At 61.9% G+C, this 57,028-nt stretch carries 50 protein-coding genes, 2 pseudogenes and 1 riboswitch (2 of these 53 only partly in view); of the genes and pseudogenes, 25 read left to right on the plus strand and 27 right to left on the minus strand.

Translation table 11 applies throughout. The features are described 5' to 3' along the window. Both PspS04_RS02185 and PspS04_RS02190 read right to left on the minus strand, forming a co-directional pair. Positions 1-415, minus strand: partial view of an NAD(P)/FAD-dependent oxidoreductase gene (locus PspS04_RS02185; RefSeq protein ID WP_159993382.1) — the 5' end (the start) only. 761 nt of this gene lie to the left of the window's left edge; 415 of the gene's 1,176 nt are visible here — the first part of the coding sequence; it begins with the start codon at positions 413-415; the stop codon falls past the left edge of the window. 76 nt (positions 416-491) lie between these two features. Continuing rightward, the gene (locus PspS04_RS02190; protein WP_015093202.1) at positions 492-824 is read right to left on the minus strand and encodes a DMT family transporter; all 333 of its coding nucleotides are present in this window, start codon (positions 822-824) and stop codon (positions 492-494) included. 103 nt (positions 825-927) lie between these two features. Here PspS04_RS02190 and PspS04_RS02195 point away from each other — a divergent pair, with 103 nt between their 5' ends. Together PspS04_RS02195 and waaA are read left to right on the plus strand one after the other, a co-directional pair. Next, positions 928-1,818, plus strand: coding sequence for a LysR family transcriptional regulator (locus tag PspS04_RS02195; RefSeq protein WP_095169633.1), 891 nt, complete (start codon positions 928-930; stop codon positions 1,816-1,818). A gap of 23 nt (positions 1,819-1,841) precedes the next feature. Further along, the gene (gene waaA / locus PspS04_RS02200) at positions 1,842-3,119 is read left to right on the plus strand and encodes a lipid IV(A) 3-deoxy-D-manno-octulosonic acid transferase (protein ID WP_159993384.1); all 1,278 of its coding nucleotides are present in this window, start codon (positions 1,842-1,844) and stop codon (positions 3,117-3,119) included. A 122-nt stretch (positions 3,120-3,241) separates the two neighbouring features. Here the strand turns inward: waaA and PspS04_RS02205 are convergent. Then, a pseudogene (locus PspS04_RS02205) lies at positions 3,242-3,496 on the minus strand (channel protein TolC); the annotation flags it as partial. A gap of 189 nt (positions 3,497-3,685) precedes the next feature. Between PspS04_RS02205 and PspS04_RS02210 the strand changes: the two are divergent. The 7 genes and pseudogenes from PspS04_RS02210 to PspS04_RS27610 all read left to right on the plus strand — a co-directional run. After that, entirely contained in the window at positions 3,686-5,755 is a 2,070-nt protein-coding gene (locus tag PspS04_RS02210; RefSeq protein WP_159993386.1) for a type VI secretion system Vgr family protein, read from the plus strand. Next, entirely contained in the window at positions 5,752-6,585 is an 834-nt protein-coding gene (locus tag PspS04_RS02215; protein WP_159993388.1) for a DUF4123 domain-containing protein, read from the plus strand. Before PspS04_RS02210 ends, PspS04_RS02215 begins: the two co-directional genes overlap by 4 nt. Further along, entirely contained in the window at positions 6,582-9,854 is a 3,273-nt protein-coding gene (locus PspS04_RS02220) for a toxin VasX (protein WP_162530192.1), read from the plus strand. Before PspS04_RS02215 ends, PspS04_RS02220 begins: the two co-directional genes overlap by 4 nt. Next, entirely contained in the window at positions 9,851-10,765 is a 915-nt protein-coding gene (locus tag PspS04_RS02230; RefSeq protein ID WP_159993390.1) for a hypothetical protein, read from the plus strand. Before PspS04_RS02220 ends, PspS04_RS02230 begins: the two co-directional genes overlap by 4 nt. Next, a complete protein-coding gene (locus PspS04_RS02235; protein ID WP_159993392.1) occupies positions 10,762-11,700 on the plus strand; it encodes a DUF6708 domain-containing protein in 939 nt (312 codons plus the stop codon). The genes PspS04_RS02230 and PspS04_RS02235 overlap by 4 nt, the downstream gene beginning before the upstream one ends. Further along, entirely contained in the window at positions 11,697-12,662 is a 966-nt protein-coding gene (locus PspS04_RS02240; protein ID WP_159993394.1) for a hypothetical protein, read from the plus strand. Before PspS04_RS02235 ends, PspS04_RS02240 begins: the two co-directional genes overlap by 4 nt. Before the next feature lie 35 nt (positions 12,663-12,697). Next, positions 12,698-12,918 (plus strand): annotated as a pseudogene (locus PspS04_RS27610) (fructose-bisphosphate aldolase); the annotation flags it as partial. A gap of 53 nt (positions 12,919-12,971) precedes the next feature. On the opposite strand, the gene PspS04_RS02245 reads toward PspS04_RS27610, so the two are convergent. Next, positions 12,972-14,411, minus strand: a complete 1,440-nt coding sequence (locus PspS04_RS02245; protein ID WP_159993396.1) for a TolC family outer membrane protein — start codon at positions 14,409-14,411, stop codon at positions 12,972-12,974. 195 nt (positions 14,412-14,606) lie between these two features. Further along, a riboswitch (TPP riboswitch) is annotated at positions 14,607-14,712 on the plus strand. A 148-nt stretch (positions 14,713-14,860) separates the two neighbouring features. Here PspS04_RS02245 and thiC point away from each other — a divergent pair. After that, entirely contained in the window at positions 14,861-16,750 is a 1,890-nt protein-coding gene (gene thiC / locus PspS04_RS02250; protein WP_095169617.1) for a phosphomethylpyrimidine synthase ThiC, read from the plus strand. A 140-nt stretch (positions 16,751-16,890) separates the two neighbouring features. Beyond that, positions 16,891-18,183: a putative hydroxymethylpyrimidine transporter CytX gene (cytX, locus tag PspS04_RS02255; protein ID WP_159993398.1), complete on the plus strand. Its 1,293-nt coding sequence runs from the start codon at positions 16,891-16,893 to the stop codon at positions 18,181-18,183. Here the strand turns inward: cytX and PspS04_RS02260 are convergent. After that, positions 18,152-18,898, minus strand: a complete 747-nt coding sequence (locus PspS04_RS02260; protein ID WP_159993400.1) for an RsiV family protein — start codon at positions 18,896-18,898, stop codon at positions 18,152-18,154. The two genes, cytX and PspS04_RS02260, sit on opposite strands and share 32 nt — an antisense overlap. A 226-nt stretch (positions 18,899-19,124) precedes the next feature. On the opposite strand from PspS04_RS02260, the gene PspS04_RS02265 reads away from it, so the two are divergent. From PspS04_RS02265 to PspS04_RS02305, 9 genes are all read left to right on the plus strand, one after another. Further along, complete coding sequence (locus PspS04_RS02265; RefSeq protein WP_095169614.1) at positions 19,125-19,742, plus strand: NUDIX domain-containing protein; 618 nt, start codon at positions 19,125-19,127, stop codon at positions 19,740-19,742. Beyond that, positions 19,733-20,185, plus strand: coding sequence for a DUF1249 domain-containing protein (locus PspS04_RS02270; RefSeq protein WP_159993402.1), 453 nt, complete (start codon positions 19,733-19,735; stop codon positions 20,183-20,185). Before PspS04_RS02265 ends, PspS04_RS02270 begins: the two co-directional genes overlap by 10 nt. A 106-nt stretch (positions 20,186-20,291) precedes the next feature. Continuing rightward, a complete protein-coding gene (cpdA, locus tag PspS04_RS02275; RefSeq protein WP_159993404.1) occupies positions 20,292-21,107 on the plus strand; it encodes a 3',5'-cyclic-AMP phosphodiesterase in 816 nt (271 codons plus the stop codon). 136 nt (positions 21,108-21,243) lie between these two features. Beyond that, positions 21,244-21,852, plus strand: coding sequence for a YqiA/YcfP family alpha/beta fold hydrolase (locus PspS04_RS02280; protein ID WP_095169611.1), 609 nt, complete (start codon positions 21,244-21,246; stop codon positions 21,850-21,852). Between the two features lie 42 nt (positions 21,853-21,894). After that, complete coding sequence (gene parE, locus PspS04_RS02285; RefSeq protein WP_095169610.1) at positions 21,895-23,799, plus strand: DNA topoisomerase IV subunit B; 1,905 nt, start codon at positions 21,895-21,897, stop codon at positions 23,797-23,799. After that, positions 23,799-24,782, plus strand: coding sequence for an esterase-like activity of phytase family protein (locus tag PspS04_RS02290; RefSeq protein WP_159993406.1), 984 nt, complete (start codon positions 23,799-23,801; stop codon positions 24,780-24,782). Before parE ends, PspS04_RS02290 begins: the two co-directional genes overlap by 1 nt. After that, positions 24,779-25,300, plus strand: coding sequence for a retropepsin-like aspartic protease family protein (locus PspS04_RS02295; protein ID WP_159993408.1), 522 nt, complete (start codon positions 24,779-24,781; stop codon positions 25,298-25,300). The genes PspS04_RS02290 and PspS04_RS02295 overlap by 4 nt, the downstream gene beginning before the upstream one ends. Before the next feature lie 10 nt (positions 25,301-25,310). Continuing rightward, a complete protein-coding gene (parC, locus tag PspS04_RS02300; protein ID WP_159993410.1) occupies positions 25,311-27,575 on the plus strand; it encodes a DNA topoisomerase IV subunit A in 2,265 nt (754 codons plus the stop codon). Positions 27,576-27,751: 176 nt separating this feature from the next. Then, positions 27,752-28,465: a PqiC family protein gene (locus PspS04_RS02305; protein WP_095169606.1), complete on the plus strand. Its 714-nt coding sequence runs from the start codon at positions 27,752-27,754 to the stop codon at positions 28,463-28,465. Between the two features lie 269 nt (positions 28,466-28,734). On the opposite strand, the gene PspS04_RS02310 is transcribed toward PspS04_RS02305, so the two are convergent. After that, positions 28,735-30,270, minus strand: a complete 1,536-nt coding sequence (locus tag PspS04_RS02310) for an AhpA/YtjB family protein (protein ID WP_159993412.1) — start codon at positions 30,268-30,270, stop codon at positions 28,735-28,737. A 134-nt stretch (positions 30,271-30,404) separates the two neighbouring features. Between PspS04_RS02310 and serB the strand changes: the two genes are divergently transcribed. Beyond that, on the plus strand, positions 30,405-31,619 hold the full coding sequence (serB, locus tag PspS04_RS02315; protein ID WP_095169604.1) for a phosphoserine phosphatase SerB: 1,215 nt from the start codon (positions 30,405-30,407) through the stop codon (positions 31,617-31,619). Positions 31,620-31,740: 121 nt separating this feature from the next. Here serB and asd read toward each other — a convergent pair whose 3' ends face one another. The 16 genes from asd to PspS04_RS02395 all read right to left on the minus strand — a co-directional run bounded on the left by asd (position 31,741) and on the right by PspS04_RS02395 (position 49,930). Beyond that, entirely contained in the window at positions 31,741-32,601 is an 861-nt protein-coding gene (gene asd / locus PspS04_RS02320; RefSeq protein WP_095169603.1) for an archaetidylserine decarboxylase, read from the minus strand. Positions 32,602-32,619: 18 nt separating this feature from the next. Beyond that, positions 32,620-33,435, minus strand: coding sequence for a thiosulfate sulfurtransferase (gene rhdA, locus PspS04_RS02325; protein ID WP_095169602.1), 816 nt, complete (start codon positions 33,433-33,435; stop codon positions 32,620-32,622). Between the two features lie 102 nt (positions 33,436-33,537). After that, entirely contained in the window at positions 33,538-35,055 is a 1,518-nt protein-coding gene (locus PspS04_RS02330; protein WP_159987314.1) for a GumC family protein, read from the minus strand. Positions 35,056-35,067: 12 nt separating this feature from the next. Beyond that, positions 35,068-36,210, minus strand: coding sequence for a hypothetical protein (locus PspS04_RS02335; RefSeq protein WP_159993414.1), 1,143 nt, complete (start codon positions 36,208-36,210; stop codon positions 35,068-35,070). Next, positions 36,197-36,871 (minus strand): polysaccharide biosynthesis/export family protein, encoded by a 675-nt coding sequence (locus PspS04_RS02340; protein WP_159993416.1) that lies wholly within the window; start codon positions 36,869-36,871, stop codon positions 36,197-36,199. The genes PspS04_RS02335 and PspS04_RS02340 overlap by 14 nt, the downstream gene beginning before the upstream one ends. Before the next feature lie 148 nt (positions 36,872-37,019). Next, positions 37,020-37,640 (minus strand): hypothetical protein, encoded by a 621-nt coding sequence (locus PspS04_RS02345; RefSeq protein ID WP_159993418.1) that lies wholly within the window; start codon positions 37,638-37,640, stop codon positions 37,020-37,022. Positions 37,641-37,661: 21 nt separating this feature from the next. Further along, positions 37,662-38,783 carry an acyltransferase family protein gene (locus PspS04_RS02350; RefSeq protein WP_159993420.1) on the minus strand — a complete coding sequence of 374 codons (1,122 nt, stop codon included), beginning with the start codon at positions 38,781-38,783 and terminating at the stop codon, positions 37,662-37,664. After that, positions 38,780-40,015, minus strand: coding sequence for a glycosyltransferase family 4 protein (locus PspS04_RS02355; RefSeq protein WP_159993422.1), 1,236 nt, complete (start codon positions 40,013-40,015; stop codon positions 38,780-38,782). Before PspS04_RS02355 ends, PspS04_RS02350 begins: the two co-directional genes overlap by 4 nt. Then, the gene (locus PspS04_RS02360) at positions 40,012-41,487 is read right to left on the minus strand and encodes an O-antigen ligase family protein (protein ID WP_159993424.1); all 1,476 of its coding nucleotides are present in this window, start codon (positions 41,485-41,487) and stop codon (positions 40,012-40,014) included. Before PspS04_RS02360 ends, PspS04_RS02355 begins: the two co-directional genes overlap by 4 nt. Next, positions 41,477-42,436, minus strand: coding sequence for a glycosyltransferase family 2 protein (locus PspS04_RS02365; RefSeq protein ID WP_159993426.1), 960 nt, complete (start codon positions 42,434-42,436; stop codon positions 41,477-41,479). The genes PspS04_RS02360 and PspS04_RS02365 overlap by 11 nt, the downstream gene beginning before the upstream one ends. Beyond that, on the minus strand, positions 42,436-43,272 hold the full coding sequence (locus tag PspS04_RS02370) for an NAD-dependent epimerase/dehydratase family protein (protein WP_159993428.1): 837 nt from the start codon (positions 43,270-43,272) through the stop codon (positions 42,436-42,438). Before PspS04_RS02370 ends, PspS04_RS02365 begins: the two co-directional genes overlap by 1 nt. Next, positions 43,269-44,240, minus strand: coding sequence for a glycosyltransferase family 2 protein (locus PspS04_RS02375; RefSeq protein ID WP_159993431.1), 972 nt, complete (start codon positions 44,238-44,240; stop codon positions 43,269-43,271). The genes PspS04_RS02370 and PspS04_RS02375 overlap by 4 nt, the downstream gene beginning before the upstream one ends. Then, positions 44,230-45,693, minus strand: a complete 1,464-nt coding sequence (locus PspS04_RS02380) for an exopolysaccharide biosynthesis polyprenyl glycosylphosphotransferase (protein WP_095169591.1) — start codon at positions 45,691-45,693, stop codon at positions 44,230-44,232. The genes PspS04_RS02375 and PspS04_RS02380 overlap by 11 nt, the downstream gene beginning before the upstream one ends. A 43-nt stretch (positions 45,694-45,736) precedes the next feature. Beyond that, positions 45,737-46,792, minus strand: a complete 1,056-nt coding sequence (locus PspS04_RS02385) for a GDP-mannose 4,6-dehydratase (RefSeq protein WP_159993433.1) — start codon at positions 46,790-46,792, stop codon at positions 45,737-45,739. Positions 46,793-46,963: 171 nt separating this feature from the next. Next, positions 46,964-48,250, minus strand: a complete 1,287-nt coding sequence (locus tag PspS04_RS02390) for a lipopolysaccharide biosynthesis protein (RefSeq protein WP_159993435.1) — start codon at positions 48,248-48,250, stop codon at positions 46,964-46,966. 150 nt (positions 48,251-48,400) lie between these two features. Beyond that, positions 48,401-49,930: an HDOD domain-containing protein gene (locus tag PspS04_RS02395; RefSeq protein WP_159993437.1), complete on the minus strand. Its 1,530-nt coding sequence runs from the start codon at positions 49,928-49,930 to the stop codon at positions 48,401-48,403. A gap of 166 nt (positions 49,931-50,096) precedes the next feature. Here PspS04_RS02395 and motA point away from each other — a divergent pair, with 166 nt between their 5' ends. Continuing rightward, the gene (gene motA / locus PspS04_RS02400; protein WP_095169587.1) at positions 50,097-50,948 is read left to right on the plus strand and encodes a flagellar motor stator protein MotA; all 852 of its coding nucleotides are present in this window, start codon (positions 50,097-50,099) and stop codon (positions 50,946-50,948) included. 3 nt (positions 50,949-50,951) lie between these two features. Then, positions 50,952-51,980, plus strand: coding sequence for a flagellar motor protein MotB (motB, locus tag PspS04_RS02405; protein ID WP_159993439.1), 1,029 nt, complete (start codon positions 50,952-50,954; stop codon positions 51,978-51,980). 51 nt (positions 51,981-52,031) lie between these two features. Here motB and PspS04_RS02410 read toward each other — a convergent pair whose 3' ends face one another. The 4 genes from PspS04_RS02410 to rsgA all read right to left on the minus strand — a co-directional run bounded on the left by PspS04_RS02410 (position 52,032) and on the right by rsgA (position 55,135). After that, complete coding sequence (locus PspS04_RS02410) at positions 52,032-52,523, minus strand: toll/interleukin-1 receptor domain-containing protein (RefSeq protein WP_095169585.1); 492 nt, start codon at positions 52,521-52,523, stop codon at positions 52,032-52,034. Further along, positions 52,523-53,482 (minus strand): caspase family protein, encoded by a 960-nt coding sequence (locus PspS04_RS02415; RefSeq protein ID WP_159993441.1) that lies wholly within the window; start codon positions 53,480-53,482, stop codon positions 52,523-52,525. The genes PspS04_RS02410 and PspS04_RS02415 overlap by 1 nt, the downstream gene beginning before the upstream one ends. Positions 53,483-53,484: 2 nt before the next feature. Beyond that, positions 53,485-53,892 carry a TIR domain-containing protein gene (locus PspS04_RS02420; RefSeq protein WP_095169583.1) on the minus strand — a complete coding sequence of 136 codons (408 nt, stop codon included), beginning with the start codon at positions 53,890-53,892 and terminating at the stop codon, positions 53,485-53,487. A 211-nt stretch (positions 53,893-54,103) separates the two neighbouring features. Then, positions 54,104-55,135, minus strand: a complete 1,032-nt coding sequence (rsgA, locus tag PspS04_RS02425; RefSeq protein ID WP_095169582.1) for a small ribosomal subunit biogenesis GTPase RsgA — start codon at positions 55,133-55,135, stop codon at positions 54,104-54,106. Positions 55,136-55,242: 107 nt separating this feature from the next. Between rsgA and orn the strand changes: the two genes are divergently transcribed. Beyond that, complete coding sequence (gene orn / locus PspS04_RS02430) at positions 55,243-55,785, plus strand: oligoribonuclease (protein WP_095169581.1); 543 nt, start codon at positions 55,243-55,245, stop codon at positions 55,783-55,785. Between the two features lie 89 nt (positions 55,786-55,874). Continuing rightward, positions 55,875-56,486 (plus strand): trimeric intracellular cation channel family protein, encoded by a 612-nt coding sequence (locus PspS04_RS02435; RefSeq protein WP_095169580.1) that lies wholly within the window; start codon positions 55,875-55,877, stop codon positions 56,484-56,486. On the opposite strand, the gene queG is transcribed toward PspS04_RS02435, so the two are convergent. Then, on the minus strand, positions 56,468-57,028 hold the 3' portion of the coding sequence (queG, locus tag PspS04_RS02440) for a tRNA epoxyqueuosine(34) reductase QueG (protein ID WP_159993443.1). Its footprint extends 510 nt past the window's final position; only the last 561 of its 1,071 coding nucleotides appear in the window; its start codon lies off the right edge, out of view; it ends in the stop codon at positions 56,468-56,470. The two genes, PspS04_RS02435 and queG, sit on opposite strands and share 19 nt — an antisense overlap.

Here is a 57,028-nt window from a genome sequence, read left to right on the forward strand (position 1 = left end):
CTTGCAGGGCTGGCGGCAATTGCTCGCCCTTGACCTGGTCGACCCGTCCACGCACGGCCTTGCTGGCGAAGAAACTCGTGAGGTTGCCGGCCAGGGTGCCGGGGGACCACAGGTAATGGGCTTCGGAGAGCAGGCGCACGCCGGACAGGTCCAGCTCGCCGTCACCGGCCAGGGCCTCGCGCCAGCGCCGCGGCATGTCGGCGATGGCTTCCGAGGCGCCTGTCAGGGCGCCATGCAGCGCGTACTTGGCGCCGCCATGGATGATTCCCTGGGATTTGACGCTCTGCCCACCGCCGAGGCTGGCGCTTTCCACCAGCACGGTGGCAAACCCCTGGCGGCGCAGGCGTGCATTCAGCCAGAGCCCGGCAACCCCAGCGCCGACAATCAGTACGTCGGTGGAAATAACGGATGGCATGCGGCGACCTCAGTGTTCAAGACTAGGGGCGCAGTATACAGATTCATGCCGAGCGCTATGTAGCGGCTGCCGTGGGTCAGTGCCCGGCGGTTTTCGAGAACAGCTGGATCACCACCACCCCGAGCACGATCAGCGCCATGCCCAGCATGGCCGGAACATCGAGCTTCTGCCCGTAGATGAACAGCGCGGCGACGCTGACCATCACGATGCCCATGCCGGCCCACACTGCATACGCCACGCCGACGGGAACGCTGCGCACCACCAGGGTCAACATCCAGAAGGCGATGCCATAGCCGACGATCACCAGCACCAGTGGCAGGGGCGTGCTGAAACCTTTGACCGCTTTCATCGAAACAGTGGCAATCACTTCGGCACAGATGGCGATGGCCAGGTAGTAGTAAGCGGTCATGGGTCAATCCTCGTATGAAGTGTTGCTTTCTGAGGTCGGCATTCTAGTGATTCCTTAGATGCGGTAAAGTCATTACCTATCTGATTTGAAGATGGGTTACAGCATGAGTATTCAGTGGAACCTGGAGCAGATGCAGTTGTTCGTCAGCGTCGCCGAGCAGCGCTCGTTTTCTGCCGTGGCCCGCGACCAGCGCAAGGCGCAGTCGGCTGTCAGCAGTTCGATAGCACTGCTGGAGGCGGACCTGGGTGTCAGCCTGTTCGAGCGTAGCAGCGGCCGCCAGCCGCGGCTGACCGAGGCCGGCAGCGCCTTGCTGGAAGAGGCGCGGGAAGTGTTGCGCCAGTGCGAGCGCCTCAATGGCCGGGCGCAGGCCTTGATGCGTGGCCAGGAGGCGCGCCTGCGCCTGGCCCAGGACGAGGCGATGCCCTATCAGCCGGTGCTCGACAGCCTGGAGGCGCTGGCTGAGCAATTCCCCAGCCTGGAGGTGCAACTGGCCAGTGCCGCCCAGGGCGATGTCGCGCGCAAGCTGGTCCAGCGTCAGGCCGACTTGGGCCTGCTGTTTTATCACGAGCAGATCCCTGAAGCGCTGGAGCGGCGGGTGTTGGGTAGTGTCGAGATGGTCACCGTGTGTGGCGTGGGGCATCCGCTGGCGGCGGGCGGCCAGGTCAATTGCCAGCAAATGGCCCAGCATCGGCAACTGTTGATGGCCACCCATTCGAGTGTCTACCCCGGCAGTGAACAGGCCAGTCCTCAGGTCTGGCGCGCCGACAGCTTCTACGTGCTGGCGGAATGGCTGATGCGTGGCCTGGGCTGGGGCTGGTTGCCCCGGCACGTGGTGCAGTACCCCGCCTATCAGGGGCAGATGGTCGAACTGCTCAGCGAGTGGACGCCGCCGGCGCTGGTGGTGGAGCTGGTCTGGCGCCGCGATGAGACGCTGGGGCCGGCGGCGCGGTGGCTGGCCGAACGTTTTGCCGTGCAGTTGCAGGCGATTGGCTGAAAAAGTCGATAAACTCCGGCCCCATGAACAGAACCCTCTATACCGCATTGTTTTACCTGGGGCTGCCATTGGTGGCGATTCGACTGTGGCTGCGCTCGCGCAAGGCGCCGGCCTACGCCAAGCGTATCGGCGAGCGATTTTCCATCGGCCTGCCACCGATGGCGCCCGGCGGAATCTGGGTGCACGCGGTGTCGGTGGGCGAGAGCATCGCCGCGGCGCCGATGATTCGTGCGCTGCTGGAACGTTATCCACAGCTGCCGATTACCGTCACCTGCATGACGCCGACCGGCTCGGAGCGAATCCAGGCGTTGTTCGCCAATCAACCGCGGATCCAGCACTGCTACCTGCCGTACGACTTGCCTTGTGCCGCCGCGCGTTTTCTCGACCGGGTCCAGCCCAAGCTGGCGGTGATCATGGAAACCGAGTTGTGGCCCAACCATATTCACCAATGCGCCAAGCGCGCGATTCCCGTGGCGCTGGCCAACGCCCGGCTCTCCGAACGCTCGGCCAAGGGCTACGGGCGTTTTCGCCAACTGACGCAGCCGATGCTCGCCGAAATGAGCCTGTTCGCTGTGCAGACCAATGCCGAAGCCGAGCGCTTCCGGGCGCTAGGGGCGCGGGCGGAAACGGTCGAGGTAACGGGTTCGATCAAGTTCGACCTGAGCATCGACCCGACCTTGCTGCAACGCGCCAGCGATCTGCGTGAGCAATGGCAGGCGAGCCAGCGACCGGTGTGGATCGCCGCGAGCACCCATGAGGGTGAGGACGAGGTAGTGCTGGCGGCTCATCGGCAGTTGCTCGCCAGCCACCCGGACGCGTTGCTGATTCTGGTGCCGCGTCACCCGGAACGCTTCAACTCGGTGTTCGAGCTGTGCCAGCAGCAGGGTTTCAACACGGTCCGGCGCTCCAGCGGCGCGCCGGTCAGCGCCGATACCGCGGTGCTGCTCGGCGACACCATGGGCGAACTGTTGTTTCTCTATGCCCTGGCGGACAGTGCGTTTGTCGGCGGCAGCCTGGTGCCGAACGGCGGGCATAACCTGCTGGAGCCGGCGGCATTGGCCAAGCCGGTACTCAGTGGCCCGCACCTGTTCAACTTCCTCGAGATCGCGGCGTTGATGCGCAATGCCAAGGCCCTGCAAGAGGTGGAGGACGCCCACGGGCTGGCGGTGGCGGTGCAGCGCCTGTTCGAACTGCCACGCGATGCGCAGCAAATGGCCGAGGCGGGATTGACCGTGATGCGCGCCAACCAGGGCGCGTTGCAGCGCTTGCTGGATGGGTTGGGGCGGTTGCTCAAGGGTTGATCAATTCACACAACCTGTGGGAGCGAGCCTGCTCGCGATGGCAGCTGCACATTGAAGACCAGTGTTGACTGATCTACCGCTATCGCGAGCAAGCTCGCTCCTACAAGGGTTTGAGTGTCAGCTCAAGGTCGGGCTTTCAACTGCTCGGCCGCAGCCTTGGCCAGGTCCGGTGGCAGGAAGTCCTTGTCCGGGTTGTAGTCGGCCTTGAGGTAGCGTTTGAGGTCTTGCAGGTCGCCCGGGCTCAGGGTGCCGGCCGCCTGTTTCAGGCGCAGGTTGTCGAGGATGTAGTCGTAGCGGCTGTTGTTGTAGTTGCGCACCGAGGTGTACAGCTGGCGCTGGGCATCCGATACGTCGACGATGTTTCGCGTGCCCACCCGCTCCAGATCACTGCCCCTCTCGTTCGCTGACGCAACTTTCTGAAAGGCGGAAAGGTCTGACTGTATTCGAAGACCCTTCCGACATTAATCCGTTTCCCTCGTTGATAACGTGCCCGCCAATTTCGCGTGCACAGACCATGGACGGTTTGGACACCGCGCTTCATTTCCTCTCTGCTTAAGGAAAAGCGTATGTTCCGGTCGGCCAATACGGCGCACTTCGCGCTGCACATCCCCGCTGTTCGTAACGATTTCAAAGTGCTCGCCTTTGATGGTGTTGAGGCTATCAGCGCTTCGTACGCGATCCAGGTTGAACTGGTCAGCGAACACCCGGATTTCGATCTGGAGAGTCTGCTCAGCCAACCTGCCTTTCTCCAGTTCGGTCTTAACGGCGAAGGCCTTCATGGCCGTATCGAAGACGTCTTTGTGGGGCAGGCCGGCAAGCGCCTGACCCGTTATCACCTGACTCTGGTACCGGCGCTGCACTACTTGCAGTTCAGCCACAATCAGCGGATTTTCCAGAATCTGACGGTGCCGAAAATCATCGCTCAGGTGTTCAAGGGCCACGGCATTCAGGCCGATGCCTTTGCCTTCCATGTCAGCACCAGCCCCGAGCGCGAGTACTGCACGCAATACGGGGAAAATGACTTCGAGTTCGTCCAGCGCCTGTGCGCCGAGGACGGCATCGCCTGGCATCACCAGCATTCGCCAGACGGTCATCTGCTGGTGTTCACCGACGACCAGACCTGGTTCCCCAAACTGGGCGCAACCCCTTATCTACAAGACTCCGGCATGGTGGCCGAGTACCCGGTAGTCAGTCAGTTTTCCATGCGCTTACGCACCCGCACCAGCACGGTCACGCGCCGGGACTACGACTTTCAACGTCCGAGTCTGCTGCTGGAGAGCCGTTTCACCGCCGAGTTCAGCCCAGAGCTGGAAGACTATCGTTATCCGCTGTTGATCGAGAACGAAAAACGCGGCAAACAACTCGCTCGCCAGGCTCTGGAGCGCCATCGTACCGATTACCAGTTGGCCGAGGGCAGCAGCGATCAACCGTGCCTGCGCAGTGGTCACTTGTTTGAACTGACCGAACACCCACGCAAAACCTGCAACGATTTGTGGCTGTTACTCAGCGTGACGCATTCTGGAAAACAGCCGCAGTCACTGGAAGAGGCCATCACCAGCGACATCAAACCCGAAGATGGCTTTAGCCAAGGCTATCGCAACTGCTTCCGCGCCATTCCGTGGGATGTGCACTACCGACCAGCGCTGCCCCCGCGACGATCGGCGCTGGTCAGCCAGACCGCCCGCGTGACCGGACCGGCCGGCGAAGAGATTTATTGCGACAAGTTTGGTCGTGTCCGTGTCGAGCTGCCTTGGGATCGGGCCGAGTTCAACAGTGAAAGAAGCAGTTGCTGGCTAAGGGTTTCATCCAGTTGGGCCGGGGAAAATTTTGGTTCGGTGACCATCCCGCGCATCGGCATGGAAGTTGTCGTCACCTACCTGGAAGGCGACCCCGACCAACCGTTGATCACCGGGTGTGTGGCCAACACCGTCACCTCCGTACCGTATTCGTTGCCGGAGCACAAAACCAAAACCGTCTTGCGCAGCCACAGTTCCCCGCACACCGGCGGTTACAACGAACTGTCGCTGGAAGACCGCGCCGGGCAGGAAAAAATCTACCTGCGTGCCCAGCGCGACTTTGAACAGCTGATCCTCAACGACAGCGACACCAAGATCGGTAATGACCGCCGCGAACAGATCACCCACGACAGCCACAGCCTGATCAGCAACGACCGTTTCGAACAGGTGGACAACCACAGCGCCAGCCTGATCAAGGGCGACGAGTTGCACACCACCCAAGGCGTGCGCAACACGGTGATCGGCGGCAACGAACTGATCACCATCACCGGTAACAGCAGCACGACAGCAGGCGGCACGTTGGTGATTCAGGCCGGTTCGCAAGCCCACGTCAGCGCTGCCAACGTGGTGATCGATGCGGGGATGAGCCTGACGCTCACGGCTGGAGGTCACCACATCGTGATCAACGCCGGCGGGATTTTCAGCAGCGTGGCCATCGTCGAGGGTGGGGCTCCGGTGACGGGTGTGCCTGTTCAACCTGCGCTTTCATTGGTTCCGGTGGCTGCGCAGGCACTGATTGCGCCATCCCTGGCTGCGCAAAAACTGGCATTGACTCAGGCGGCGCAGCAGGCCTCAGCGATCTGTGCCGTGTGTCAAAAACTGGCGGAGATGATGGCATGAATCAGGCTTACCTGCTGCTGGATCGCGCCCAGATTGAACATCTGCCTGAGCGTCTGTTGGAGCTGGGGAGTACAACGTTTCAATCGCTTTACCAGAACACCGCTTATGGCCCATTGGAGGAAGTCGGGCCGGTACTGGTGCCTGTTTCCCCTAATAGCCCGCTGGCCCATACCTTTTTTCGGGACTGGAGTGCGACGGGTGGCCTCTGGCTGGAGTCAGAGGCGCAAGAAGCGGTTGTACTCGAACATTTACGCAGCCTGATTCACGTCCGGGTCGAGGGGGATGTCACGGTTTTGTTCCGTTACCACGACCCGCGCATCGCGGCATTGTGGCTAGCGCGGTTACCCGCCTGCGAGCGTGATCGCTTGATGGGACCTGTGCGACTGATCCGGCTCCCGGAGTTGGATATCCATCAAGAAAACCCGGATCAACCCGCTGCACCGTATGCGCATGAGCCTTGGTTGTTCCTGTCTGCGGAGCAACTGGAGCACTTGGGCACCGCCCAACGGCAGCGCTTCGCTCAACAGTTGATCGAACACTGCCAGCAATACTTTTCCGAATACCTGCAAGGGCTGGACGACTTTGCATTGCAACAGTGGGCGTCTCATTGCCAGCACCGTGCCGGGCGTCACGGTTACAGCGCCATCGATGAAGTCTTGCTCTGGGCGCGCTTCCACGCTGCGCTGGGTACTGACTTTCCCGATGCTTCGGATCACGACGCTTACCGAAGCATATTGGCCGAGCCCGGTGTATCGCCCGAGCAACGGCTGGAAAACTTGAATGCCGAACTGACGCGTCAGCAGCTCACCGACAAGGCGTTCGGTCTATGAGCGCAGAAAAACTGGCAATGGTCGACCGAGCCGCTCAGGCCGAACGCGCCGCCAAGGCTCAGCCTCACGTCGACATCAACAGCCCGATGGCGCCGTGCCCAGCCAGCCAATCCGAGCTGTTCGTCGTCCCCGTGCGTTATGCGCTGGCTGAAGAAAAGGCCGACAGTCCTTGCTGCATTCCCGGCGTGACCACGCAAAGTCGTCCCATGGCGGCGCGTCGCTTGCGGGCCGGATTTGTTTATCTGTGGCAGGACAAAGGCCCCCTCAAACGGTATGCCGTCTCGCCGAATGGTCTGCTCAAAGAGCAAGTGCTCGACGCCGATGCGAGCCCGGTGCTCGACGGCACATTGACGGGCCTGACCCTGGAAAAAACCCACGACGCGTGGATGCTCTACAGCGAGTTCCCATTGAACCCCGAGCACTGTCAATCGCTGAGCGACAGCAGCACCAAACGTCGTGCGCACATGCGCCATGTGGCCTTGCGCACCGTGGCCAATGAACTGCAAGCCGAGCATTGCCCGCCGCTGGAAAAAGCCGTTGAGGTCATGGCCGAACTCATCCCCGGCACCTTCGCCCGGTCCATGAAAGCGGATCAGCAACGGGGCGCCGAGGATACCGACACGCTGGGCGCGGCCGTGATGAAAGACCCGATCCCGGCCAACATCAAGGCGTACACCGACGCCATGCATCGCGCGCGTGAGCGCGAAAATGTCATCGCCCAACACCCCGAGGTCAACGATCAGCCGCCGGGCGAATGGAGCGCCGAACCGTGGGACGGTCAGGGCACTCAGGATTGGCTGGACAGCGCCAAGGCACAAACCGAGGGTCTGTTCGCCGTCTTCGCTTGCCTGGACGACGATCTGGGCGTGCTGCGTGACATCAACCACGAGCAGGAATGGGTCGAGGCGGGACATGAAAAATGGCTGGGGGATAACAACCTACGCCTGAGCATCGGTGGATTCGTGCGTAGTCTGATCACTGAAGATGGCGCCGAACTGGCCGGGTCCATCAGCTACCGCTACAAGGGGCGTGACATCACCCTCACGCCCGAACAGGGCCAGGTCATGCTCGACACCCAGCATCGGCTGGATGAGGAACTCAAGGCTGAAACCCAGGCCCGTCAATACGGTGGTCAGCCCACCCAGGCCGAAGCCGCCGCCCGCGATTCACGTATCGCAGCCATCGTCGCCCCGGTACGGGCCTTTATTCCGGCGGACTTGTACAACGAAGTGGAATTCGTCGTCCGCGAATACCGCGCCGAAAAGCACGCCAACCTCAACAACCATCTCTTCAGTGCCAAGGTCGGCGAATACATCGACCTCGAGGCGATGAACACCTGGTTCGCGCAGACCGCAGCGGCGCACTACCAACAGATCGAACAGCGTCACACCGCGTTGTTTGCCGACCGGGGCATGTACCTCAACCGCTCCCTCAGCGGCACCTGGTTTGTCGATTACTCCGACCTGGACACTCGCCACTGGCTGACCGAATTGGCCACCGGCTGCCTGACCGCCCAATGCATCCGCGCCCAGGGCGCAGAGCAATACGCCGACTACGTGCGAGCCGCGGATGATGGTGCCCTGAAACAACTGTTCAACGCCTGGACGCCCTCGATCGATGCGGCCGTTAACAACACCTCTCGACTAGGTGAGCTGATGGCCGCACTGGCTTCCGACAACATCAGCGCCACCCATCAGGCATTGGCGCCGTTGAGCGCAGCGGTTCTGGAAGACATCGCGGCCATGGCCCGAGACGCGAGCAGCCAATGGAGTGTGTTGGTCAACCGGCTGGCGGCTTCGTTGTTGTTGCTCAAGGGGGGCAACACCTTCAGCGGCTCATGGATGGGCGTCTTTGTCGCTGCGCGCCTGGGCAGCGACACGCGTTTGCAGTTCGTCACCGAGGCCGGCCGGCAGGTGTGGAAGTTGTTGGGGCAACAGGCCGAAGCACTGGGCGACTGGGCGAAGGTGACCGGGAAGGCTATTGGCGCGGGGCGGGTGGAGCGGATTGTTAATTCGCCTGTTGTGGCCAACAGCGGCGGGGTAGTGCCGTTGGCTGCGTTGTTGTTGAACGTGCTGAATGCGCATAACTATTTGAGCAAGGCCGGGGTGTTGGAGGGGATGGACAGTCGGCGGGTTAATGACACGGTTTCGGCGACGCTGTATGCGGCGGCGGCTTTGGTTGCGGTGGTTGATAATCAGGTGCGGATGGGCTTGGGGGTCAAAGAAATTGGGAAGGGACGAACAATGGCCCCGACTCTGACCCTGTTTGGTGGGGTGATTGGAGCACTTTCCACTGGTGCAGCAATAAACGAATTCCAATCCTTGGAAAAACAATTGGAAAACACCCAAAACCGAGTCGACCCGTGGCTGCAGATGCGCCAGATCGTGGTTGGTGGTCAAGTAGCGGCCTTCGGCGCCCAAGCGCTGTTAGGGTTTGGCTACACCGCCCGCGCCTTGGCAGGCTCAATAACCGCCGAAGCCGCCATCTTGCGTTACACGCTGTACATGGGGCCGTTGAACTGGCTCATTCTCATGCTGGGTGTTCTGCACCTGATCACCACGTTCTTGCAGCAAACCCCACTGCAAAACTTCTTGAACTTCTGCTGCTGGTCAAAAGAGCGGGCGATCGATCTGGAACCTATCGCTCCCAAAGCCCAGCAGGACGAACTCGACCGGCTGTACTTCATCCTTTATGCACCTCGGGTCAGTATGCAAAGCAGCTCGGTACTGGGTAGTGGCAATGGCCCATCCGGACTGACTTCCGTCAGTTCCATTAATGCTTTGACCATCGATTTGCCAGGGGCGGAGCCGGGTAGTGCCTACCTGGAACTGAGCATGGTCGGTGACCCGTTGGATACCCAGGCCTCCCGCGATCTGATCAAAAACAGCCCGTTCAACCACTACAAAGCACCGCGTCCCTGGCGAGACATGACACCTCATTGGTTGTCCAGCAGCATCTGTCAGTGGATACCGTTCAAGGAAGGTCAGGGCTTACGCTTGAGTGGCCCCTTCAAGGAGCTGAAGAACGTATTGGGCACGACACCCAGTACTGTTTCGCTCCGATTGCGTTATCGCACGCCATTGACCGCCATGCTCGGTGCTCGCATCTTTATCGGCGGTGAGCGAGGGCTTGCCTTTACCCTGAATGACACCACCGACGTGATAGCGCTGTGGGCCGACCCGACACCTGAACTGGATCGTGTACCGAGTTACCCGCTCGGCGAGGACCACCCCGGTGCCATTTACCTGCAACCCAAGGACAAACGATGAGCACGCCACCGGCAGGCACCACGAAAAAACGGACGTTTTCGCGCAATGACTACCTGGCGCCGCTCCCCATCCCTACCGGAGAGAAACCGCAGGACGTGCTCAACACCATTTGGCGCAAGAACGAGGTGTTTTTGGATATTGGCAACTACAGCATCGGCTCGGCGGTGATGGTGATGTGGCCGACGCTGATGGTGTTTGTGCTTATGGGTTACATCACTCCTGAGCCTGGAATGATCTGGATTGGGGCATTAATTATCATTGGTATCCCTTCAATGATTTTGATCCAAGGTCTATTTCGGGAAGTGCCCCTACCCGTGCGTTTCAACCGCCAACGCCGAGAAGTCTGCGTACCACGCGACGATGGCGAGTACTGGATCGTCCCTTGGGAAACCGTGACGGCTGCCGCCACACAGCACTCGTCGGTCAGCCAAGCCGGTAAAGCCACGATGGGCTTATTAATCATCGGTTTCGAAAACCCGGATCCGCTGGCTAAGGAAGACAACAAGCATTTCTCCCTAGGCTTCAACTGTGGCGGCGACACCACGGCAATGGCGTTGTGGGAGTGCATGCGCAGTTATATGGAAGTTAGTCCGGAGGCTGTCCCTGAAAGTCGAGTTGGCGTTGCCCCCTACGAAGAAACGCAAATTGGTTCGATCATCACCGACTTGCGCAAGGGCAATTTGTTAGGCGTTTTATGGGGAATATTTTGCATTACGATTTTGGGGACGTACTTGGCAGAGAAGCTTCAGGATTTGAAACTTTCTTATCCGCCAGACCTGCCCTATCCCGACATCATCGAATGGTCAAAACCCTTGCCTCCCGAGCAGTGGGCCAAACGCTCCCCGGAACTAGAAGCCGCCATCGCCAAACGCGAGGCTGAACTAGCCACGCAAGCCAGGGACGCGGCATGAGCACGCCACCGGCAGGTACCACGAAAAAGCGGATATTTTCGCGCAATGACTACCTGGCGCCGTTGCCTATCCCTACCGGCGAAAAACCGCAGGACGTGCTCAACATCATTTGGCGCAAGAACGACGTGTTTCTCGACATTGGTAACTACAGCATCGGCTCTGCGGTGATGGTGATGTGGCCGGGAGTGATGGTGGTTTTAGCCATGTCTTTCTTCACTCGAAATTTCGACCCTGATTTCAGCCGCGAAGTGTTGATCCTGGGCGCAGTTATTATGAGCATCCCCGTGCTGTTTTTAATCCAAGGGCTATTCCGCGATGTGCCCCCACCCGTGCGCTTCAACCGCCAGCGCCGAGAGGTCTGCGTACCACGCGACGACGGCCAGTACTGGATCGTGCCCTGGGAAAGCGTGACGGCCGCCGCCACACAGCACTCGTCGGTGAGCCAGGCTGGTAAAACCACGATGGGTTTACTGATCGTAGGTTTCGAAAACCCCGACCCGCAGGCCAAGGAAGACAACAAGCATTTTTCGTTGGGCTTCAATTGTGGCGGCGGCACCACGGCGATGGCGTTATGGGAGTGCATGCGCAGTTACATGGAAATTGGGCCGGAAGCCGCACCGGAGGCCGCAGCACTTAACTCAGGCGCGAACCTGCGTTACTACATCGATTACATGAAAGATAAAGCCAGAGAGCGTGGGTGGTTTTTGACACTGCTGTGGGAAGGGGTATTCGGCGTATTTATTTTTAATGCTCCTCTCGCTACCTATCTGCAAAGAAAGAAACTGTATCCGCCACCAGACCTTACCTATCCCGACATCATCGAATGGTCAAAACCTTTACCTCCCGAGCAGTGGGCCAAACGTTCCCCGGAACTGGAATCCGCCATCACCAAACGCGAGGCTGAACTAGCCACGCAAGCCAGGGACGCGGCATGAGCACGCCACCGGCAGGTACCACGAAAAAGCGGATTTTTTCGCGTAATGATTACCTGGCGCCGTTGCCCATCCCTACGGGTAGAAAGCCCTCTGATGTGCTCAATATCATCTGGCGCAAGAACGAGGTATTTATCGATATTGGCAGCTATAGCATCGGTTCGGCGGTGATGGTGATGTGGCCAATGGTGATGCTGTTTTTAGCCATGGCTTATTTCACACGCAATATCGCCTCTGGGGACTTTAGCCAAGACATATTGATAGCAGGCTCAATCATCACAGGTGTTCCAGCGCTAATGTTGATCCAGGGACTGTTCCGAAATGTGCCACTTCCCGTGCGCTTCAATCGCCAACGCCGCGAAGTCTGCGTACCCCGCGACGACGGCAAGTACTGGATCGTCCCTTGGGAAACGGTCACCGCCACCGCCACCGAGCAATCGTCGGTCAGTCAGGCCGGTAAAGCCACGATGGGGCTGCTGGTCATCGGTTTCGAAAACCCTGACCCGTTGGCCAAGAAAGACAACAAGCATTTCTCCCTAGGCTTCAACTGTGGTGGCGGCACCACGGCCATGGCGTTGTGGGAGTGCATGCGCAGTTACATGGAGATTGGACCGGAGGCTGTTGAGGATCAAACAGCACGTTTCGACAGGTCTAAAGGGATATGGGCGACCTATCTGGACGATCTTGTAAAAGCCGCAAAATTGAGAGGCTGGCCTTTAACCATCTTGTGGGAAGGTTTCTGCGGGACCTTCATCTTCAACACGCTACTGATCGACGTCCTTGAGCGATGGAAACTGAATCCGCCGCCAGACCTGCCCTATCCCGACATCATCGAATGGTCAAAACCCTTGCCTCCCGAGCAGTGGGCTAACCGCTCCTCGGAACTGGTAGCCGCCATCACCAAACGCAACGCTGAACTGGCCGCGCACGCTATCACCCATTCGTTTCGCTGCGAACGGCAGTAGCTCTTCTTTTATGCACAGGAAGATTTACCTATGAAATACGCGAACTCCACAACTGCGTCAGCGAACACCTCAACGCCGTCCTCAAATACCTCAACCTGATGGCCTGCACCAGCCTTCCCCACTACGCCGAGAACGACATCAACACCGTCACCAACATCGCCCGGATCTGGTCCAGGATGTGAGTGATGTGTTTCGCGTGATTGAGCAGCGCGGGTTTGATACGCCAAAAGAACAGCGATTGATTTTTACGCAATAAAAACCCGCATTTTTCCTGCGGGTTTTTTAACGCCGTTACAGTACCGTTGTTTTTTACTGCGTCGGATTTGCTTTCAACTGCTCGGCCGCAGCCTTGGCCAGGTCCGGTGGTAGGAAGTCCTTGTCCGGGTTGTAGTCGGCCTTGAGGTAGCGCTTGAGGTCTTGCAGGTCGCCCGGGCTCAGGGTGCCGGCCGCCTGTTTCAGGCGCAGGTTGTCGAGGATGTAGTCGTAGCGGCTGTTGTTGTAGTTGCGCACCGAGGTGTACAGCTGGCGCTGGGCGTCGAGCACGTCGACGATATTGCGGGTCCCCACCTGATAACCGATTTCAGTGGCTTCCACCGCGCTCTGGTTGGAGATGATCGACTGGCGGCGCGCTTGCACCTGCTCGACATCGCTGTTCACCGCGCGGTGCAGGTTGCGGGTGTTCTCCACCACCTGGCGGCGCAGCGATTCACGTTGTTGCTCGCTCTGGTCCAGGCGTGCATACGACTCGCGGACCTGGGAGTTGATCAGGCCGCCGCTGTAGATCGGAATGTTCAGCTGCAAGCCGACGGTGGTCTGGGTCACGTCACCACTGTAGGGCTGGCCAAAGGCACTAGGGTTGCTGAAGCCGAAGGCGTCGTTGTCACCCTTCTTGTACTGCGCCACGGCATCGACGGTCGGGGCGTGCCCGGCCTTGCGTTGCTTGAGGGTCTCTTCGGCCGCGCTGACCGCGTAGTTGCTGGCCAGCAGGTTGAGGTTCTGCTGGGCTGCGGTGTCGACCCAGGCCTTGGCGTCATTGGGCGCCGGCGGCAGGATCGGCAAGGTGTGGACGATGCCCTGGATCGAGTTGTACTGCCGGTTGGTCAGGGTGATCAGGGCCTCGAACGCGTCATCCACCTGTTGCTGGGCGAGGATCCGGTTGGCGCGGGCAGTGTCATAGCTGGCTTGCGACTGCAGCACGTCGGTCTTGTCCGAGAGGCCGACGTCGAAGCGCTCGTTGGACTGGTCCAACTGGCGCTTGAAGGCGGCTTCTTCGGCTTTGGTCGAGGCCAGGTTGTCCTGGGTGCGCAGCACGTTGAAGTAGGTCTGGGCGGTCTGCAGGATCAGGTCCTGCTCGGTGGCCGAGAGCTGCAACGCGGCTTGTTCGTTGACATCCTTGGCGGCCTGGAACTGGAACCAGCGGTCGGCGCGGAACAGCGGCTGGGCCAGGGTTGCCTGGTAGAAATGCGTGTTGCGGTTGGCAATGGCCGCCGGGGAGTCGATGTCGGTACGCACATTGGCGATCTCCGCACCACCGGAGAGGTTCGGCAGCAGGCCGGCGCGCGACTGGGGCACGACTTCCTTTTGCGCGCCGTATTGGGCACGGGCCGCCGCGAGGTCGGCGTTGTTGTCGACTGCCTCCTGGTAGACGCTGACCAGGTCGGTCTTGGTCGACAGGGGCGTGTCTGCTGCCCAGGCCATTCCATTGGACGCACAAGACACGGCGAGAGCCAGTGAGAGTTTGCGCAGCATGAGGCGATCCCTAGAATTGAAAATGCGACAAGAAATAGAGCGCCAAGCTACGGCGCGGGCCCGTCAGCGTCAAGGCGTGGCATGGCGTAGCGAGTGTAGTTGTGGTGACCTGGGGCAACAATCCTGCAATTACGCCATTCATCATGCTGTTTAATCCGGGGTTGGCGTTCTTGGGTGGTTATGTCTAGACTGGCCGGGTTCTTGTCGGGGTGCCTTGCTATGAGGCTGAGATCGAATAATTTCGGATCCCGTTGAACCTGATCAGGTTAGCGCCTGCGTAGGGAACAAGATTTCTCGTCACCCGGCGAGTCCTCTTGTGCTTCGTCCGGGATATTGTTCGACAATCGAACGCTTCGCGAGATGATGCACAGCACCAGTCCTGGTGCCTCCGTGCCTTTCAGGTTCTGCTCCGACAATCCACTGCCTGGATGCTGTCTGGAGAGCCCGTGATGACCACAAAACTAAAAAATGCGACCCACCTGAGTGAATCGGCCAAGGTCGATCAACAATCGGTGCAGCCCTTTACCCGCTCGCAAAAGATTTATGTCCAGGGCACGCGCCCGGACATCCTGGTGCCGATGCGCGAAATCAGCCTGGACGTCACCCCGACCGACTTCGGCGGTGAAATCAATGCGCCTGTCGTGGTCTACGACACCTCCGGCCCCTATACCGACCCGAACGTCATCATCGACGTGCGCAAAGGCCTCGCCGACGTGCGCTCGCCGTGGATCGAAGCCCGTGGCGACACCGAGCGCCTGCCAGGCCTGAGTTCCAACTTCGGCCAGGAACGTCTGGCCGATGCCGAGCTGACCAAACTGCGGTTCGCCCACGTCAACAACCCGCGCCGCGCCAAGGCTGGGGCCAACGTCAGCCAGATGCACTACGCGCGCCAAGGCATCATCACCGCCGAGATGGAATACGTCGCCATCCGCGAAAACATGAAGCTGGAAGTGGCCCGCGCGGCCGGCCTGCTGGACCAGCAACACGCCGGCCACAGCTTCGGCGCCAGCGTGCCGAAAATCATCACCCCCGAATTCGTGCGCGAGGAAATCGCCCGCGGTCGCGCGATCATCCCGGCCAACATCAACCACACCGAACTGGAACCGATGATCATCGGCCGTAACTTCCTGGTGAAGATCAACGGCAACATCGGCAACAGTGCCCTCGGATCGTCCATCGAAGAAGAAGTGGCGAAACTGACCTGGGGCATTCGCTGGGGTTCGGACACGGTCATGGACCTGTCCACCGGCAAGCACATTCACGAAACCCGTGAGTGGATCATCCGCAACTCGCCAGTCCCAATCGGCACTGTGCCGATCTACCAGGCCCTGGAAAAAGTCGGCGGCGCCGCCGAAGACCTGACCTGGGAGCTGTTCCGCGACACGTTGATCGAGCAGGCCGAGCAGGGCGTCGACTACTTCACCATCCACGCCGGTGTGTTGCTGCGCTATGTGCCGCTGACCGCCAAGCGCGTGACCGGCATTGTTTCCCGTGGTGGTTCGATCATGGCCAAGTGGTGCCTGGCGCATCACAAGGAAAACTTCCTCTACACCCATTTCGAAGACATCTGCGAAATCATGAAGGCCTACGACGTCAGCTTCTCGCTGGGCGATGGCCTGCGTCCCGGCTCGATTGCCGACGCCAACGACGCTGCACAATTCGGTGAGCTGGAAACCCTCGGCGAGCTGACCAAGATTGCCTGGAAGCACGACGTGCAGTGCATGATCGAAGGCCCGGGCCACGTGCCGATGCAGTTGATCAAGGAGAACATGGACAAGCAGCTGGAGTGCTGCGACGAGGCGCCGTTCTACACCCTCGGCCCGCTGACCACCGACATCGCCCCGGGTTACGACCACATCACCTCGGGCATCGGTGCCGCGATGATCGGCTGGTTCGGTTGCGCCATGCTCTGCTACGTCACGCCCAAGGAACACCTGGGCCTGCCGAACAAGGATGACGTGAAGACCGGGATCATCACCTACAAGATCGCCGCCCACGCCGCCGACCTTGCGAAGGGCCATCCGGGCGCGCAGATCCGCGACAACGCCTTGAGCAAGGCACGGTTCGAGTTCCGCTGGGAAGACCAGTTCAACCTCGGCCTGGACCCGGACACCGCCCGCTCGTACCACGATGAAACCCTGCCGAAGGACTCGGCCAAGGTCGCGCATTTCTGCTCGATGTGCGGGCCGAAATTCTGCTCGATGAAGATCACCCAGGAAGTCCGCGAGTATGCGGCCAACCAACGGATCGAAGCGGTGGACGTGGACGTCGCCCAAGGCCTGGCCGAACAGGCCGAGCGCTTCAAGCAGGAAGGCAGCCAGCTGTACAAGAAGGTTTGATCTGACCCGAAGGGTCGGGGCCTGAGAGGGCCCCATCGCGGGCAAGCCCGCTCCCACAGGATTTATGCAGTCCATGTGGGAGCGGGCTTGCCCGCGATAGCGGTCAACACAACAAAAAATGTCCCTCTGAGATAACACCCTTGAGCATTCAACCCAGCACTTACTCCCCCGATATCGCGGTGCCGACTGACCAGCGCGTCTTCGGCGGCCGTGATCTGTTCTCCCTGTGGTTTTCCCTCGGCATCGGCCTGATGGTCCTGCAGACCGGCGCCTTGCTTGCGCCGGGCCTGGGCCTGTCGGGTTCGTTGCTGGCGATTTTCCTCGGCACCCTGGTCGGCGTGCTGCTGCTGGCGGCCGTCGGCGTGATCGGCAGCGATACTGGCCTGTCGTCAATGGCCGCGCTCAAGTTGACTCTGGGCAGCAAGGGCGCAAGCCTGCCGGCGCTGCTCAACCTGCTGCAGTTGATCGGTTGGGGCTCGTTCGAGATCATCGTCATGCGCGATGCCGCCAGCCTGCTGGGCGCCCGCGGATTCAGCGAGGGCAGCCTGATGGCCAGCCCGCTGATGTGGACCCTGTTCTTCGGCGCCCTGGCGACCCTGCTGGCGGTGAGCGGCCCCCTGACGTTCGTGCGGCAGATCCTGCGCAAGTGGGGCATCTGGCTGTTGCTGGCAGCGTGCATCTGGCTGACCTGGAACCTGTTTGCCAAGGCTGACCTGGCTGCGTTGTGGGCCCAGGCCGGTGACGGTTCGATGCCGTTCGCCGTGGGCTTCGACATTGCGATCGCCATGCCCCTGTCCTGGCTGCCGCTGATTGCGGACTACTCGCGGTTCGGCAAGCGCGCGAAAAATGTCTTCGGCGGCACGGCGCTGGGCTTTTTCATCGGTAACTTCTGGCTGATGAGCCTGGGCGTGGCCTACACCCTGGCGTTTGCCCCCAGCGGTGACGTGAATGCCTTGCTGTTGGCGCTGGCCGGTGCCGGCCTGGGGATTCCGCTGCTGTTGATCCTGCTCGACGAGTCGGAAAACGCCTTTGCCGATATTCACTCGGCGGCAGTGTCCAGCGCGACCCTGTCACGGCTCAAGGTCGAGCACCTGGCCCTGGCCATCGGTGTGATCTGCACCCTGATCGCGCTGCTGGCGCCACTGGCCCAGTACCAGAACTTCCTGCTGCTGATCGGCTCGGTGTTCGCGCCGTTGTTCGGCGTGGTGCTGGTGGATCACTTCATCCTGCGCAAGCGCGGTGCCCAGGCGACCTGCGCGGCGTTGCGCGGGTCGGCCCTGTGCGCCTGGTTGGGCGGGGTGGTTACCTATCACTTGCTGGCCAATTTTTATCCCGAGCTGGGCGCAACCCTGCCGGCGTTGATCCTGGCAGGGCTGTTGCAGCTGGTGCTGGGCCGCATCGTTACTTTCGGGCGGGAAACAGCTCGGGCTTGAGGATGCCACCCAGGCGCGAATAAGGAATCTTCAACTCGACGTGGCCCAGGGCGTAAGGCGCAATGGTGTTCACGTCGTACTTGAGCATCACCCCGGCGGTGGTCAGGGCAACGTTGGGGGTTTGCTTGAACGGCCAGGCCTTGAGGAATTGCGCTTCCTGATCCAGGCGGGTGCTGATCAGCCAGCTGTTGTGCGCCACCTGGGCGGCTTTCCAGAATGCCTGTTCCTCGCCCGGCTTGAGCATATCGGCCAGGGTCAGCACCTTGTGCTCCTGGCGCGAGTAGTTGATGAAGCCGCGTCCCGGCTTGCCAGTGGCAGTGCCGTTGTCCAGATAGCTGGACAGCTCGATGATCACCAGTCCGTCATGCTGCTCGCGTACCTTGGCCTGCAAGTAGCTGCTGTTGCGCGGGGCGGCATCGCGCAGGAACTGCTCGCGATAGGCCGCCAGCGAAACCGGCAGTGGTGCATCGGCGGCGGTGGGGGTCATTTGCAGCAGGCGTCGTTCGATGATGCCATCCAGTTGCGGTTCGCCGGGGAAGCGCACGAGATCGATGTTGACCAGCGGGCATTCGGCACCGGTGCAGCCGGGCTTGATAGTCTCTGCGGTGTCGCGCAGGGTTTCCAGCGGCGCCTTGTAGCTAGGCTCGAACAGGCTTTGGCAGGCGCCCAGGGTCAGGGCGATACAGGCCACGGAGGCGATTTTCAAAAGTGACATGGGCGTCCTTCATGGATCAAGGGTAGGCAAAAAGTTACCGGCTTCGACTGCCAGCGGGGCGGTCAGTTCGCCACTAAGCTCAATAGTGTCAATTAGAGTAGGTTTGCCCCCCTGCCGTCTATCCCGGCAACTGCAAAGGGGCTGCATCAAAGGTGGCGAGCGCGTTAGGATGGCGCGAAGTCGAGGTTGGAGCCTCGTAGCGGATCTGCAGTAGACGAGGATTGTGATGACTGACTTTACCAATGCCACCCCGACTGTCGTCGACGTCGTGCGCACCGAGAACTGCCACAAGGGCTTCTACCAGCTCGACCGGGTACACCTGCGCCATGAGCTGTTTGCCGGTGGCATGAGCCGGGAAATCAATCGCGAACTGTTCGTGCGTCACGATGCAGTCTGCGTCCTGCCCTACGATCCGCAGCACGACCGGGTGGTGTTGATCGAACAATTTCGCGTGGGGGCCCTGGGCAAGACCGACAACCCGTGGTTGATCGAGCTGGTCGCCGGTCTGATCGACAAGGACGAACAACCGGAAGAAGTTGCTCACCGTGAAGCGCAGGAGGAAGCTGGGCTTGAGTTCACGGCGTTGTGGCCGATGCTCAACTATTTTCCGTCGCCTGGCGGTAGCACTGAATACGTGCACCTGTATCTGGGGCGGTGTGACAGTACGGGGGCTGGCGGCCTGCATGGGTTGCTGGAGGAGGCAGAAGATATTCGCGTCACGGTCTGGGACTTTGAAGATGCCCTGCAGGCCGTGCGTGATGGGCGGATTTCCAACGCGGCGAGCATTATTGCCTTGCAATGGCTGGCTTTGAACCGCGTTGAAGTGAGGGGGCTATGGTCGTAAACAAACAGCGCGACCGCTATCGGGTCGACCTGGTGGGGCTGCAAAGCGCCTGCGAGGCCAACTATGCCCGCTTGCTGCGGCTGCTGCCGGACATGCGCAATACGCCGGCGGCGCGGCGCATCGCCATGACCCAGGGCGACCAGATGCTCGGGGTGCTGACCCTCGAGGTCCTGCTGACCTGTCCCTACACCACCACCCTGCGTGTGCGCCAGGAACACAGCCTGCCCTGGCTGCCGGTGCCGCAGCTGGAGGTGCAGGTCTATCACGATGCGCGCATGGCCGAAGTGGTCAGCGCCGAACATGCGCGGCGCTTTCGCGGCATCTATCCTTACCCCAATGCCTTCATGCACCAGCCTGACGAAAAGTCCCAGCTCAACGTCTTCCTCGGCGAATGGCTGAGCCATTGCCTGGCGTGCGGGCACGAATACGAAGTGGTGCGTTAAGCGGCAGATGTGAACTGTGTCCGGTTCACGGCTTTCCTCTTTTACCCATGCCCCAGCATAATTGCGCCACTTATCCACCTGCGTGATCGCGCCTTGGGAGAACACCTTGCCGAGCGTATCGACTCTGACCGCCAACGACCCGGTCCTGCTGGTGCAGCTTTCCGACAGCCATCTGTTCGCCGAGGCTGACCGCACGCTGCTGGGCATGAACACTCGCGACAGCCTGTCGACGGTGATCGAACTGGTGCGGGTGCAACAGCCCCGGGTGGACCTGGTGATTGCCACGGGCGACCTGTCCCAGGACGGCACCTTGGCCTCCTATCAGCTGTTTCGCCGCTTGAGCGAGCAGATTGACGCGCCTGCCCGCTGGATTCCGGGCAACCACGACGAACCGCAGGTCATGGCCCAGGCGGCCGTGCAGAGTTCGCTGCTGGAACCGTTGCTGGACATCGGCAACTGGCGGATCACCTTGCTCGACTCCGCCGTGCCGGGTTCGGTGCCGGGCTACTTGCAGGACGATCAACTGCAATTGCTCGCCCGCGCCCTGAGCGAAGCGCCCGAACGTCATCATCTGGTGTGTTTCCATCATCACCCGGTGCCCATTGGCTGTCCGTGGATGGAGCCGATCGGCTTGCGTAACCCTGAAGCGCTGTTTGCCGTGCTCGACCGCTTTCCCCAGGTGCGCGCCGTGTTATGGGGACATGTGCATCAGGAAATCGACCAACTGCGCAACGGCGTGCGGTTGTTGGCATCGCCTTCGACCTGTATCCAGTTCGAACCCGGCAGCGAAGATTTCCGGGTCGATACCCTGGCGCCAGGCTACCGCTGGCTGCGCCTGTTGCCCGATGGGCGGCTGGAAACCGGAGTGGAGCGGGTCATCGGATTCGATTTCACGGTCGATTACGGTTCTGACGGTTACTGAGCAGAAACACCGCTTCACGGCGATCGCGAGCAGGGATTACACCGACCCAGGAAACAAATGTGGCAGCGAGCCTGCTCGCGATATGCCCGACTCCCTGTAAACTGCGCTTTCTTTTGCCGACCGCCAGGGAGCTCAAATGTCCGGTTCGATCCTCTACATCCACGGCTTCAACAGCGCGCCTGCGTCGAAAAAGGCCAGCCAGTTGATCGGAGTGATGGAGCGTCTGGGGCTGGCTGACCAATTGCGCGTTCCGGCCCTGCATCATCACCCGCGTGAGGCCATCGGTCAGTTACAGCAGGCGATTGCCGAGCTGGGACGGCCACTGCTGGTCGGCAGCTCACTCGGCGGCTACTATGCCACTCACTTGGCCGAGCTCCATGGCCTCAAGGCCCTGCTGGTCAACCCTGCCGTCAGTCCGCACCGGATGTTCGACGGCTACCTGGGGACGCAGCAAAACCTGTATACCGAACAGACCTGGGAATTGACCCACGACCACATCACGGCCCTGGCCGAGCTGGAAGTGCCGGCGCCCCAGGACCCACGGCGCTACCAGGTGTGGCTGCAGACCGGCGACGAAACGCTGGACTATCGCCTCGCCCAACAGTATTACCGAGCCTGTGCGTTGCGCATCCAGGCCGGCGGCGACCATAGTTTCCAGGGATTTGCCGGGCAGATGCCGGCCCTGTTGAGTTTTGCCGGCATTGGCGCAGATGTGTACCAGGCGATCGATTTCACAGCACTGTGAACCCTTGCCCCTATTTTCATGAACGACTGACGACGAGACCCCATGGCCACTCCCAGCGCTAGCTCTTATAACGCAGACGCCATCGAAGTCCTCTCGGGCCTCGACCCGGTGCGTAAACGCCCCGGCATGTACACCGACACCAGTCGGCCGAACCACCTTGCCCAGGAAGTCATCGACAACAGTGTCGACGAAGCCTTGGCCGGGCACGCCAAATCGGTCCAGGTCATCCTCCACGCCGACCACTCGCTGGAAGTCAGCGATGATGGTCGCGGCATGCCGGTGGATATCCACCCGGAAGAGGGCGTCTCGGGCGTCGAGCTGATCCTCACCAAACTGCACGCCGGCGGTAAGTTCTCCAACAAGAACTACCAGTTCTCCGGTGGTTTGCACGGGGTCGGCATTTCGGTGGTCAACGCCCTGTCGACCGAGGTCCGGGTGCGGGTCAAGCGTGACGGCAACGAATACCAGATGACTTTCGCCGACGGTTACAAAAAAACCGAGCTGGAAGTGGTCGGCAGTGTCGGCAAGCGCAACACCGGTACCAGCGTGTTCTTTGCCCCGGATCCGAAGTATTTCGATTCGCCGAAATTCTCCATCAGCCGCCTCAAGCACGTGCTCAAGGCCAAGGCCGTGTTGTGCCCGGGGCTGTTGGTCAGTTTTGAAGACAAGGCCACCGGCGAAAAAGTCGAGTGGCACTACGAAGACGGCCTGCGTTCCTACCTGGTGGACGCGGTCAGTGAGTTCGAGCGCCTGCCGGACGAGCCGTTCTGCGGCAGCCTGGCTGGTAATAAGGAAGCGGTCGACTGGGCGCTGCTGTGGTTGCCCGAAGGCGGCGACAGCGTGCAGGAAAGCTACGTCAACCTGATCCCCACGGCGCAGGGCGGTACCCACGTCAACGGTCTGCGTCAGGGCCTGCTCGATGCGATGCGCGAGTTCTGCGAGTTCCGCAGCCTGTTGCCGCGTGGAGTGAAGCTGGCGCCGGAAGACGTCTGGGAGCGCATCGCGTTCGTCCTGTCGATGAAAATGCAGGAACCGCAGTTCTCCGGCCAGACCAAGGAACGCCTGTCGTCCCGCGAGGCGGCGGCGTTTGTGTCCGGGGTGGTCAAGGACGCGTTCAGCCTGTGGCTCAACGCCAACCCGGAAACCGGCATGCTCCTGGCGGAGCTGGCGATCAACAACGCCGGCCGTCGCCTCAAGGCCAGCAAGAAAGTCGAGCGTAAACGCATTACCTCGGGGCCGGCCCTGCCGGGCAAGCTCGCCGACTGCGCCGGGCAGGACCCGATGCGCTCCGAGCTGTTCCTGGTGGAAGGTGATTCCGCCGGCGGCTCGGCCAAGCAGGCGCGGGACAAAGAGTTCCAGGCGATCCTGCCGCTGCGCGGCAAGATCCTCAATACCTGGGAAGTGGACGGCAGCGAAGTGCTGGCCAGCCAGGAAGTGCACAACATCGCCGTCGCCATTGGTGTCGATCCGGGCGCGGCGGACATGAGCCAACTGCGCTACGGCAAGATCTGCATCCTCGCCGACGCCGACTCCGACGGTCTGCACATCGCCACCTTGCTCTGCGCCTTGTTCGTCCAGCATTTCCGCCCGCTGGTGGATGCCGGTCACGTCTACGTGGCGATGCCGCCGTTGTACCGGATCGACCTGGGCAAGGAAATCTACTACGCCCTCGACGAAGCCGAGCGCGATGGCATCCTCGACCGCCTGGTGGCCGAGAAGAAACGCGGCAAGCCCCAGGTCACCCGATTTAAAGGCCTGGGTGAAATGAACCCGCCGCAACTGCGCGAAACCACCATGGACCCGAACACCCGGCGCCTGGTGCAATTGACCCTGGATGATTTTGCCGCCACCTCGGAAATGATGGACATGCTGCTGGCGAAAAAACGTGCAGGTGATCGCAAGTCCTGGCTGGAGTCCAAGGGCAACCTGGCCGAGGTTCTGGCCTGATGCGGAGCGGTTTTGCCCTCCCGTGGTTGTTGCTGGCAGGGGCTGCGTTCGCGCAGCCGGCGCCTGAGCTGACGATGCTGTCCGAGCATGCCGTGCAAGGCATGCTCGGCGGCAATCTGTCGGGCCTGGCGCAATGCGGCAATGAACTGTGGACGGTTTCCGATCGCGACGATGGGCAGATCTACCGTCTCGCCACCGGCGAGGGTGTCTGGCAGGCCGAAGCGGTGCCCGTCGACGTGCCGCCGGTGCCTGACAGCGGCTTGCCCTGGGGGCTGAAGTCGCGCACCTGGGCGTCGTCGATCGTGCGCGGTGGTAACTTCGATTTCGAGGGCATCAGCTGCGACAAGGCCGGCAATCGCTACATCGTCAGCGAGGCCCATGCAGCGGTGTTGCAGGTGCCGCCGACGGGCGCCGCGCAATGGCTGAAGATTTCCCCGATGCTGGTGCGCGAAGCGCGGGCCAGCGGCATGTTGCTGCACTTCAATGCGCTGTTTGAAGGCCTGGCTGTCGACCCTGAGGGCAACCAGCTGTGGCTGGCGGCCGAGCGTGAGCGACGTGGGCTGTTGCGGCTCAAGCGGCAACAAACCGTGTGGGATTGCGACGGTGCCTGCGTGCTGCTCAGCGAAGCCGGCACACAGATGCAACCGGCGCAGTTTCCCCATGCCCGGCCGGTGTCCCGGGACTTCGCCGACCTGGCGTGGTTCGACGGCAAGCTCTTTACCCTGGAGCGCAACGCCTATGAAATCTGCCGCCGTGACGCGGTGACGGCCCAGGTCGAGCGTTGCTGGTCGTATGCCGCCGATGCCTTGCAGGCGCCGCGGCGTTATCCACAAGCCTACGGCCTGGCCGAGGCGCTGGTGATCGACGCCTCAGGTGCCTGGATCGGCATCGACAACAACAACGGCGCCCGGGCTGACGGCGAAGTCCGCCCGATCGTCTGGCGCTTCGCTGCGCCGCAGGGTGGCTGGAGCGCCAAGTCATGAGTCAGCAGGCGCCGGGAAAACGCGCCGGCCGGGTGCTGCTGGTGCTCGCCTGGTGTGCCGGGCTGTTCCTGGCAACGCGGTTTTTCGGCGACTGGGAACAGCGCCAGGAAAATCCCAACACCCAGGTCAGTTCGCAGCAGGGTGAAGGGTTTATCGAGGTGAAGCTGGTGGGTAATGGCCAGGGACACTTCGTTGCCGATGGCCAAATCAACGGTCAGCCGGTGAACTTCATGCTCGATACTGGGGCCACCGATGTGTCGATCCCGGCCGGCCTGTCCCAACGGCTGAACCTGGAAAAAGGTGCCGCGGTCACCCTGAGCACGGCCAATGGCCGTAGCCAGGGCTACCGGACCCGACTGCAACAATTGAAACTGGGCGACATTGTCTTGCATGACGTGCGCGCCCTGGTGGCGCCAGGCTTGAGCGGCGATCAAGTGCTGCTGGGCATGAGCGCCCTGAAACAACTCGAATTTACCCAGCGCGGCGGCACCTTGCTGCTGCGCCAGACCACGAAATGATGAGGCCCGCATGAGCGACTCCCTGGATCTCAGCCTGGACGGCGTAGAACGCCGCTCACTGGCCGACTTCACCGAAAATGCCTACCTCAACTACTCCATGTACGTGATCATGGACCGGGCCCTGCCGCATATCGGCGACGGCCTGAAGCCGGTGCAGCGACGTATTGTCTACGCCATGAGCGAGTTGGGGCTGGACGCTGACTCCAAGCACAAGAAATCCGCGCGTACCGTCGGTGATGTGCTCGGCAAGTTCCACCCGCACGGCGACTCTGCCTGCTACGAGGCCATGGTGCTGATGGCCCAGCCGTTCAGCTACCGCTACACGCTGGTGGACGGCCAGGGTAACTGGGGTGCGCCGGATGATCCGAAATCCTTCGCCGCCATGCGTTACACGGAAGCGCGGCTGTCGCGTTACTCCGAAGTGTTGCTCAGCGAGCTGGGGCAGGGCACCGCCGACTGGGGGCCGAACTTCGACGGCACCCTCGATGAACCGCTGGTGTTGCCGGCACGCTTGCCGAATATCCTGCTCAACGGCACCACCGGCATCGCCGTGGGCATGGCCACCGACGTTCCGCCGCACAATCTGCGCGAAGTCGCCACGGCGTGCGTGCGCTTGCTCGATGAGCCCAAGGCTACGGTCGAGCAACTGTGCGAGCACATCCAGGGCCCGGACTACCCGACCGAGGCGGAAATCATCACGCCGCGCGCCGACCTGCTGAAAATGTACGAGACCGGCAAGGGCTCGGTGCGCATGCGCGCCGTGTACCACGTCGAAGACGGCGACATCATCGTCACCGCGCTGCCGCACCAGGTTTCCGGGGCCAAGGTGCTGGAGCAGATTGCCGCGATGATGCAGGCCAAGCCGTCCAAGGCCCCGCAGATCGCCGACCTGCGTGATGAGTCCGACCATGAGAACCCGTGCCGGATCGTGATCATTCCTGTCAACAGCCGGGTCGATCATGAAGCCCTGATGCAGCACCTGTTCGCCAGCACGGAGCTGGAGTCCACCTACCGCGTCAACATCAACATCATTGGCCTGGACGGCAAGCCGCAGCTGAAGAACCTTCGCGCGTTGCTGGTCGAGTGGCTGGAGTTCCGGGTGCGCACGGTGCGTCGCCGCCTGCAGTTCCGCCTGGACAAGGTCGAGCGTCGCCTGCACCTGTTGGACGGCTTGTTGATTGCCTACCTCAACCTGGATGAAGTGATCCACATCATCCGCACCGAGGAGCATCCCAAGGCCAAGCTGATCGAACGTTTTGCCCTGAGCGAAATCCAGGCCGACTACATCCTTGACACGCGCCTGCGTCAGTTGGCGCGCCTGGAAGAGATGAAGCTGCGCGACGAGCAGGACGAACTGCTCAAGGAACAGGCCAAGCTGCAAGCCCTGCTGGGCAGCGAAGCCAAGCTCAAGAAGCTGGTACGCACCGAGCTGCTCAAGGATGCCGAGACGTATGGCGACGACCGTCGCTCGCCGATTGTCGAGCGCACCGAAGCCAAGGCGCTGACCGAGCATGATCTGCTGCCGAACGAGAAAGTTACGGTGGTGCTGTCGGAAAAAGGCTGGGTACGCTCGGCCAAGGGCCACGATATCGATGCAACCGGCCTTTCCTACAAGGCCGGGGACGGTTTCAAGACTGCTGCTGCCGGTCGTTCCAACCAGTTTGCGGTGTTCATCGACTCCACCGGACGCAGTTACTCGGTGCCGGCCCACACCCTGCCGTCGGCCCGTGGCCAGGGCGAGCCGTTGACCGGCCGTCTGACTCCGCCACCGGGTGCGACCTTCGAGTGTGTCCTGATGCCAGAGGATGATGGCCTGTACGTGATCGCCTCCGACGCGGGTTACGGCTTCGTGGTCAAGGGCGAGGACCTGCAAGCCAAGAACAAGGCGGGCAAGGCGCTGTTGAGCCTGCCGAACAACGCCAAGGTGATCCTGCCGCGTCCGGTCGCAGACCGTGACGAGAACTGGCTGGCTTCGGTGACGACCGAAGGTCGCCTGCTGATCTTCAAAATCAGCGACCTGCCGCAGCTGGGCAAGGGTAAAGGCAACAAAATCATCGGTATCCCCGGCGAACGTGTAGCTAACCGCGAGGAATATGTCACGGATATCGCGGTGCTGCCGGAAGGCGCGACGCTGGTATTGCAGGCCGGTAAGCGCACACTGTCACTCAAGGCCGATGACCTGGAGCACTACAAGGGTGAGCGTGGACGCCGGGGCAATAAACTGCCGCGGGGCTTCCAGCGGGTCGATGCACTATTGGTAGAAACTCTCAATTAAGCGGTCTAGAGCGCTCGATCTACGATTTAACGCGTAGATCGATGCTTTCGCGCTGGAGTCGCAAGGCATATTCACGGATGATATGGCCTTTCAAGCGCCGGCGTGGTCGAGCGTTCTTCATATTTTTTGAGTATTTTCACAGTGGCTGGCCTTGTGGCCGTCACCTGGATGGGATGATGACTGTTCTGCGCTTTCCTCTAATTTTGTTGCTCGCTGGCGTTCTTGGCCTGGCGGGTTGCAGCGTTCACCAGCCGGTGTCGCTGTATCAGCTGGACAGCGGCACCCCGGCACAGCCTGCGCAAAGCTCAGGCATGGCGGTGTTGCTGGGTCCGGTGTTGATTGCCGATTACCTGCAGCGTGAAACCCTGTTGCAGCGTCAACCGGACGGCAGCCTGCAAGCGTCGACCGACGGTCGTTGGGCGGGCAGCCTGTCTTCGGACATCAATCAGTTGCTGCTGCGTCAGGTCGCGGGTCAGCTGGACAGCCAACGCGTGGTCCTGGCACCGGCGACCCTGGGGTTCACCCCGGACGTGCAGGTATTGCTGTCGATTACCCGCCTGGACTCCGGCGAATCGCAACCGGCGGTGCTCGACGCCCAGTGGCGCTTGATCGACCGTCGCGGCCAGGTCCGCGATAACCGCATCATTCACCTGCAGGAGCAACATGCCGGCGGCACCGCTGCACAGGTCCAAGCCCAGGGCGTGCTGTTGCAGCGCCTGGCCGAGCAGTTGTCGGTGGCCCTGAAGCCGCTGGCCAACCAGCCACCTGTTGCCGAGGCTCCACGCAAGCCTGCTGCGGCAAAACCCACGGCGCCCGCCGAGCGTGAGAAACAGCCGAAGATTCCGATGGCCGCGCCTATTCGCACGGACATGGAAGTGTTCCGCTTCTAAGCTGCACGTCGCCCCCACAAAACCCGCCCCGTGCGGGTTTTGTTGTTTCTGCCGACCCCGAAACTGCTGCTTGTAGGAGCGAGCTTGCTCGCGATGGACGTTAACGATGACGTGCATTGTCTGAATCAGCGCGTTGTTCTTGGGTTCTTCGCGAGCAAGCTCGCTCCTACCTGGTCCAATGGAGCTGCCCCCCCTTGGCAACTGCGGGACGCAATAAAAAGCCCGCAGGCGATTACTCGGCTGCGGGCTTGGGTGTGGCGCGGTCGGGCTTAGGCGCGGGTCTCGTGCATGCGCGCCAGTTGCCGCTCCAGCATCGAAGGGTAGGGCTCCATCAGGCGCTCGACGCAGCAGGCGCCTTCAGGGCTGGCGATCGGGCGGATGCGGGCGCGCTGGCGGATCAAGGCGTCGTCGCTGATCTTGCGCTCCACCAGCAGCAGGTTACGGCTGTGCTGGGAGAGGGCGAGAGCGTCCTGGGCGGTTTCGGTCAACAGCAGGTCGATCTGGCTCAGGCCGAAGAGTTCTTCGCCCAGGGTCAGGCCCAGTTGCAATTGCAGGGTGATGCCGCTGTCGGCGACTTCGATCTGCAACTGATGGCCGAGGGCACGCAACAGCTCACCGCAGCAGATGGCGTTGGTCAGGTAGTCTTCGCCGCTGTCCTGGGTGTGGAACAGCATCAGGGTGCTGCCGTCGTTGAGCGTGTGCAGTTCGCTCTCGTACAGCGACGCAGCCTGGTCCAGGCAGTCGCGGTAGCGGTCCAGCAACTCGGTCAGGCGTGCCCGCGGCAGGCGCCGCAGCTGCTCCTGGGCGCCCAGTTGCACGGCGAGCACGGCGCTGAACTGCGGCTGGCTGGAGGCGACGACCTTGGGCTGTGGCTTGACGACTACCGCGCTGGTGGCGCTGTCGCGAACATCGGCGAACGGGTCTTCATCGTCGTCCGTTTCGTCTTCTTCGGCGCTGATCACATGCCGGGGTGCCGCTTTCAGGCTGGCCACCGGGGCGCTTTCATCGAAGCTCGGGTCCCGCAGGTTGCGCACTTCGAAGGCTGGCTCGTCGTCCTCGGCATCGTCGAGTTCATCGATTTCCGGCTCGTCAACCACCACCGGCGCTACCGGCTCAGGGGCAAAGCTGGCGTGCAGCTGGCGTGCCAGGTCGCCGATCTCGTCCTGGCGCTGGGTGGCCGGGGTGTGTTCGTCGATGTCACGCAGCCACACCCGCAATTGCAGGAGTGGCGTGGAGATGTTGCGCCCCAGGCGCAGGCTCAGGGCCAACGCCAGGGCCAGCAGGATGGCGCTGAGAATGCCCATGCTTTGCAGGCTGATGGTCATCGGCTGTTCGAACTGCTGCATGTCCAGGCTGATGCGCAGTTGCCCGGCCGACACGTCCTGGAAGGTGATCTTGCTCTCGTACATGCCCTGGGTTTCGCCCAGCAGGCCCTGCTTGGGACGTTGCCCCGCCTCGGCCAGGATCCGGTTGTCCACGCTATAAATAGCGGCGTGGGCCACCAAGGGGTTCTTGGTCAGGTTGTTCAGCAGCACGTTGAGGCTGAGGATGTCGTTGGACACCAGCAGCTCGGTGGCCGAGGTTGCCGTCTGGGTGGTCAGGCTCTGACCCAGGGCATCGGCCTGTTCGTGCATTGCCTGTTTGAACTGCAGACCCATCACGCAGGCGTAGATCACCAGGGCCAATGCGACCAGGATCACGTTATGGCTGGCAATGCGCAATGCAATCGGTACACGGCGGTGGCGCAGTGCACGGAAGATCAGCAGGAAGAAGTTATCGGGTTTGACTGGCGTGGGCCGGTTCACTGAGCTCGGCTCTTTTGTCCGTGGAGTTGACGCGCAGTATAGCGATAGCCCCCAGACCGGCAAAGCGCTCGCTGCGCCCGATGGTCACTGAATGTGGGTAGAATGCGGTTTTTTTCCACTTGCGGGGGTGCGCCTTGCGCGAAATCGTCCTGATAAACATCACGGGAGTCGACCGTCCGGGTCTGACTGCGGCCATTACCGGTGTTCTGGCCCAGGGTGGTGTGAACATTCTCGACATCGGCCAGGCGGTGATCCACGACACCCTGTCGTTCGGCATCCTGGTTGAAATTCCCGACACCGAGCAAGGCAAGTCGGTGCTCAAGGACATCCTGTTCACGGCTTACAAGCTTGATCAGCAGGTGCGGTTCACCCCGGTTTCCGAAGAGGACTACCAGCAATGGGTCGGCAACCAGGGTAAAAAACGCCACATCGTGACCCTGCTGACGCGCAAAGTGACAGCCGAGCAATTGCAGAGCGTGAGCTCGATCACCGCCAAGTACGGCCTGAACATCGACCATATCGACCGCCTGTCCGGGCGCATGCCGCTGGACACTCCGGCCGACAAGGGCAAGGGCTGCATCGAGTTTTCGGTGCGCGGCGAGGCGGCTGATCCGCAAGCGCTGCGGGCCGAGTTCCTCAGCGTGGCCCAGGAGTTGAACGTCGATATCGCGTTCCAGGAAGACTCGCTGTTTCGCCGCAACCGTCGCCTGGCGGTGTTCGACATGGACTCGACGCTGATCGAGGCCGAAGTCATCGACGAACTGGCCAAGGCGGCCGGCGTCGGTGAGCAGGTGTCTGAAATCACCGAGCGGGCCATGGCTGGCGAGCTGGATTTCCGTGCCAGCTTCAAGGAACGCCTGGCCTTGCTCAAGGGCCTGGACGTCGGTGTGCTGGATTCCATCGGCGCCTCGCTGCGCTTGACCGAAGGTGCCGAAACCCTGTTCGCCGAGCTCAAGCGCCTGGGTTACAAGACGGCGATCCTGTCGGGTGGCTTCACCTACTTTGCCAAGCAGCTGCAAGCCAAGCTGGGCATCGACTACGTGTTTGCCAACGAATTGGAAGTGGTCGACGGCAAAGTCACCGGGGTGGCGGTCGAGCCGATTGTCGACGCCCAGCGCAAGGCGGATCTGCTGCGCGAACTGGCGCACAAGGAAGGATTGCGTCTGGAACAGACCATTGCAGTCGGTGACGGGGCCAACGATCTACCGATGCTGGCGATTGCCGGGTTGGGTGTGGCGTTCCGCGCCAAGCCGCTGGTCAAGCAGTCGGCTAAACAGGCGATTTCCACCCTCGGGCTGGATGGAGTCCTGTATCTGCTAGGGTTCCGCGACCGCGACGGTCAACTCTGATACACCACCTATAAATGTGGGAGCGGGCTTGCCCGCGAAGAGGCCGGTACATTCAACATCTATGTTGATTGTGCCGACGCTTTCGCGGGCAAGCCCGCTCCCACAAGGTACAGCGTGGACTTTAGGCTTTTGGTGAGCCCAGACCCTGGCCCATCACCACTGGCGAACCCGCGGCCAGTTCTTCAGCCCACTGCACTTGATCCGGGCCAAACAGCACCACCGCCGTCGAACCCAGCTTGAAGCGACCCAGCTCCGCACCTTTTTCCAGGTGGATCGGTGCGCGGGCGGCTTCGTCGTAGCGGAAGGTCTTCAGTTCGCGCTTGGGTGGCGTGACCAGCCCGGCCCAGACGGTCTCGATCGAGGCAACGATCATCGCACCCACCAGGACCACGGCCATCGGGCCACGCTCGGTGTCGAAAATGCAGGCCACACGTTCGTTGCGGGCAAACAGTTCCGGTACGTTTTCGGCGGTGGTCTGGTTGACCGAGAAGATCCGCCCCGGGATGTAGACCATTTCGCGCAGGGTGCCGGCCAGCGGCATGTGCACGCGGTGGTAATCCTTGGGCGACAGGTAGATGGTGGCGAAGTCGCCGCCCATGAACGGCGCGGCATTCGCGGTGTCGCCACCCAGCAGTTCCAGCACGCTGAAGCTGTGGCCCTTGGCCTGGAACACACGGCCGTGCTCGATCGGGCCGAGTTGGCTGACCGCACCGTCGGCCGGGCTGAGGATCGCGCCCGGGGTCTGGTCCAGTGGCCGAGCACCGTCTTTCAAGGCGCGGGTGAAGAACGCGTTGAAGTGCTCGTAGGCGGTCAGGTCTTCGACCAGCGCCTGGGACATGTCTACCTGGTAGCGCTTGGCGAACCAGGCGGTGAAGGCATTCTTGAACCAGCGCACGCGGCATTCGGCAATGCAGCCGGCCAGACGCGAGAGCAGGTGGTGGGGCAGCAGGTACTGGCTGAGGATAAACAAACGCTTTTTCATTAACTGTCCTTAAAAACCTTAAATCTCAACGGGCGTATCGGGATGGTTGCCCCATTCGCCCCATGAACCGGCGTAGCCTTTGACCCGCGGATAACCGAGTGCCTTGGCCACCAGATAGGTGAAGCCAGAGCGGTGGTGGGTCTGGCAGTGGGTAATCACTTCTTTGTCAGGGGTAATGCCAAGCTGCTCGAGGATCTGCGGCATGTCGCTGCGGATGCGCAACTGACGCGCCTGATCCATGCCCGCGGTCCACTCGAAGTTGATCGCCCCGGGAATATGCCCGCCCTTGGCCGCCAGGACTTTCTCCCCGGAATACTCCAGCGGGCCGCGTGCATCCCAGATCGCCAGGTCGGCGGCGCCGAGGCGGCTTTGCAGGTACTCGCGGGTGGCCGTGGGGCCCTCGTGCAAGGTCAGCCCGACTGGGCCGCCGACCGCCGCCGGAACCTCGCCAGACAGCGGCAAGTCTTCGGCCTGCCAGGCCAGCAACCCACCGTCGAGGTAGTGATAGCGGTGGTGACCGATGACATCCAGCAGCCAGATGAAGCGCCCGGCCCAACCGCCGCCTTCGTCGTCGTACACCACGTAGACCGCATCGGGGTTATGCCCCAGCTCGCCGAACAGGGCTTCGAGTGCCGCCTGTGACGGCATCAGGCCCGGTGCTGGCGGCTGGCCCAGTTGGGTGCGCTTGGGGTCGACGAAGCGTGCGCCGGGGATATGCCCTTGCGCATAGCGGGCGCTGCTGGTCAGGTCCACCAGGATCAGTTCGCGGGCGTCGAGGCGGGCGCGCAGGTCGCCCGGCTCGATCACCAACGGCAAGCCAGAGAAGTCAGGCATGTGAGGTCTCCAGAGCACAAAGGGAGACGATTGTAGCGCAAGCACTAACAGAGGGCTTGTGATCAATGAGGGAGGGGGGCGAGCAGGCTCGCCCCCCAGGGGTCATCCCAGGTTCGGCACCTTGGCGATCACCGGCAGGCCCAGGTAGCGGCGCACGTCCGAGTCGGACTTGAGGCTGTCGTCGAAGAACTCGATCACGAAGGCCAGGCCGATCCCGCCCAGCAAGCCACCGACCAGCACGCCAATCAACACCATCCACAGTTTCGGGCTGACCGGCTTGGTATTAACGGTTGCCCAGCTCACTACCGAGACGTTGCCGATCTGCGAGCTGGCCTGTTCGTTGAGGAAGCGGGTCTCCTCGAGTTTCTCCAGGTACAGCTTGCGGCTGTCGCGCAGTACCCCGAGTTTCTGCTCCAGTTCCTTGAACTGGGCTTCGACGTTGTTGATTTCGTTGAGCCGGGTGACATCCGCCGCCTCCTGCTCCTTGAGGGTGGCCAGGCCCTGGCGATAACCGGCCATGGCCGCCTCGCTTTTCATCAGGTCATCGCGCACGCGGGCGTTGAGCGGGTTGATCCCGCGCCGCGAGTTGGTGTCGCGCTGGCCGCGTTGTTCGGCGATCCCGCGTTCGACCACGGTGATTTGTTCACGCAGTGAGCTGACCTTCGGATCGCTCGGCGACAGCCGTGCGATGGTGTCGGCCTCCTGGCGCTTGAGGTCAGTCAGTTGCTTGTTCATCTCGCTCAGGGCGTAGCTGTTGGAGCCTTGCTGGCCGTCGAGTTCGGTCACCTGGGGCAAGCCGCTCAACTGACTGCGCAGCACACCGATCTGCTTGTCGGTCTGCTCGACCATCAATGAGGTGGTATCGATGTTCTTGCGCGCGTCCTTGAGCTTTTCGATCTGCATGCTGCGTTGCAGGTCGACATCCATGATCTGCCGGTCATTGCGAAAGTGTTCCAGGGTGCCTTCGATGCCCTTGATCTGGCCGTCGAGCTCTTCCAGTTGGGTAGAGATAAAGCCGGTCTGCTCGCGCTGGTAAACCCTGACCCGTTCGGTGAGGTAGTGCTTGACCAGCTCGTTGACCCCCAATGCGGCGGCCTGCGGCGATTTGCTCTTGAGCGTGACCTCGATGATGTTGGAGCTCTTGACCGGTTCTGCACTCAGGTCATTCTGCAAGCGCGAGATGGCTTTGCTGCGCAGGTCGCGGTTGCCTGATTGCGGAAAGAAGAAGCTCTCGAGACCGGCGTAGGCCTGGGTAGCCATCTGCAGCCAGCCCTTGGGGGAATACCAGGGATGGTTGATGTCGATGCCGGGAAACAGCACTTGCGGCGTCAGCTTGTCCACCACTTGTTCGGACAGGCCTTCGCTGGTGATGATCTCGGCTTCGGAGTGCAGTTGTTCTTCGCGCACCACCGACATCATCGGCGTGCGGAACTGGCTGCTGCTCAGCACCGGCATGTAGATGTCTTCCTGGCCCAGGCGCACCAGGAGGCGGGCGGTGGCGTCGTAGGTTGCCGGGTACACCTTGAGCCCGACAAAACCACCGATCAACACCGCCAGGAAGAAGCAGATCGCGACATAACGCCGCTTGAAGAGAATATTAAGAACGTCGCGGATACTCATGTTCATCCCCTCTTATTGGGCGTATTGGCGATACACGGCGGCGGCGGGCCGCTCGGTACCGTCCGCACGAATCAGGCCGAAATTCCCCAGGCCATCGGGGGACTCGTAGTCCTCCAGTGAAAACCAGTAGACCCGCTCGACATCGGCCGGCAGGTCGCCACGCAAGCCCTTGCCGAAGCTTTTGCCGCTCAGATGCTGGTTGATGTAGTCCAGGGTGGCCTTGGTCTTGGCGCTCTGCTGGGCTTCGGTCACGCCCAGGGGCGGCGCGGCGACCACATAGCCCAGCTCAGTGATCCAGATCGGCTTGCTCGACTGGCGCAGGTGCATGAACAGTTGCAGGTTGAAGAGTTTGCCCAGGTAGGTGTTGTCTTCCTTGCTGCCGACAAACCCCATCTTGGCCAGGCTGCTTTCGTCGGCGTCCATGTCCTGGGGGGCGTTGATGCCGCTGGCGTCCTTGTTGAACAGGTACGGGTGCACCGCCAGGATGTCGAAGTACTCGCCGTAGGAGGGGTCGATATCCCAGAGCATCCACAGGTAGGTGATGTCATTGCGCGAGATACCGGCGTGTACCAGTTTGATGCTCGGCCGTTGTTCCGCCACCGCGTGACTCACGGCTTTCATCATCTTGACGAAGTCCTTGGGCTTGGGCGACGGCCCCCAGAATTGCGGGGTGTTGGGTTCGTTCCAGATCTGCCAGTAGGTGATGCCGGCCTTGGTGGTGGGGCCGTAGCGTTCGATACAGGCTTTGATGAAGGCGGCAAAGTTGTCGTAGTAGTCGCTCGAAGGCGCCAGCTCGTAGGTGCCGCTGGATTTGAAGGCGAGCATTGGCAGGGCCCAGTTCGGCGCGTAGTGGACGATCGGCAACAGCTCGATATCCTGCTCGGCGGCGGCCTTGACCAGGTTGTCCATCGGGGTCCAGTCGTAGACGCCTTTCTGGCCTTCCACCAGGCGCCACTCCCAGTCGATACGCACCTGCTTGACGCCCAGCGAACGGGCCAGGGCAAAGCGTGCGACCAGCTCTTCGTAGCCGCCACCGCCCCACTTGGCGTTGATCCCGTATTTCATCTCGGCCTGCGCCACGGGCACCAGCAAACAGGCGAGCAACCCCAGCAGCAGGCTGCTCCAGAGCCTCACGCGTGGATTAGAAGGTGCCATCCGAACTGTCCCCGCTGTTGTAGTTGCGGTTGACCGAGAAGCCGAAGTTGATGCCTTTGAACAGCAGCAGGTCGGTGATGTATTGCGTCACCCACAGGTTGGCGTTGGCAATTGGCGAGCGCGGGACATAGATCACGTCGTAGGGTTGCAAAGCCACGGCCATGTCGTTCTTGCCCAGCTCGATGGCCTGGTCGCTCAGGTCCAGGTGGTAGCTCTTGGGCTCGCCACTTTCCTGCTTGCGGATCAGCACCACGGATTCCGGGTGCGCGGTGTAACGCAGGCCGCCGGCACGGTAGATCGCCTGCATCACCGTGATGCCACCTTCCATGGGGATGACCTGGGGCTTGGCCACTTCGCCGCCGATGTACGCGCGAAAGCCCTTGAAGGACTTGACCATCACCGACACGCTCGAATCACTGAGCTTGCCCGTGTAGGCCTTGCTGATGGCCGCGCTCAGTTCGTCGGGCGTCAACCCGGCGGCCTTGATGTCCGAGACCCGCTGCATACTGATGAAGCCATCGGGCCGCACCGGGATCGCCTCGTCGTAGTCCTTGGCGGTGTAGAACTTGATGTCCAGGTCATCGCCGGGACGGATCAGGTATTTTCCGCCGGGCACCACCCCATCCTTGCCTAGCAGCGGCAAAGTCTGCGACCCAGCCATCTGTTCGGTCTTGATCGTTGTACAACCACTCAGCAGGCCCCCCATCAGTACAGCGGTTAGCAGAAACTTCGCGCTCGCCCCACACCAGTCCATGATCGCCATGTCCGTTCTTATCCCCAGGTGAAATTCATGTTTTTCTTGGCCACGGTTACAACCAGCGATACAACCACTCCGGAATAAAGTTGAGGGTACGATTGAGCACCACGCCCAGCACGTTGCCGCCGCTGTCCTCGAGGCGGTCGCATACGTACTTGGCGGCATGGCGTCGGCTCTTGTTGGCCTGTGCGACCAGCACAATCGAATTCATGTGGCGAGCGGCAACGATCGACACGGGGGCGAAGGTCGGCGACGGCATGTCCCAGAGCACCAGGTCAAAATGCTCGCGCAGGCGCTCGGCCAGTTTCGCCGGCGATTCACCGCCGTGGCCCAGCAGCTTCAGGCAACTGTTGACCGACAGGCTGATGCGTACCACCGAATGGTTCGGCACCCGCAGGCGCTTGAGGTCGCCGGCGAGCATTTCGGTGTCGTCGACATTGGCGCTGACTTCGATCACCAGCACGCTGCCGAAGGCGGCCGCCAGGTGGCTGGCGGCCTGCTGCGCGACAAAGGTGGTGCCGACCTTGCGCGCCACACCGATGAACATCAGTTGCGTGAGTGCCTCGTCAGTGGCGTCGCGCAGGACCCTGGCCATGATTTCCTGCATCGGAAACCTCAGTCTTGCCTCGTCTACACCCGCAGAGGGCACGATGGGATGACTGATTGCATTCATGATTGATTCTTCCTTAGTTGCTTATGCAATGGCTCGGGTGATTCGTTTGCCAATCTCGATGACCGGCTTTTCCAGCAACACATGCACGGCATACCCCACCCCAATCGTAGTCAGGCCCGCCAGGATCACCACCCCGACCGCGCCGAAGGGGGTCACGCTGACCACCTTGAACAACCGGCCAAAACTGGCGAGCACGAACGGGTGTGTCAGGTAGATCGCGTAGGAGGCATCGCCGATCTGCACCATCCAGTCCCGGCGCGTGGGCACGTGGCCTTTGGTGCGGCTTTGCCATTCCAGGGTCAGCCCGGCCAACATGAAGGCGCCATAGGACAGGCCAAAGCTCAGGACTCGGATTGGTTGTTCACGGTTGAGTTGCCCCGAGTCGGCGAAGATCGACGCCAGCAATAGCAGGACGCAGCCCGCCACGAAGGGCGGCCAGAAGCCCCAGGCCCGGGCCCGCTGATAGATCTTGAAGACCCCGACCCCGATGGTGAATTGGATGATGAACAGCGAAAACAGGTGGTAGTCCCAGAAGTCGATCCCGCCGTGGACCCGCAGTGCCCATTTGGCCAGGGCCAGCACTGAGAGGGTCAGCATCACCCACGGCAAGGCGTTGATCGTGCTGAAGCGCATGACCAGGAAGACGATGGTGTAGAACACGATTTCATGTTCCAGCGTCCAGCCCACGAACAGGATCGGCAGGCCGGCTTGCGGCAGCATCAGCATCGACTTCAGCGCGCTGACCCAGTCGTGGCTGCCCGAGCCCATGGTCATGCTCGGGCTGTACAGCCACATCAGCACCACCAGCCCGGTAAACAGCACGTACAGCGGCACGATGCGAAAGACCCGGCTCAGGACCCAGCGCTTGGGCTGGAACGCACTGCCTGCCGAGACGTAGGTCATGATGAAACCGCTGATCACGAAGAACAGGTCGGGGGCCGAATACCCCACGCGCATGGCGTAGGTGCTGTGAAAGTCGGCCATCACCGGCAGCTTGCGGCCGATGTCTTCGACGTGCACCACCAACACCATCAGCACCGCCAGCCCACGCAGGCGCTGGACGCTGAGCAGCTCACCCTTGGCCACGGCCCAGGGTGCAATCGCCTTGCTGTAGAACCCGGCAAACTGGCGCAATACGGTCATACCCGCGCACTCCCGTAGATCAGTCCCAGGGGTGGATGGGCCGGTAAGTTGTGGGTGCACTGCTCATACAACGCGCGCAAGGCGCGGATGTGGCCGTCGCGGCTGTGGTTGGCCTTGACCCACTCACGAGCGGCCCGCCCGAGCACCGCCAGGCGTTCGGGTTCATCCAGGGCGCGCTGCAGGCCGGCGGCCAGGCCCTTGACGCTGACATCGGTGACCAGCAGGCCGGTGTGGCCATCGCGCACGTAGTCGGCAATGCCGCCGACCGCGAACGCCAGTACCGGCGTCTCGAAGGCCATCGCTTCAATCCCCACCAAGGGACCGGGGTCGTCCCACACCGAAGGCAATACGAACAAGTCGGCGCCCTGGTAGTGCCCGGCCAGTTCTTCGGAGGCCAGCCAGTCGATGAAGGTAATGCGCGAGCTCAGTTGCAGTTTTTCCGCCAGACCACGGGCCGAAGCCAGGCGCGGGCCGCTGCTGATGGCGACCAGGCGCCAGTCACCCTGGATCTCGGCCAGGGCCTTGACCAGCACCTCCAGGCCCTTGCCCTTGACGGCCTGGCCGGCAAACAGCAACTGCAGGGGACGTCCTTGCAGGGCAGGTTTGCCAACGGCCTGCGGCTGCTGGGCCTGTTGGTCGAACCGGCTGAAGTAAGGCACCACATGGATCCGCTGCTCGCTGAAGCCATTGATCCGCAGTACCCGACCCATATGCTGGCTGCCAACCACGGCCCCGCGAAAGCGCTGGTACATCCCGCGTTCGTTGAGTTTGCCCGCCAGGTCCATCAGTCGTGGCATACGGCCACCGGCTTTCGGTGGACCGATCAGGCAACCGTTCAGGGCGCAGGACCAGTCCAGAGGGCGCTGGCAACGATCTCCCGGAAAACGTCGACGGCCGCGGCGCAGGCACATCGACGTGTAGTCATGGAACGAGCGCATGAGCGCCAGGCCGCTGTCGGTCAATGCCGCCAGCAGGTCGCTGTCGCTGCACAGGTGCACGTGCACCAGGTCCGGCTCCCAGGCCTGGATGCGCTCCAGGGCCTGGCCGGGCGAATCGGCATCCCCCAGGCCGAGCAATTGCACCCCGGTGCAATCCAGGTGCGCCGGGACCTGTTGCCCCTGGTGCGCCACCAGGGTCCGGTCGCCCTGGGCGTTCAGCGCCCGGGCCAGGTCCAGCACGTAGTTGGGCAGGCCACCGATGCCCAGTTCCTCGACCAGCAGCATGATCTTCATCCAGCAACCTCTTGAGTCTTGACGCCGGTCAGCCCCAGGGCGCGGGCGGTACTGTCGGTCAGCCCCAGGCTCAGCAGCAGCACCAGGGTGAAGTGCATGTTTTGCAGCAGCAGCATGTCGACCATGGCAAACACGCAGTACGCGGTCAGGGTGCCCACCGCGGCCAGGGTGAAGGTGTCGCCGGGGTCGCCAACGCTGCGCTTCCAGCGCCGGATCAATTGCCTAAAGACCATGACAATGAAGGCCAGGTAGCTGAGCAGCCCCAGGGCGCCGGTGTCGGCGAGCAGCTCCAGGTAGGTGTTGTGGGCATGCGTCGACTGGTAGCCGAGTTCGACGTTGAGGGTCACGCCGCGGGCGTAGAATTCATCGCGGAAATTGCCCAGCCCGACCCCGATCAACGGGTTGTCGAACCACACGTCACGCACCACGCCCCAGATGGTCAGGCGGTCAATCACCGCATCCGGGCGGCCCGGCACCAGGCCGCTGAGGGTGCCGTCCCAACTGGGCCACAGACCCAGGCCGATGGGGGCGATCACGGCCACCGCGATCAACCCCAGCACCAGGAATTTCCACAGCTGCGGGCGCAGCATCAGGCAGATCGCCAACAGGCACGCCAGGCCCCCAAGCAGCCCGCCTCGGGATTGGGCGGCCATCATCCCGGCGATGCTGATGACGATCCCCAGGCCCGCCAGGACCCTCAGGCCACCGCTGCGCGAGTTCAGCAGATGCGCCAGGGAGATGCTGAGCAGCATCACCAGGTACATGGCCAGGCCCTGCGCCCCACCAAAGGAACTGCCCGCCCGGCCGGAGATATCGAAGGTGTGGTGGATCGCCGGTTCGTCACCGCTGGGGCCAGGCACCGGGATGCCCAGCATGCCGGTGAGCGTGTGGCCGTGGGTGGCATACTCCACCAGGCCATCGATGGCAAAGAAGACTGGAGTGCAGATCAGGGTGATCGCGGCGAAACGCCAGAAGTCCTGATCCGGGCGAAATACCATCAACAGCACCGGCAACAGTACGAACCATTCGACGACCCGCAATGACTGCTTGATGCTGGCGCCGGGGGCGATGGAGCCCAGTTGTGCGAGGAACACCGCGATCAGGAAGGGCGTGATGGCGAGGATCAGGAACGGTACGCGCATCCGCCCCAGGTGCGGCGCTTGCGGGCGTTGCAGCATGAACAGCCAGAGCAGCGCCCAGAGCACGACAAGCGCATCGGCGGCGTTCAGTGGAATGCCACCGACGGTCTTCTGGATCGGGATGGCCAGGCTGATCACAAAACCCAGGAATAACCATTGCGGCCGGCGGGCCAGCAGCAGGACGCCGCCGAAGGCCAACGACAAGGCCATGCCCGCCAGGGGCATGTAGACCGTGGTGAACGCCACCACCAACCCCAGAACCCCGGCCAGCACCACGCCCCGGCGCTGAGTCCGGTCATCGAGGGGCTCGTAGGGTGAGGGCTCAAACGCCATGGTCAACCACCTCGATGCGCAGGGGGTTGATCGACATCACCCGGGCATTGGCCCGCAGCAATGCCCGTGCTTCCTCGCGCCGCGCCGGCTGCAGGACGGCGGCCAGCAGGGTCTTGGCACTGGCGGCCAGCATCACCAGGTCGGTCAGCAGTTTGAGCAGCAGCACTTCGGCCAGGCTGCGGTGCTTGCGGTACAGCCGATAGCGGCTGCGGCGCAGCTCATAGCGCATGCGCAGTGCGGTTTCACTCGGCGCCTGGCGACGCTGGCCAGCGGGCGCGCGTCCGGAGGAACTACCGCCGTGGTGCAGAATCCGCGCGTCGGGCACCAGCAGCAACTCCCAGCCGGCGTTGCGGGCCCGTACGCACCAGTCGACGTCTTCGTCGTACATGAAAAAACCTTCGTCAAACAGCCCGACGCTGTGCAGCAACTCGCCGCGGATCAGCATGCAGGCGCCATGCAGGCGCTCAAGGCTGATGGGGGCCGACTGGCCGTTGGCCGGGAACTGCGGGCCGGTCAGCATGCGCTTGACCATCTGCGTCAGGCTGGGGAAACGGCAGGGGAAATCCTGATCGGCGCCATCGCTGGCATTGACGACTCGGCCACTGACCGCGCCCACCTGCGGTTGCAGTTCGAGGACTTCGATCAGCCGGTCGAGGGTGCCGGCCTCGACCTGGGCATCACTGTTGAGCAGCAGCACGTAGTCGCTGCGCAAGCCGCGCAGGATCAGGTTATTGCCGCCGCCAAAACCCAGGTTGTTTGGCGAGGCGATCAGTTGAATGTCCGGGCACTGCTGGGCGATGACCGACACGCTGTCATCGCCCGAAGCGTTATCGACCACGGCAATGGCCAGCGTTGCCCGACTGGGCGGGAAACGCTTGAGCGATGCCACGCACTCGACCACCAGTTGCGGTGTGCGGTAATTGACGATGGAAACCGTGAGCGTCTTCATCACGCATACCCCTGGAGCAATCGACTCTCATCATGCAGACGGGCGCCGAGGGCTTGGCAATGCTGCCTGAGCGCCGTGGCAGTCAGGCCCGGGATGCCATAGGTGGCCCGGGCGGCGGCGATATCCAGGCGGAACCCGTCGAATTCGCGCAGGTTGGTCACCAGCAACTCACCGCTGCCAAAACCTTCGATTAACCACTGGGCAATACGCCCGGTGGGTGTGCCGATGCCTGAGCCAAGATTGAAGATGCCTGGCTGCGGGTCTTGGGCGATTCGTGCCAGCCAACTGGCGAGGACTTCCACGGGGAGGAAATCGCGTTCGACGAAGGGGCTCATGTCCAGCACGATGCGCTGCTGGCCAAGCAGGCTGCGCAAGGCGATGGCGAAGAAGTTGCGCCGGCTTTCCTCAAGTTCGTAGCCGAAGATATTGCTCATGCGCACGATGGTCAGGCGCTCGCCGAGCATCTGGGTGATCGCCCGTTCGGTGATCAGTTTGCCGATCCCGTAGGTCGCCACGGGCTGGGGTTCCTGGGATTCGTGCAAGGCCTGGTCATTGATCGCGGGGCCGTACACCAGGCGTGAACTGGCCATGATGTAGCGCACCTGCGGCAGCGGTTCGATGCGCCGGGCCAGGGCCAGTTCGAAGTCCAGGGCGTGTTCGTAGCCGTTGCGCAGGGCCGGGTTGTACGCCAGGTTCAGCACCTGGCTGACACCGTCGAGCCAGGTGTCGCTCGCGAGGGCTTCGCGGTGGCCGATAAACCCCCAGCCAGCCGTCTGCTCGCACTGGCGCAAGGCCTGGGCGATCAGGCTGGTATCCCCGACGACGACAATGCTCATGGCTGGTTCCAGAACATTGAATGCATGCTCATCCGCCGGCGCCATACCAGCGGTACCCGTTGGTAACGCTCACCGAGCCAGTAGCCCAGGTACTTGCCCGCCGTGCGCAGCAGGATGGAAAAAACTGCCAGGGGCTGGCCGCGCTTGAGTGCAGCCTGGATCTCGACCTTGACGAACCGCAAGCCTTCGCCGGACGTCGACAGGCGCGCCTTGCTCAGTTCGCTGTCCATGGCAATCAGGGTGCCGATGTCGAAGTAGCGCTTGAATTCCTGGCTGATGCTGTAGTCGTGGCTGTGCACGGCCTGGGCCGCGGGTTCGTAGACCCGGGCATAACCCTTGCCGAGCAGGCGGATGGCTGCGGCCATGTCTTCGCCCAGGGGCAACTGTGTGGGGAATCCGCCGACGGCCTCCAGTGCGTCGCGACGATAGGCGGCAAAGGAGTTGGAGCAGAACACCGCCTTGATTCCGATACGCGCGATGTCTGCCTGGGTCGTGCGTTCATGACGATCGGGGTAATTGAACTCGCGAGCAAAACGTTCGGTGTCGGTGGCCTCCCGGCGCGGTAGCTGCTGGCCGTAGACCAGGGCCACCTGTGGGTCGGCAAAGGGCTTGAGCAAGCGTTGCAGCCAATCATCGCCCTGGGGGCAGGCATCTTGAGTGAGGTACACCAGGAACTCGCTGCGGGCGCACAACTGCAGCGCCAGGTTGCGGGTCTTGCCGTGGCCGAACTCACTGCGCTGGATGGTCACCAGGCGATGCCCGGCGGTCTCGATCATCTGCGGCGTCAGGTCGGTGGACGAGGAGTCGATGAACACCACCTCCCGAGGCGCCTGTTTCAGGGCGGTGAGGGCCGGCAGCAGGGCCTTGAGGTGCTCCTGGGCATTGAGGGTCAGCACGATGATGCTGCTGCGCATTCCCAGATTGGCTTCCTCGTTCGGGCTGGCGACGGGCATCGATTCAAAATGCATTCTTGCCTCCCAACCCACCAAAGATGGTCTTGATCACGATCCACAAGTCCAGCTCTGGCGACCAGTTCTGGATGTACTGCACGTCAAAGATGAAGCGCTCGGTCAGTGACTCTTCAGTGAAGGTATTGCCCCGTGAGCCATTGACCTGGGCCCAGCCGGTAATGCCTGGGCGCACCTTGTAGCGCTCGACGAAATCCACCACCACGTTCTCGTAGGTGCGGTCGCCGGCCTTGACGCCCGGCGGGTGAGGGCGTGGGCCGATCACCGACATATCCCCCAGCAGTACATTGATGAACTGCGGGAACTCATCGAGGCTGGTGCGCCGGATGAAGTTGCCGATCCGGGTCACGCGGGCATCCTGGCGCTGGTTGAGGCAGATTTCGCCGGGCGTGGGGTCGAACCGCATGCTGCGAAACTTGTAGATCTGGAATAGACGGTTGCGCAGGCCGTAGCGGCCTTGGGTGAACAGCGCCGGCCCAGGCGACTCCAGGCGGATCAGGGCGCCCAGCACCAGGCCAATGGGCAGGAACAGCAACAGCACGACCGCCGAGAAGCTGATGTCGAACACCCGCTTGATCAGCCGTCCTTCGATAGGCAAGGGGTTCATGCCCAGCAGCAACATGTTGCCGGGTCCGCTGTGCGGGCGGCTGAGGAAGGGATGGCCGAGCACCGGCTCCTCGGGGGCGAGGTAGACATTGCCCATCTGCCCGCGCAGGCGGGTGGCCAGCGAGCTGACCCGGTCACCTGCCTGGTTGGGCAGGGCGATGATCACTCCGTCGATGTCCGGTGGCAGTTGGTCCAGCTGCGCGGTCCCCCCGGCGAGCAGGGGGAACGGCAGGGTGGAGGTATCAATGCGCGAGCTGCGGTCGTCGATGAAACCGATCACGACGATTTCCGGTTCCCGGGCGGTCAGGTAGCGCGCAATCGCCACGCCTTGCTCGCCAGCGCCGACGATGACCAGGCGCAGCTTGCGGTCCCAGGAGCGGGTGTAGCGCGACACGTACTGACCGGCTACTTGCGCAAAAAGCACCAGCATGATGAACAGCGCGAGGTAGGACCAGGGAGCCAGCATCGGCATCTGGCCGATCTCCATGAATACCAGCACCAGCAGGGTCACCAGTGCGCCGTTGAGCACCGAGCTGACCCAGCGCAGGGCTTTGCGGTCCTGGCGCGAAAAGCCTTTGTAGACCCGCACGGGCATCACCGCCGAGGCACAGACCACCACGAAACCGACCGTCCAGGCATCGGCCCACCAGCGATCCGTGAGCCACCAGTAGTGGACGTTGAGCAGCACGGTCGCGAGCAATCCTCCCAGCACCCGGCCCAGCCGAGTCAGGAGGATTTCCAGGCCAGCCAAGGCCGGGGCATCAAAACGGCGGGCCCTTTTTTTAGCACGCGTACCCTGCACCTGTGCGTCCGGGGCAGCGCCCGGGAGCGTTTCGCTAACTGACATGGAATATCCTCGCCTCAACTGCGCAAGTGACAACAACTCTGAGTCAGGAACTAAGGCCTTTGGAGAGCCCGTTGGAGACTTCCTGTACCGGCAGCAGGCCGGCGACTTCGACCTCGACGGCAGCGGTCGCGGGCAACTCGCCAAACAACTCCGGGTAGCGCGCGAAGTTGTCGCGGTACCAGTCGACTAACATGCTGATGTCGTCGCTCAGGTTGTTTTTGGGCTTCCAGCCCATGTGCATGAGCTTGTCCCAGGACACTGAGTAACGCCCGTCGTTGAACGGCCGGTCGGGGATATAGGTAATGACTTCGCGCGAGGGTTTGTCGAAGGCCTTGCTGATAAGTTCGGCCACTTGCAGGTTGGTATATTCCTCGGTGGTGCCGATATTGTAGACCTCGCCGACTTCACCTTTTTCAGCCACGAACACCACCGCTTCGGCGAAGTCCTGTGCACTAAGGTAGTGCCGGCGATTGGTACCATTACCATGCAGGGTCAGTTTGCGCCCGGTCAGCATGTGGCAGATAAAGCGCGGGATGATCTTTTCCGGAAACTGGCGGATGCCATAGAGGTTGTTGGCCCGGATGATCACGATGGGTTCGTGGTAGGACTGCAGGTAACCCTGCAGGATCATCTCGGCCGCGGCCTTGGAGGATGAGTAGGGGTTGGTGGGGCGCAAGACCTCGTTTTCACTGGCCGCGCCTTCCATGACCTGCCCGTAGACCTCGTCGGTGCTGACATGGACGATCTTCCTGACCTTTTCCTGGCGGCAGGCTTCCATCAACGCATGGGTGCCCAGCACATTGGTTCGGGTGAACTCCAGGGAGTTGCCGAAAGAGTTATCCACATGGCTTTCGGCTGCGGCATGGATCACCAGGTCAGCGTCCTTGACCACCCGGCGGCACATATCCAGGTCGGCAACATCGCCGACCAGCAACTGCACGCGATTGGGAAACAAGTGATGGGAAATGTTGCGAACATCGCCGGCGTAAGTCATCTTGTCGAAGACCACAACTTTGGCGTCAGAGAAATGCCGGCAAACTTCGTCGACAATATGCGAGCCCGCAAAGCCGGCGCCGCCAGTTACTACTATCTTGCGCATGACGTTAACTCCTTGGCCAAAAACCTGAGTCTGATAAAACGTCCAATCCATTCGCCGGCCCCTACTGCGCGGATCAAGGGCCCATAAGTGTTTTTTGTTACAGATAGCTCCAACGACAACAGCGAACTTGTGGCGTTTTGATACTTAATAGCCATTAGGCGAAGTTTGACTTTAGTCACTCACCTGTATTTCACCAGTGCAGCGGTTAGTTTTTTTTGCCATTACTTGGAACATAATCGCTAGCATCAAAAGGCCAGCAACATTTGCGCCACAATAGAACTGGGCTAACAGCTCAAGCGACAACCGGTCGTGCCAGATCAAGGCCAGTACCAGCAGCACTGTCAGGTTGGTGCCGTGGTAGAACAGGTTGCTCACCGGCGCCCGCAAGGCCAGGAGCCCAAGCTGTATCGGTGCGGCGGCTGCCACGGCCAGCAGGCCGAAGGCCAGGTACACCAGCGCCGGCCCGCCTTTGCTGAAGTCGGGGCCGTACAGCACGCCCAGTAACGGTTCCCCAGCCAGCCACGCCAGCAGCACGAACCCCAGGGCCGGCAGCAGGAATGGCAGCGCCCGCAGCAGCATATAGCGGAGCAAACGGGCCGGGCCTGCCTCTTGATAGTGCGCAATGAAGCGTGGGCGGAAATGATTGGTCAGGGCGATCAGCAACGGATTGATCAGGTTGGTGACCGCGATGCACGCCGCATACAGGCCGGCCATCGCCTGGCCGCCCCCCAGCAGCGCTAGCCAGGGGTACAGTTGCACGCTGGCGACATGGCACAACCCGCCGGCCACCAGCCAGCCGCCATAGCCGAGGAAGGCACGCCATTGAGTCGCCAATTGCCTGATCGGTGGCCAGAAGAATGACGCCTGGGCCTGCGGCAGGTTCAGCGCAAAGGACAGGGCGCAAACCCCGGCGATGGCAAAGAACACTGTTTCAGCGCTGAGCCATCCACCCCAGGCTAAGACCCCGAGGGCGAGCAACTGGCCGATGGCACTGGTCAGGTCGAGGATCAGGGCTTGCCTGGAGCGGTTGATCACGTAGAAATGCCGCCGTAGAAATTCGCGCATCACCAGACCCATCACCGCCAGGGGCAGGGCAGGCCAGAGCTCGCTGGGCAAGCCTGCCCCGAATTGGTGCAGCAGGGTCAAGACCAACGCCACCACCAGGCCGAGCCCGGCGCTGCCCCACAAGGCGCTGCTGAACAGGGCGTGCGGCTCTCCTTCGCCGCTGGCGCGCAGATAGGTGTAGGGCGTCGCGATCAGCGTGTCGCCCAACGAGATGATCAGGAAGCAGAAGCTCAAGCCCAGGGCGTAGGCGCCCAGGGCTTCTTGCGAGACGCAGCGACCCAGCACCAGGCCTGTGAGGAAGCTGGTCAGGCTCTGCGCCGCCTGGCCGCCGATCACCCAGAAAACGCCATATCCACGACGACTCAGTCGTGTCCAAGAATGACTGCCAGACATAATTGCTGTCCTTGGAGATGGACTGTTGACGTATCACTCCCCGTCGTTGCTCGGGGGAGGGGCTGCGCAGGATGATCGCTAGTGAGTAAGGATTAGTATCACTTCGCCAGATTGGCAAATCCGTCGACGGAAAAACGGATGAGCGAGGGATCAACGCGCGCTATAGGTATTGAGAGCCTTTTCGATGCACTGCGCGGTTTTGCCGAAGGCCTGGACGCTGATGTCGGCAAACGCGCCGCCACCCTGGTCGGCGACCAGCAGCATGATCACTTTGCCTTTGTTGGTCAGCGAGCGCAGCAGCAAGTGCTCGCCGTCGAACAGCGAGCGCAGGCTGTCCGGCAAGTGGGCGCAAAACTGTGCATGGTTGGCGGGTGTCAGGCGCAATTGCGCCGGTTGCGCCAGCAAGCGCTGCAGCACGCTGCTCTGGCCGACCGCCAGTTGCAGGCTGGCGCTGTCCTTGGGCAAGCCCCAGGTCTGGTGGACGCGCAGGTTGCTCTGAGTGCGGTCGGCCATCAGCAGCATGGCCCGGCGCATGCCGCAGGCCGCCAAGGCATCCCGGGCGCAGGTGGTCAGGTGCAGGGCGTTGCTGAAGGGGCTCGGCTCGGCCAGCAGTTGGGCACAGTGTTTGCGCCAGCGCTGCAGGTCCTCGGCCGAGGGCGCGGCGGGAGCCTGTTCGCCGCGGCCCTGGCCATCTTCCCAGGGCCACAGCAGCGCTTCGGCCGGGTGCCAGAGGTCGGGCTGGCCGTGGTTGCGCGCGCTTTGCGCGGCCTGTTGGTGCTGTTGCTGCTGCACCTCATCCATCGGCATTTGCAGGTAGAGGCTGGTCAGGTACTGCCAGCGCCGGGTGTGCGGGCCGACCCAGGATTGCTGGGCCGACAGCGCCAGGCCGTTGGCCAGCAGCACGCTGTTGGCGGGCTGGTTGAGCCAGCGGCGCAAGGTCGGATCGTCATCCAGGCGGTTTTGCTGGCGCAGTGGATGGTCGGCGTCACGGGCAATGTGCAGCACTTGCACCAGCTCGCGTTGCTCGGTGAGCAGCAGCCGATAGCCCTGGGCGACCCAGAAGGGCAAGCGCCAGAGCTCCACCAGCACCTGGCAGAGTTCCAGCAGGCGTACCCCGAACAGCTGTTTTTCGACCTTGTGCGCTGCCTCGCCCTGGTGGATCACCCGGCGCTCCCATTCCTGCAGCAACTGTGGGTGACTCAGGGCCAGCGGCCACAGGGGGGCCAGAAACAATAGGCTGCCCCAGTGGATGTCCTGCCACAGGCGCGCCAGGCGGCTGGCAAAAAAGCCGTTGGCCTGTTGCGAGGCGTGCTGGCTGATCAGTTGCAGCTTGCGTAGTGCCGGCGGGATATCGCGCTCGGGCATGGCGGGCAGGCGTGCCAGGAGTTCGGCGGTGCGTTTGAGGCCCAGGCGAGTGAGCGCCACTTCCAGGTTTTCACAAGGCTCACTGAGGCTGCCGTGGGCGTGGCGATTGGCCTCGCGGATCACGCTCAGGGCCAGGGCTGGACTGCCCTGAATCAAGTCGGCGATATCGCGCAGGGAGCTGCGACTGCTGTTGATGGCTCTGCACACGCGGTCATGGCTGGCCTGCGGTACGGGCAAGACCACAGCGTCGAGACGCTGGACCCAGTCCTGCAGGGTGGAGGGGGTTGCCGGTGGGACGTTCGTTTCATTAACCATGGTCGGGCGCGATCATCGTTGACTTCAAACACGCCCGGGGCGGGGCAAATTGGCTTTTCGCCATAACTGGCTATAGTCTGGCGCAGTTTTGCCGATAAGTAGAAGAAGAGATTGTTTAACTTCCGAATATGACCTTGAACCCGACTTAAGTAAGTACCTTCTACCTATGGCTAAAATTATCGGCATCATCGTCGTATTCGCGAGCGTGCTCGGCGGATACGTGCTTTCCCATGGCAAGATTGCCGCCCTGATCCAGCCCTTCGAGGTGTTGATCATCGGCGGCGCAGCCCTGGGTGCATTCCTCCAGGCCAACCCCGGCTACATGACCATGCACGTGCTCAAGAAGTCCCTGAGCATGTTCAGCACACGCTTCACCCACGCCTTCTACCTGGAGGTGCTGGGCCTGATCTACGAGATCCTCAACAAGAGCCGCCGCGAAGGCATGATGGCGATTGAAGGGGATATCGAGGACGCCGCCGCCAGCCCGATTTTTGCCAAGTACCCGACGGTGCTCAAGGACGAGCGCATGACTGCGTTTATCTGCGACTACTTGCGCATCATGTCGTCCGGCAACATGGCGCCCCATGAGCTCGAAGGCCTGTTCGACATGGAGCTGTACAGTCTCAAGGAAGACCTGGAACACCCCTCCCATGCAGTCAACGGCATTGCCGATGCGATGCCCGGTTTTGGTATCGTCGCGGCGGTACTGGGGATCGTGGTCACCATGGCCTCGCTGGGTGAGGGCGACCAGAAGTCCATCGGCCTGCACGTCGGTGCGGCACTGGTGGGGACCTTCTTCGGTATTCTCGCCGCCTACGGTTTTTTTGGTCCGCTGGCCCATTCCCTGGCCCACGACGCCAAGGAAGAGCTGAACGTCTACGAGGCCATCAAGGCCTCGCTGGTGGCCTCGGCTTCCGGCATGCCGCCGTCGCTGGCGGTGGAATTCGGGCGCAAGGTGCTGTACCCGGCGCACCGTCCTAGCTTCGCCGAGCTGGAACAAGCAGTTCGCGGTCGCTGAGTCATGGAAAACAATCAGCCGATAATCATCAAGCGCGTCAAGCGCATCGCGGCCGGGCATCACGGGGGCGCCTGGAAAATCGCGTTCGCTGACTTCGCGACGGCGATGATGGCGTTTTTCCTGGTGCTGTGGCTGCTGTCCACGGCCACGCCGGAGCAGAAGATCGCCATTGCCGGCTACTTCAAGGACCCGATCGGCTTCACCGAGAGCGGTACGCCCTACGTCATCGACCTCGGCGGTTCGCCGGAGCTGGCGCCGGACAAGACCCTCAACCCTGAGGCCAAATTCCAGCCGCAGCCGGACAAGGTGACGGTCGATACCGAGCAGGCCGAAGGCGTGGCCGAACAGGTCGAGCAGGAACGCCTCGAGTTGCTGCTGCTGGAGTTGCAGAACAAGGTCGAGGAAAACCCGCAACTGCAGAAATTCAAGGACCAGATCCTGTTCGAGATCACCCCGGATGGCTTGCGCATCCAGATCATCGATTCGGAAAACCGGCCGATGTTCGACTCCGGCAGTGCACGCCTCAAGCCGTACTTCGAAGACATCCTGCTGGCCATGGCGGACACCATCAAGGCGGTGCCCAACAAGATCAGCATCAGCGGCCACACCGATGCCAAGCCCTATGCCGGCAGCGGTGATTTCGGCAACTGGGAGCTGTCGTCCAACCGTGCCAACGCCGCGCGACGAGCGCTGGTGGCTGGCAGCTATCCGCAAACGCAGGTGGCGCGGGTGGTGGGCTACGCTTCGTCGGCCATGTTCGACCGCAAGAATCCGTTCAATCCGGTCAACCGCCGGATCGACATTGTGGTCCTGACCAAGAAGGCCCAGCGTGCCATCGAAGGTGAACAAGGTGCCGAGCCGGCGCCGGTGCCGACCCAGGGCCAAGGGGCCCCGGGCGAAGTGCCGGCAGCGCCAGTCGACCCGGATGCCTTGCCCGCAGACCAGCAACCGCTGCCAGCCCATGAGCTGCGCGAGCGCTTGAATCTGTTTGATGATCCGCTGCCCAAGCCATCTGAAGCCCCCAAGCAGTGATCCATAAAAAAGCCGACAGCGATGTCGGCTTTTTTATGCTCGCCGTTCGCTTCAAAAGCCGCGGCGGACCCTGGCCTTGAGTTCGGTATGGAAGCGATCTGCATTAGTCCGGTTGTTCGAGCGTAGCGACTCGTTGCTGACGATCGAGTCCAGCGTCATTGCGCGTCTGCTTGTCTGCTCGTCGCGGTAGGCGTCGATAAAGAAATCGAGGTCGGCAATCCTCGACAGTTTTGGCCACTTGTCGAGGTACTCGGGCAGTTCTCCGGCGCCGGTCTTGAATGAGCAGATTCGCCGGTCACTGATGGTCGCCTCGCCAATTTCGAAGGGTACCCACCAGGAGTGCGCGGTTTTGTCCGACACCACTGCGAGCAAATGGCTGCACTCGGTAATGTTGCGGGTAATCACCCCGGTGATGTCGTCGGTGGTTTGCGATTCAGGATCCAGTACATCCAGATAGGTTTTTATCCCAGCCTGGCTCAGCCGTTCGTTGATGGTCATGGCGATGGGGCGGTCGGTGTGGCGGTAGCTGATAAACACAGGCATCAGAAGTGTCCCTTGATCGCGAGTTCGCGGTAATAGGCGCCGAGTGCGGTGAGCCGGCAACCGGTGGCGTTGATGGCGGCGTAGTACATGTGCTCGGCGTCAACTGGCTCGACCAGGCTGTGGCGATTGCACTTTTGCAGTTGGGCGAAAATGTCGCCGTTTTCCGGATCGAAGGCGGCGTCGGTGGGTTCGAAGCTGGGGTCCAGAGGGAAGACAAAACTTGGCTCGGTAAACCAGAGGGGCAGTTTTCGCAGTATGTCCTCGGCGATCAGTGGCGCGACTTCGCGCAAGGCAACGAATTGCGACACGTTGGTCTTGAAGACTGGACGCTGCTCCCACGCGCCCAGCGCGTTGTCGACAAACGAGTAGACGCTGCCGGGCGTGACTTTGCCCAGTACGTTGGCCGCGCCGCCATGCAATGCCTGCAGCAGCAGGCCGGTAAAAACGCCGTGGCCGGCCCTCTCCATCGCTGGCTGCTCTTTCTTGCACGCGGTGAGGATGGTCAAACCCTCACCGATCATGCTGCTGCCGCCCCTTAAGCCGCGGACATCGGCGGCTGCGCCGGCTTCACAGCAGTCGAGAATGATGATTTTGTTTTTGATCTGGGTGGCATTGCTGGCCCAGAGGAGAATGTCGCTGATGCGGATGCCGTCACCGCTGCCTTGGAAATCCTGGGGGATCAGCAACCCCTCATCAATGTTCGTATCAAATTGTCCGTGGCCGGCGAAGTACAACAGGGCGACATCACAATCCCCGGAGAACAACTCTTGAATGCTCTGCTTCAATAGCCGGCCGGTCAGGACTTCTTCGGCCGAGGTCATGATCTTGTTGCTGAAATTGGGTCGGCCGCTGGCATGGCGCTCCAGCAGGGATGCCATGGCCATGGCGTCGTTGTTGCAGCCGCTCAGTTGGGTGACGTGGCTGTAGTGGTTGATCCCGATGAACAATCCCTTGCGCATGGTTACACCGCCGTGTGCTGGCGGATCGCGTTGACAATGCTGTTGGTGTTCCACGCACATTCGGCGTGCGCCGCGTCACGCACCACCGTCGACGTGCGCTCGGCGGCGAAAGGCCTGATCGCGATGATCACCTTGCCAAGGCGTTTGGCAATCTCGATTTCCTTGTTGATCCACTTGCTGTACGTCGAATACACGCCCGCCATGATCAACACCGCAGAGCAGGGGCGGATCTTGTTTTCGATCGCCAGCTCCAGTTGCATGTCGTTCAAGGCGCCGACGATCGGATTCTGCGGCGGCACCGAGAAGTTCTTGAAGGAAAAGCTCGGGTGTGCGCTGAGCAACTCCACCAGCCGGTCGTGTTTGTCGGCGTGGTTCCACGAATGGCTGATGAACAGATGATAGGTTTGCATGGGTTTCCCTCGGTATCGCCTGAATGCGAGAGAGACTGAATGTATGCACTTGAATGGGCGTCGCAAGACCGGCAGAGAGAAAGAGAATCGCCCTACAAGCAGGCGTGCGTGGGCCTTACAGAAAATTCCGATGTTTAAAAGGTGCAGGGATTTGTCGGGCGACATGAACCACCCGCCGCTCCATCAGTGCTGGAGCGGCGAGCGCGTCTGTTTAGTAGCTGGTTTCAGGCAGGCTGGCGATGATCGAGCGATAGCTGTTCATCCGCTGCTGCTGCACGCGGCCGTCTTCCAGGGCCTTGAGCAGGGCGCAGCCAGGTTCGCGGTCGTGTTTGCAGTCGCGGAAGCGGCAGGTGCCGATCAGGTCGTTGAACTCGATGAAGCCGGCTTCGACGTCGGCGCGGCTGACGTGGCCCAGGCCGAATTCACGAATGCCCGGGGAGTCGATCAGCTCACCGCCACCTGGGAAGTGGAACAACCGCGCGGTGGTGGTGGTGTGGGTGCCTTGGCCAGACAGCTCGGACAGCGGCCCGACGCGGGTTTCGACTTCCGGTAGCAGGCTGTTGACCAGCGACGACTTGCCGACGCCGGACTGGCCGACAAACACGCTGATGCGTCCGTCCAGCTGCTGTTGCAGGGTTTCCATGCCATTGCCGTGGTGCGCCGAGACTTCCAGCACCGGGTAGCCGAGGGTGCGGTACACCGCCAGCAGGGCGTTGAGCGCCGGGGCGTTGTGCTCGTCGATCAGGTCGAATTTGTTGAGCAGCAACAGCGGGCGGATGCCGGCGTGTTCGGCAGCTACCAGGTAGCGGTCGATCAGGTTGGCGTGGGGCTCGGGCAGCGGGGCGAAAACGATGACGATCATGTCGACGTTGGCCGCGACCGGCTTCAGTTGGCCGCGACTGTCCGGACGGCACAGCTCGGTGTTGCGCGGCAGTTGCGCGACGATCACGCCGATGCCCTGGTTGCCGGCACGCCAGACGACCTGGTCGCCGGTTACCAGTGCGGGCAGGTTGGCGCGCAAGTGGCAGCGGAACACCTGGCCGGCCAGTTCGCCTTCGCAAGCCTCGACCTCGACCTGGACGCCGAAGTGGGCGATGACCAGGCCGGTTTGCTCGGGACCAAGGTCGCCACCCTCCAGCGCTTGCACGGCGCTGGATTCGCGTTTGGCGGCGCGGGCAGCGCGCTCGCCTTGAATTTTTTCGATGCGCCAGTTTTGACGACGATTGAGTTGGCGTTTGGCCATGGGTGTTCCGTGTTGATAATGCAGCGATTAGGTAAAACGGCCGCGAGTTTAGCACGCCCAGGGGGTTGCCTAGGCTAAACTGCGCAACACTGCTTAGGAGCCGACACATGCAAAACCCACAGAATCTGATCTGGATCGATCTGGAAATGACCGGTCTGAACCCTGACACCGACGTCATCATCGAGATGGCAACGATTGTCACCGACAGCAATCTCAACACCCTGGCTGAAGGCCCGGTGATCGCGATTCACCACAGCGACGAGATCCTGGCCGGCATGGACGAGTGGAACACCCGTCAACACGGCGGTTCCGGGTTGACCCAGCGGGTGCGCGACAGCCGCATCAGCATGGCCGAAGCCGAAGCCCAGACGATCGCGTTTCTGGAACAGTGGGTACCCAAGGGCAAGTCGCCGATCTGCGGCAACAGCATCTGCCAGGACCGACGCTTCCTTTATACCCACATGAAATCCCTGGAAAGCTATTTCCACTACCGCAATCTCGACGTTTCGACTCTCAAAGAGTTGGCTGCCCGCTGGGCACCGGACGTGCGCGACAGCTTCAAGAAGGGCAGCACCCACCTGGCCCTGGACGACATCCGCGAATCCATCGCCGAGTTGCAGCACTACCGCCAGCATTTCATCAAGGCCTGACCCAGCAAAGCAGGCTGATCAGCATATGCCCTCTTCTGGTGCGGATCCGAAATGGCTAGACTGCGCGCCTTCCTGCAAGGACCGCCACCATGTTGCTGATGCTCTACCTGATTGCCATTACCGCTGAAGCCATGACTGGCGCGTTGTCTGCCGGCCGTCGGGGCATGGATTGGTTCGGTGTGGTGCTGATCGCCTGCGTCACCGCCCTGGGCGGCGGTTCGGTGCGTGATGTGCTGCTGGGGCATTACCCGCTGACCTGGGTCAAGCACCCGGAGTACCTGGTGCTGACGTCGGTGGCGGCGATGTTCACGGTGTTCACCGCGCGCTGGATGCGCCACCTGCGCTCGCTGTTCCTGGTGCTAGACGCCGTGGGGCTGGTGGCCTTTACCCTGATCGGCTGCATGACCGCCCTGGAAATGGGCCACGGCATGCTGGTGGCGTCTGTCAGCGGGGTGATCACTGGGGTATTCGGCGGCATCCTGCGCGACATCTTCTGCAACGATATCCCGCTGATCTTCCGTCGCGAGCTTTACGCCAGCGTCTCGTTTGCGGCAGCCTGGTGCTACATGTTCTGCCTGTACCTGGAGCTGCCGGGTGAGCAGGCGATCCTGATCACCCTGTTCGGCGGATTCCTGCTGCGTTTGCTGGCGATCCGTTTTCATTGGGAAATGCCCAAGTTCGTCTATAACGACGAAGCCTGATGTTGCTCAAGGGCCCATTGCACGTGTTCGCGCACCAGTTCTGAAGGGTGCTCGGCCCGGGCCTTCAAGGCTTCCAGCACCGGAATGCTCGACGGCGCGTTACCCAGGCCCACGGCCAGGTTGCGCAGCCAGCGTTCATAACCGGCGCGGCGCAGGGGCGAGCCTTCGGTGCTGCTGAGGAATTTGTCTTCATCCCACAGGAACAGCTCGGCCAGGCCGGCATTGTCCAGGTTGTGGCGGGGCTTGAAGTCACTTTCGCCACTGGGGCGGGCGAAGCGGTTCCAGGGACAGACGATCTGGCAATCGTCGCAGCCGAACACCCGGTTACCGATCAACGGACGCAACTCTTCGGGAATCGGGCCTTTCAGTTCGATGGTCAGGTAGGAAATACAGCGTCGCGCATCCAGTACGTAGGGGCCGACAAAGGCGTTGGTCGGGCAGATGTCCAGGCAGGCGGTGCAGCGCCCGCAATGTTCCGTGCTGTGGGGCGGGTCCACGGGCAGCGGCAGGTCGACGAACAGTTCGCTTAAAAAGAAGTAGCT

It is taken from the genome of Pseudomonas sp. S04 (assembly GCF_009834545.1).
GTDB lineage: Bacteria > Pseudomonadota > Gammaproteobacteria > Pseudomonadales > Pseudomonadaceae > Aquipseudomonas.

Bases quoted from the DNA above. Each gene is read 5' to 3' on its own strand.
- PspS04_RS02190 (WP_015093202.1), bottom strand. From the start codon at position 824: ATGACCGCTTACTACTACCTGGCCATCGCCATCTGTGCCGAAGTGATT.
- PspS04_RS02195 (WP_095169633.1), top strand. From the start codon at position 928: ATGAGTATTCAGTGGAACCTGGAGCAGATGCAGTTGTTCGTCAGCGTC.
- waaA (WP_159993384.1), top strand. From the start codon at position 1,842: ATGAACAGAACCCTCTATACCGCATTGTTTTACCTGGGGCTGCCATTG.
- PspS04_RS02210 (WP_159993386.1), top strand. From the start codon at position 3,686: ATGTTCCGGTCGGCCAATACGGCGCACTTCGCGCTGCACATCCCCGCT.
- PspS04_RS02215 (WP_159993388.1), top strand. From the start codon at position 5,752: ATGAATCAGGCTTACCTGCTGCTGGATCGCGCCCAGATTGAACATCTG.
- PspS04_RS02220 (WP_162530192.1), top strand. From the start codon at position 6,582: ATGAGCGCAGAAAAACTGGCAATGGTCGACCGAGCCGCTCAGGCCGAA.
- PspS04_RS02230 (WP_159993390.1), top strand. From the start codon at position 9,851: ATGAGCACGCCACCGGCAGGCACCACGAAAAAACGGACGTTTTCGCGC.
- PspS04_RS02235 (WP_159993392.1), top strand. From the start codon at position 10,762: ATGAGCACGCCACCGGCAGGTACCACGAAAAAGCGGATATTTTCGCGC.
- PspS04_RS02240 (WP_159993394.1), top strand. From the start codon at position 11,697: ATGAGCACGCCACCGGCAGGTACCACGAAAAAGCGGATTTTTTCGCGT.
- PspS04_RS02245 (WP_159993396.1), bottom strand. From the start codon at position 14,411: ATGCTGCGCAAACTCTCACTGGCTCTCGCCGTGTCTTGTGCGTCCAAT.
- thiC (WP_095169617.1), top strand. From the start codon at position 14,861: ATGACCACAAAACTAAAAAATGCGACCCACCTGAGTGAATCGGCCAAG.
- PspS04_RS02260 (WP_159993400.1), bottom strand. From the start codon at position 18,898: ATGTCACTTTTGAAAATCGCCTCCGTGGCCTGTATCGCCCTGACCCTG.
- PspS04_RS02265 (WP_095169614.1), top strand. From the start codon at position 19,125: ATGACTGACTTTACCAATGCCACCCCGACTGTCGTCGACGTCGTGCGC.
- PspS04_RS02270 (WP_159993402.1), top strand. From the start codon at position 19,733: ATGGTCGTAAACAAACAGCGCGACCGCTATCGGGTCGACCTGGTGGGG.
- PspS04_RS02280 (WP_095169611.1), top strand. From the start codon at position 21,244: ATGTCCGGTTCGATCCTCTACATCCACGGCTTCAACAGCGCGCCTGCG.
- parE (WP_095169610.1), top strand. From the start codon at position 21,895: ATGGCCACTCCCAGCGCTAGCTCTTATAACGCAGACGCCATCGAAGTC.
- PspS04_RS02290 (WP_159993406.1), top strand. From the start codon at position 23,799: ATGCGGAGCGGTTTTGCCCTCCCGTGGTTGTTGCTGGCAGGGGCTGCG.
- PspS04_RS02295 (WP_159993408.1), top strand. From the start codon at position 24,779: ATGAGTCAGCAGGCGCCGGGAAAACGCGCCGGCCGGGTGCTGCTGGTG.
- parC (WP_159993410.1), top strand. From the start codon at position 25,311: ATGAGCGACTCCCTGGATCTCAGCCTGGACGGCGTAGAACGCCGCTCA.
- PspS04_RS02305 (WP_095169606.1), top strand. From the start codon at position 27,752: ATGACTGTTCTGCGCTTTCCTCTAATTTTGTTGCTCGCTGGCGTTCTT.
- asd (WP_095169603.1), bottom strand. From the start codon at position 32,601: ATGAAAAAGCGTTTGTTTATCCTCAGCCAGTACCTGCTGCCCCACCAC.
- rhdA (WP_095169602.1), bottom strand. From the start codon at position 33,435: ATGCCTGACTTCTCTGGCTTGCCGTTGGTGATCGAGCCGGGCGACCTG.
- PspS04_RS02330 (WP_159987314.1), bottom strand. From the start codon at position 35,055: ATGAGTATCCGCGACGTTCTTAATATTCTCTTCAAGCGGCGTTATGTC.
- PspS04_RS02335 (WP_159993414.1), bottom strand. From the start codon at position 36,210: ATGGCACCTTCTAATCCACGCGTGAGGCTCTGGAGCAGCCTGCTGCTG.
- PspS04_RS02340 (WP_159993416.1), bottom strand. From the start codon at position 36,871: ATGGCTGGGTCGCAGACTTTGCCGCTGCTAGGCAAGGATGGGGTGGTG.
- PspS04_RS02345 (WP_159993418.1), bottom strand. From the start codon at position 37,640: ATGAATGCAATCAGTCATCCCATCGTGCCCTCTGCGGGTGTAGACGAG.
- PspS04_RS02350 (WP_159993420.1), bottom strand. From the start codon at position 38,783: ATGACCGTATTGCGCCAGTTTGCCGGGTTCTACAGCAAGGCGATTGCA.
- PspS04_RS02355 (WP_159993422.1), bottom strand. From the start codon at position 40,015: ATGAAGATCATGCTGCTGGTCGAGGAACTGGGCATCGGTGGCCTGCCC.
- PspS04_RS02360 (WP_159993424.1), bottom strand. From the start codon at position 41,487: ATGGCGTTTGAGCCCTCACCCTACGAGCCCCTCGATGACCGGACTCAG.
- PspS04_RS02365 (WP_159993426.1), bottom strand. From the start codon at position 42,436: ATGAAGACGCTCACGGTTTCCATCGTCAATTACCGCACACCGCAACTG.
- PspS04_RS02370 (WP_159993428.1), bottom strand. From the start codon at position 43,272: ATGAGCATTGTCGTCGTCGGGGATACCAGCCTGATCGCCCAGGCCTTG.
- PspS04_RS02375 (WP_159993431.1), bottom strand. From the start codon at position 44,240: ATGCATTTTGAATCGATGCCCGTCGCCAGCCCGAACGAGGAAGCCAAT.
- PspS04_RS02380 (WP_095169591.1), bottom strand. From the start codon at position 45,693: ATGTCAGTTAGCGAAACGCTCCCGGGCGCTGCCCCGGACGCACAGGTG.
- PspS04_RS02385 (WP_159993433.1), bottom strand. From the start codon at position 46,792: ATGCGCAAGATAGTAGTAACTGGCGGCGCCGGCTTTGCGGGCTCGCAT.
- PspS04_RS02390 (WP_159993435.1), bottom strand. From the start codon at position 48,250: ATGTCTGGCAGTCATTCTTGGACACGACTGAGTCGTCGTGGATATGGC.
- PspS04_RS02395 (WP_159993437.1), bottom strand. From the start codon at position 49,930: ATGGTTAATGAAACGAACGTCCCACCGGCAACCCCCTCCACCCTGCAG.
- motA (WP_095169587.1), top strand. From the start codon at position 50,097: ATGGCTAAAATTATCGGCATCATCGTCGTATTCGCGAGCGTGCTCGGC.
- motB (WP_159993439.1), top strand. From the start codon at position 50,952: ATGGAAAACAATCAGCCGATAATCATCAAGCGCGTCAAGCGCATCGCG.
- PspS04_RS02410 (WP_095169585.1), bottom strand. From the start codon at position 52,523: ATGCCTGTGTTTATCAGCTACCGCCACACCGACCGCCCCATCGCCATG.
- PspS04_RS02415 (WP_159993441.1), bottom strand. From the start codon at position 53,482: ATGCGCAAGGGATTGTTCATCGGGATCAACCACTACAGCCACGTCACC.
- PspS04_RS02420 (WP_095169583.1), bottom strand. From the start codon at position 53,892: ATGCAAACCTATCATCTGTTCATCAGCCATTCGTGGAACCACGCCGAC.
- rsgA (WP_095169582.1), bottom strand. From the start codon at position 55,135: ATGGCCAAACGCCAACTCAATCGTCGTCAAAACTGGCGCATCGAAAAA.
- orn (WP_095169581.1), top strand. From the start codon at position 55,243: ATGCAAAACCCACAGAATCTGATCTGGATCGATCTGGAAATGACCGGT.
- PspS04_RS02435 (WP_095169580.1), top strand. From the start codon at position 55,875: ATGTTGCTGATGCTCTACCTGATTGCCATTACCGCTGAAGCCATGACT.